Genomic DNA, 57671 nt, shown 5'->3' on the forward strand with positions numbered 1-57671 from the left:
CGATGGCGCCGTGCCCGGCGCCGATCGCGCGGCGGATGCCGAGCTCGCGCGTGCGCTGCGCCACCGAGAACGCCAGCACGCCGTACAGGCCTGCACCGGCCAGCAGCAGCGCGACCACCCCGAGCACCGCGAACACCTCGGTCAACACCAGCATCCTGAGGCGCGATATCGCCATCGCCCTTGCCTGGCTGTACATCGCGTGGACCACCACTTGCGGGTCCACCTCGCGCACCACGGCGGCCAGTTGCCGTGCATAGGTTTCCGCATCGGCATGCGTGCGCACCGCCAGCCCCATGCCGCGGCGCAGCGGTCCCTGGCCCGCCGATTGCTCCAGCGGCAGCAGCAGGCCGGGCAGCGGCTTTTCCAGCGCGCTGTCCAGCTGCAGCGGTTCGATCACGCCGACGACGGTGAGCGTGAGGGCCTGCATGCGACCCGGCCACAACACCAGCTTGCGGCCCAGCGCATCGCCATGCGGCCACATCGCCTCGGCCAGCTTGGCGTCGACCACGGCTACCGGCGGGCTGTCCGCGCGGTCGCGCGCATCGAAGAAGCGCCCCGCACGCAGATGCACGCCATAGGTGGCGAGGAAATGCGGATCGACGATACCCATCTGTACTCGCGGCCAACCGTCGGACGGCTGCGGCCGGCCCGGCAGGGAAACGTCTTCGTGGCTGCCCAATGCAGCGCTCGGAATGGTGTCCGAAGCGGAAGCGTCGGCCACGACGGGATCGCTACGCAGGCGTTCGACCACGGTATCCAGGAAGCGGATGCGTTGCGCATCGCCCGCATAGCGGGCCGACGGCAAGACCACGTCCGCGGTGAGCACTTGCGCAGCATGCGTGGCGCCCGCCGAGCGCTCCGCCAGCAACGCGCCCAGCGCCCGCACGAACGTGCCCGCGCCCACCAGCAACACCACGGTCAGCACCACCTCGGCCACTACCAGCACCTTCGCCACCTGGACGAAGCCGCTGCCTGAGCCCTTGCTGCCGTCGCGGAGTGCATCCTGCAGGTCGTCGGCGCGCGCAGCACGCCAGGCAGGCACCAGCCCGGCAAGCGCGGTGCACAGCACGGCCACGCCGAAGCCGAACAGCAGCACCCGGCCGTCGATGCCGAAGCGGAGGAACATGTTCGGTGGGTTGTCGCTGGCGATGAACACGCCGACCAGCCAGCGATTGCCGAATTGCATGATCGGCACGGCCACCGCCAATGCCGCCACGCTGAGCAGCAGGCTTTCCACCAGCACGCCGACCATCAGGCGCCCGTGGCCGCTGCCCAGCGCGCTGCGCAGGGCCAGCTCGCGGCGCCGGTTCAGGGTCTGCACCAGCTGCAGGTTTGCCACGTTGACGCAGGCCAGCAGCAGCACCAGTCCGGTGGCGCCGAACATCATCCACACCCAGCCACGGATGTTCTCGGGTATGAAGCTCAGGGCCAACGGCTTGATCGTCAGCGAAGGCCCGCGCTGATCCGCCGGCAGGGCAAGCTGCATCGCATCCGACCGCGCGGCGAGTTCCGCGCGCGCCTGCGCCAGGTTGACGGACGGCAGCAACCTGGTCACACCCTGGATGTCGAGATACTGCCGCTGTCTCAGCTGCAGCGGCATCCACAACCGGCTGGCCTGCGGAAAACCGAAATCTGCCGGCAGCACCCCGATCACCGTGGCCGGTTCGCCATCCACCTGCACCGCACGCCCCACGATGTGCGGGTCGGCATGGAAATCGTGCCGCCATAGCGCGTCACCCAGCAGCACCACGGGCGCCGCGCCAGGCACCTCGTCGGAGGCGATGAAGCCGCGGCCGAGAATGGGCTTCACGCCCAGCAGTTGCATCATCGAGGCGGTGAGCAGGCTGCCGCGCGAAAAGTTCGCGCCGCCACCATTGTCCAGGTTGAAGCCCGCGGTGGCATAGGCACCGTACATGTCCACGCTGCGCAGATGCCCCTGCAACTGCAGGTACTGGTCGCTGTTGATGCTGCCGATGCCGTAGCCGTTGGACGGCTGCTCGCCAATCGCAATCAGCCGGTCGGCCTGCGGAAACGGCAGCGGCCGCAGGATCATCGTGTTGACCAGGCCGAACAGGAACAGCACCACGCCCAGCCCGACGCCCAGCATCCCCACCGACAGCAAGGCGTAGCCCGGTCGTCGCATCAACCGTCGCCATGCCTCGCGGAATTCGCGCACGATCATCTTCATTCTCCCCTCAAGGCGCGCATCGGCGGCACACGCGATGCGCGCAACGCCGGCCACAGGCAGGCCAGCAGTCCTACCGCCATCAACAGCAGGCAAACCATCAACAAGACTGCTGGATCGAACACGCTGCGCTGCATCTGCACCAGGACGGCGCGCAGCACGCCCGCCAGGACGAAGACGATGCCCAGCCCCATGCCCAGCCCGACAACGATCTGCAGCAGCGCCCCACGCAGCACGCTGCGCACCAGCCGCGACGGCGATGCGCCCAGCGCCAGCCGCACGCCGAATTCGCGCTCGCGCAATGTCACCGCCACCGATACCACGGCGTAGATGCCCGCGGCGGCCAGCGCCAGCGCCAGCACCGCGAAGATTCCGATCAGCAGCAGATCCATGCGGGCGGCATCCGTGGTGCCGCTGACGATGCTTTGCATGCTGCGCATGTGGGCAATCGGCTGATCGGGCGCCACCTCGGCGACGGCGGCAGCGACGGCGGCGCGATAGCTTTCCGGATCGCCGTGCACGCGCAGTGCGAAACGCAACGGCAGGTAGTTGCGCATCAAGCCCGCCAGATCGTCCGGCACCTGCTGCATCGGCAGGTACAGGATGCCGTCCCGGTCACCCAGGGGACCGAACGGACTGATGTCGTCGACGACACCGACGATGCGTGCGGAAAACGGCCGAACGCCGATGCTGTTCTCGGCGGTACCGATGTCGATGGCCTGGCCCAGCGCATGCCCTCCGTACAGACGCTGGGCCAGCGTCTGGTTGACGATGGCCACCGGCTCGCCCCCTCTCACGTCCGTATCCTGGAAGCCACGTCCTTCGCGTGGAGTGATGCCGAAGGTCGGGAAATAGTCCGGGTCGACACCGCGAACCTGGGGAGAGTTCGCGAGCAGGTCCTCCGCGCCGGGCGCATGGACGTAGCCCATGTAGAAATTCTGCGTCTTGTCGCCCATCGGCAGGCCTGTGCCGACCGCGGCGCGCTCGACGCCGGGCTGCGCGCGCAGTCGATCCAGCAGTCGCCGCGTGAGTTGCTGCAGCGAGGCGGCATCGGAATAGTCGGCCTTGACCGGCGCCAACTCGAAGGTAAACACGCCCTTGCTGGAAAATCCGAGCGGAACATGCGCAGCGTCATGCAGCGCGTGCAGGAACAACCCTGCCGCACACAGCAGGGTGGCGGCCAGGGCCACCTGTGCCATCACCAGCACGCGTCCCAGTGGGCCATCGCGATGCCCCGCACTGCCGCGTCCACCCGCGCGCAAGTCCTCCATCGATATGGCCGACAGGCCGCGCCAAAACCCCAGCGCCGCCGCCAGAAGCGCTGCAGCCATGCCAAGGCAGAACGCCACCGCCACCGTCGAGATACTGAAATGCAGCCGACTGCCTGCGAACCACTCCGGAGGTATCAATCCGCTCAGCAGATTCAGCCCGAGCCAGCCCAGAGCGATCCCCGTCAGCGTACCGCCGAGGCCGATCAGTACGCCCTCCGACAACATCGGCGATACCTGCCGCCCCCACGATGCACCCAGCGCCCCCCGGACCGCCGCATCGTGACCGTGCGACAAGATGCGCAGCAGCATGAGGTTGGCGAGGTTCACCCACGCGATCAGCAACACCAGTGACGCACTCGCCAGGAACATCGTCAGCACCGGCCGCGCATTGACCCGCATCGCGGTCTTGAGATCGTCGGCGCGGAACCGCAGGCCCCTCATGTACTCGCTTCCGGCGTCGTGCTTCGCCGCGAACACCGCATGCAGCCGCGTGTCGACCTCCGCTCCGACCGAGGCCGCCGTCGCCCCGGGCGCGAGCCTGGCGATTGCCCGGTAATTGTTGCTGTCGTCGTCCGTGCTCTCGAGCGAAAAGGCGACAGGCAATACGAGGTCGCCCTGCTTGAGGTCGACGCCCTCCGGCAGCACGCCGACGATGGCGTGCGCGACTCCCTCGATCGACAGGACACGGCCGATCACGCCGGCATTGCCGCCATAGCGACGCAGCCAGAACCCGTGGCTCAGCATCACCGCCTTCGGGCCGTTCGGGCGATCCTCGTCCTCCGTGAAATTGCGACCCAGCAGCGGTTTGATTTCGAGCGTCGGCAGGTAGCCGTGATCCGCGTGAATGGCCGGCACCAGCTCAGGTGTACCGTCGCCGGCGATGTTGACGGGCAACGCATCCGCCTCGATCAGGCCCAGCGACCGCGCGCCCTGCAACGGCAGCAGGTGCTGGTATTCGCTGGGCGATATCCAGTAGGCGACGCCGTATTTTTCCTGCCCCACCTGTACCAGTTCCGAGGCGCGCGGATACGCCAGCGGCTGCAGCAGCATCGCATTGACCAGGGCGAACACCGCCACGCTGGCGCCGATGCCGAGCGCCAGCACGCCGACGGCCAGGGTCAGATAGCCGGGGCGGCGGAGCATGGCGCGCCACGCGCGCCAGACTTCGGTGAGCCAGATGTTCATATGCGAATCGCCTCTTCCATTGCTTCCATTGCTTCACTCTCCGCGCAAGGCGTGCATCGGCGCCGTCCGCCCTGCCCGCACGGCAGGCACCAGGCAGGCCAGCACGCCGGCACACGCAAGCACCACGCAGGCGACGAGTACGGCCCAGGGATCGAACACGCTGCGTCCCAGCTGCACCACCACCGCGCGCAGCACGCCCGCGCCGGCTGCGCCCAGCACCACGCCGGCCGCGAGACCCAGCACGATCTGCAGCAGGCCTCCACGCAACACCAGCAGCAACAGGCGACGCGGCGACGCGCCCAGAGCGGCGCGCACGCCGAACTCGCGTTCGCGCGCGGCGACCGCCACCGCCATCACCGCATACATGCCCACACCGGCCAGCAGCAGCGCAAGACCACCCAGCAAGCCGACCAGCATGAGGTCGAATTTCGTATCTCTGGTGATGTCGCGCACGATCCACGCCATGCTGTACACGTGGTTGATCGGCTGGTAGGGCGCCACTTCGGCCACCGCCTGCTTCACCGCATCACCGTAGCCGTCGGGGCTGCCCTGTACCTTGATGGCGAAGCGCAGCGGCTCGTAGGTGCGGAACGCGCGCAATATGTCGTCCGGCATCTGCGCCAGCGGCAGGTAGAGGATGGGCGTCGCCGCATCCGGATCTTCCGGGCCGAACTGCCAGGTGCTGGCCACCACGCCCACGATGCGCGCCGACAGCATGTCCGCGCCCGAGCCGCGCTGGATGATCTGGCCCAGCGCACGGCCGTGGTAGTGCTGGTCGGCGAATTTCTGGTTGACGATGGCCACCGCCTCACCACCCCGCACATCGGCGTCGGCGAACAGGCGACCCTGCAGCAGGCGTATGCCGAATACCCCGAAGAAGCCCGGATCAGCCGCATGTAACTGTGCGTTGAAATCCTCGCCACCCGGCACATGCATGTTCATCCGCCACTGGCCGCTGAAATCGCCTGCCGGCAGGTTGGTACCCACCGCGGCCTGGCGCACGCCGGGAATCTGGCGCAGGCGTTCGACCAGCCGCTGCGACAAGAGCTGCACGGAAGCGGCGTCGGGATAGGTCGTCTTGACCGGCGCGAGTTCGAAGGTGAGCACACCACGCGCATCAAAGCCGAGGTCCACCTTCGCGTTGTCGAGCAGGGTGCGCAGGAACACGCCGGCCGCGCAAAGCAGCAGCGAGGCCAGCGCCACCTGGGCGATCACCAGCACGCGACCCAACAGACCGCTGCGCCGGCTGAAGCCGCTGCGGCCGCCTTCGCGCAAGCTGTCTGCCGACAGTGCGGCGTGGCCACGCCACAAGCCCAGCAAGGTGGCGACCAGCGCGCCGAACAGACCGACCGCAATAGCCAGCGCCCATGCCGACCAGCCGAGACTCAGGCCGCCGGGACGCGTCCAGTCCACCACCATCCAATCGGCCGGCATCCACGTGCGTATCGCCGACAGGCCCATGCCTGCCAATGCCTGCCCGAGCAACACGCCGAGCAGACCGACTAGTACGCCCTCGGCCATCGAAGGCAGCGCCACGCGCCACGGCGAAGCACCGAGCGCACCGCGCACGGAGGCATCGTGGCTGCGCCCCATCGCACGCAGCATCATCAGGTTGGTGAGGTTGACCAGCGCGATCAGCAGCAACAGTGCGGCACTGGCCAGCCACATCAACGAGGTCGCACGCGAGCCCTGGTGTTCTTCCGCACCGAAATCCTGCGTGCCGAAATGCGCCCGTAGCCAGTAATCGCTGGCGTATGCCTTGTGGCCTTGCGTCACGTAGAAGGCATGCAGCCGTGTCTGCACTTGCGCAGCCAGCGCCTCGCGGGAAAAGCCGGGGGCCAGACGCGCCACCGCGGTGTAGTCGGTAGAGTCGTTCGGTGTGTTCGCGCGGAATGCGACCGGCAACGCGATCGATGCCTGGCCGAGGTCGAAACCCGCCGGCAACACGCCGACGATGGTGTGCGCAACGCCTTCCACCTGCATCGTCTTTCCGACCACCGCAGGATTGCCGCCGAAGCGGCGCAGCCAGAAACCGTGATAGAGCAGCACCGCCGGCGCTCCGTGCGGCTGGTCTTCCGGCGCGGTGAAGTTGCGGCCAAGCACAGGCTGCACGCGCAGCGTGGGCAGCAGGGTGTGGTCGAATTCCTGCGCTTGCACCTGCACCGGCTCGCCATCGCCAGCGATGTTCGTGGCGAGAGGATCGCTCTTGAAGATGCCGAGCGAATCCGCACCCGGCAAACCAGCCAGTTGCTGGTATTGCTGCGGCGACGCACCCACCACATTGCCTTGTTCGACCTCGCCAAGCGCCACCAGCCGCTGCGGCTCGGGATAAGGCATGGGCCGCAGCAGCACGCCGTCGATCATGGTGAACACGGCGCTGGCCGAGCCCACGCCCAGCGCCAGCACGCCCGCCGCCAGCAACAGGAAGCCCGGCCTGCGCAGGCTGGCGCGCCATGCCTGCCCGATCTCGGTAAGCCAGGTGTTCATGCAGCTGTCTCCACGTGCAAGTGGTCCGTGATGTTTGGCCAAGGCGACGCCCGGCATACCGTTGCGGAATCCATGGGCTAATCCCCCTGCAGGACACGCATGGGCTGGATCCGGCCCGCGCGGATGGCGGGCACAAGGCAGGCAAGCAGGCCGAAGGCCAGCAACAGCACGCAGACGCCGCCCGCGACCCATGGGCCGAATGCTCCGTCCGTGCCGAGCTGGTTGAACGAGGTACTCAGCACGCGCGAGAACACCCCGGCCAGGATCAGCCCCAACGTCAGGCCGACCGCGATCCGTGCCATGCCGCCACTCAGCATCAGTGTGGCCAGTCGCATCGGCGACGCACCCAGTGCCGCGCGCACGCCCAGCTCGTGCTCGCGCGCCGCCACCGCGACCGACATCACCGCATACAGGCCGGTGCCGGCGAGCAGCATGGCCAGTGCCGCGAACACGCCACTGATCCATGCGCCGGTCTGCGTGCCGTCCAGTTGCTCGGCAACGGCTTCGCGCATGCTGCCCATCGCTGCCACCGGCTGCTCCGGCGCCACCTCGGCGACGACCGCGCGCAGCGCCTCGCCATAGCTGGCGAGGTCGCCCTGTACGCGCAGTGCGTAGTGCATCGGCCCAATCGTCCGGTAGCGGGTCATGAGCGCATCGGCCATCTGCGCCAGCGGCACGTAAAGCTCAGACGGAATCCGCCCGACACCCTGCTGCGGGAAGGTGTCGTCGACCACGCCAACGATGCGCGCCGTCCACGGCTGGCCTGGATGGGCTGCATCGTCCATCAGCACCTGCTGGCCCAGCGCGTGGCCGCCGTACATCCGCCTGGCCGCCGTCTGGCTGACGATCGCCACGGCCTCGCCACCCTTGCTGTCGTCCCGCGTGAACAGGCGTCCACGCAGCAGGCGCATGCCGAACAAGCGAAAATAATCCGTGCCCACGGCACGGTAGTACACGTACGTCGGCATCTGGCCTTGCGCATGCGCAGGCATGCCGAAGGTACTGAAGTAGTCGTTCACCGGCAGGCTGGTGGCAGCCACCACGTCGAGCACGCCGGGCAACTGGCGCATGCGGTCGACCAGTCGCCGCGACAACTCCGTCACCGACTGTACGTCCGGGTAATCGGCCCGCACCGGGGACAACGCGAGTGTCGCCACGTTGGTGTAGTCGAAGCCCCAGCGCAAATGTGCGTTGTTCCAGGACGCGCGCAGGAAGCTGCCACACGCGCACAGCAGCGCCACTGCCAGCGTCACCTGCGCGATCACCAGCGCGCTGTAGATCCGTCCCTGGTAACGCGTTCCGCCACTGCGGCCACCCTCGCGCAAATCGTCGAACGAAGAGATGGCGCGGGCACGCCACAATCCGAGCATCGCCGACACCAACGTCGCAATCAGCGACACCAGCACCGTCAGCACCACGGTGTGCATGCCCAGATGCATTTCGCCGCCAGTGACTTCGGCCGGGAGAATGCCGAGCAGGATCGCCACGCCCAGCAGCGCAAGCAGCACGCCAAAACCGGCACCGGACAGACCCACCAGCAGGCTTTCACCGAGCAACGGCACGGCCATGCGCAAGCTCGATGCGCCCATCGCGCTGCGCACCGCGATGTCGCGATGTCGTGCCAGTGCGCGCAGCAGCAGAAGGTTCGTCACGTTGACCAGGGCGATCAGCAGAACCAGCAGCGCGCAAGCTTGGAACAACACCAGCACGGTGCCGAGTTGCACGTTCTTGGCGGCCTGATAATCCATCGCGCCGTAACGGACGTGCATGCCGCGATCCGTGGCAGAACGGTCGGCGACCGCCTTCAACCGTGCTTCCACCTGCGCGCCTACGGCGGCAGGCGTCGCGCCATCGGCGAGGCTGGCCACCGCGACGTAGCCGAGTTGATCGCCGGAGCCGTCGGGTGTCAGCTTGGCCGGCAGCAGGATGTCGCCGCCGTTCAACGTCGTTGCGTCGAAGGTTTCGGGCAGCACGCCGATGATGGTGTGCGGCATGCCCTCCACTTTCAGGCTCTGGCCGATCGCGTCCGGATTGCCGTTGTAACGAAGCTTCCAGAAGGCATGGCTTAGCAGGACGACCGGCGCCGGTTGCGTGCCGTCCTCGCCCGCCACGAAATTGCGCCCGAACTGGGGCTGTATGCCCATCGTGGGCAGCAGGTTGTGGTCGATGTAGGCCGCGGCCACCTGCTGCGGCACGCCGTTGCCCGCGATGTTGAGCGTCGCCGTGACGAACGACTGCAGGCCGATCGAGCGCACGCCCTCCAGGTGTTGTAATGCCTCGTACTGCCGCACGCTTACCTGCGGCGGCCATCGCGGCTCCAGCCTGCCCACGGCCAACAACCGCGATGCTTGCGGCACCGGCAACGGCTTGAGCAGTATCTGGTCGACCAGGTTGAACGCAACGGCGTTGGCGCCGATGCCCAGCGCCAGCACGCCACTCGCCAGCAACAGGAAACCGGGCCGGCGCAGGCTGGCCCGCCATGCCCGCCAGACCTCGGCGAGCCAGACGTTCACGCACCCACCTCGATGCGCTGGCCGATCAGCGCGTCGAGGCGCGATTCATCCTCGCGGCGCAGGCGGTCGAAGGTTTCCTCGTCCACCACGCGGCCGTCGAACAGGCGCACCTTGCGCTGCGCGAGTTCGGCGTAGCGGGCGTCATGGGTGACCATGCAGATGGTGGCGCCGCCCTTGTGCAGCTCGTCGAGCAGGGCCATCACCGCCTCGCCGTTGCGCGAGTCGAGGTTGCCGGTGGGTTCGTCGGCGAGCAGGAGCGCAGGCCTGCCGACCAGCGCGCGCGCCACCGCCACGCGCTGTTGCTGACCGCCGGAAAGCTGGGCGGGATAGTGCCGCATGCGGTGCGCCATGCCCACACGTTCCAACGCCTCCTGCACGCGCGCGCGACGCTCCGCGTTGTCGATGCCGCCGCGATAGGTAAGCGGCAGCTCGACGTTCTCCTGCACGGTGAGGTCGCCGATCAGGTTGAACGCCTGGAAAATGAAGCCGATCTCGGCGTTGCGGATGCGCGCCCGTTGCGCGGCGTTGAGCCCGGCGACGTCGTGGCCGTTCAGCACATAGCTGCCGCCGCTGGCGGTGTCGAGCAGGCCGAGGATGGACAGCAGCGTGGTCTTGCCGCAGCCGGACGGCCCGGAGATGGAGACGTACTCGCCGCGCGCGACGGTAAGGTGCACGTCGCTGAGCGCGTGGGTTTCTACCTCGTCGGTCTGGAACACCTTGCGCAGGCCGTCGAGGGTGATGACGTTGGCGGGGTTGGTCATGGGTATGTCCATTTCTTCTTGGGTTTGTGCGGTTTTCCTTCCCCTCCGGGAGACAAATCGGCAGGACTGCCGATTTGCACGGCGATCGCCGCCCGAAGGGTGCGGGCCATGGATGGCCCGCATGAAGGCGGCCCGAAGGGAGAGGGGTTCAACTTCGTTGCTCACTTCAACTTGATGCGGTCGTATTTGTCCCACTGGCTGGCGTCGGAAAGGACCACCCGGTCGCCGACCTTGAGTCCACGCAGTATCTGCACGCGATCTACCGAGGCGGCGCCGATGCGCACCGGCACGCGCGTGGCGGTGTTGCCGTCGGGGTCGAGGCGGAACAGGCTGAGGTCGGCATCGGCCTGGGCGAGCGCGGGACGCCCTACCGAGAGCACGTCGCGCAGCTGCGCGATCAGGATGCGGCCATCCACCGAGAGGTCGGGCCGCGCACCGGGCGGCAGCTTGCCGGTGAGCACCACGTCCACTTGCACGCTGCCGTTACGCACGGCCGGATCGATGCGCTCCACCTTGCCGTCGACGACGCCGTTGTGCGTGTCCACGCTGACCGGCATGCCCATGGCCACGTCCTTGGCCTGCACCTCGGGCACCTGCAGCCGCGCGATCAGCACGTCGGGCACCGCCACGCGCGCGAGGTTGGCGCCGGCGGCGACCTGGGCACCTTCCTGCACTGCCACTTCCTGCAGCACGCCGGCGATGCCGGCCTTCACCTGCAATGCGTCGGCTTGGCGCTGGCGCAACTGCAGGTTGCTCTGCTGCTGCACCAGCGCGGCCCGCACCGCGTCGATCTGCGCCTTCATGCTGGCGGCGAACGCGGCGACGCGCTGCTGTTCGATCTGCATCCGGCCGTTCAACTGCTTCAAGGCAATCTGGCCCTGCTCGTACTGCACGCGCGGGATCACCTGCGCCTTGATCGCGATGGTGTCGGCCTCGGCCTTGACCTTGGCCGACGCGTAATCGGACTGCGCCTGGGCGAGGGCGGAACGCTGGTCGAGCAATTGCGACTCGAGTTCGGCGCTCTTGGCGGCGACCTCGGCCTGTGCCGCAGCCACCTGCGCCTGCGCGTTGCGCAGCGCGTCCTCCACCTGCGGGTCGGAGAGCTGCATCAAGACGGTATCCGGCTGCACCTGCGTGCCGGGCCATACGAGGATCTTCTCCACCTGTGCCGGCGTGGCGGCCGCCAACCAGCGGATCTCGCGCGGCACCAACGTGCCGGTGGCACGCACTTCGCGCAGCATGTCGCCCTGCTGCACGGCATCGATCCACAGGCTGCCGCGGTCCGCCGCAGGCAACGCCGGCCCCAACCGCCAGACCAGCACGGCCAGCACGGCCACGAGGGAGGCGCAGGCCGCCACCATGAGGCGCAGCCGTCGGCGCTTGCGGATGCCATACATCGGGTTTGCGATATCCATGCGCGATACATGGCAAGCCGCGTGCCAGCATCTATCCGCGCAAAAATGCCTTGCGAATCAAGGGTAGTTTCCCGTGCCGCCGACAGGCATGGCGAGGCACCGTCCGCATCCGGATCGCCGCGTCCGCAAACGGACGCCCGCTTGCGGTCAATCCGCCTCGCGCTGCCTGTGCAAGCCTGCCTGCATGATGCGGTCGGTCCATGCGATGCCGATGGCCGAGAGGATGAATACCGAATGGATGATGGTCTGCCACATCACCCCCACCGGTGTAAGGGTGGCGCACTGCAGCCCGGTGGCGGCTTCGCTGCTCTCGGCAATGGCCGTCAGTTCCGCCGGCGAACAGAACGGCATCCCCTGCAGCGCACCGGCGGCAATGAAGGTCTTCAGCAGATGGATCGAGGAAATCCCGATGATCGCCATCGCCAGCTTCACCTTCAGCACCGAGGCGTTGACGTGGCTGAGCCACTCCGGCTGGTCGGGGTGGTTCTCCAGCCCGAGGCGCGAGATGAAGGTCTCGTAGCCGCCCACGATCACCATGACGAGGAGGTTGGAGATCATCACCACGTCGATCAGGCCGAGCACGATCAGCATGATCTCCTGCTCGCCCAGCTTCGGCGCCTCGCGGATCAGGTGCCACAGCTCCTTGCCGAACAGGAACACGTAGACGCACTGCACCACGATCAGGCCGAGGTAGAGCGGCAACTGCAACCAGCGTGCGTTGAAGATCAGCAGAGGCAGCGGGCTGAGCTTGGGTACGGGACGGTCGGACATGGGAAACTCCCGGTTGATGCTGCGTCAGCGTAGCGGGCACACACTATGCGCGCCGCCAGCGCGGCGAATCCGACGGCCCGGCTCAGTTCGCATCGCCCGGCTGGCGCGTCGCGTAATGCACCAGTGCGACAGCCATCTGCTGCTGGCGTGCAGGATCGTTTACACAGACGGAAAATTGCTTGAGCGCCGCCGAACCTCCGCTCGCCTCAAACGACTGGGCGAGGTTCCGATCCAGGTCGGGGCGGGGGATGGCCTGCCCCGGATGTTGAAAGCTCTGGATTACCCAGGCAATCAGCGCCTGGCCGGAGCCCGTCTCCAGAAAATCGGCCACCACGCGCGCGCGATCCTCGGAAATGCAGTCGCGCAGCGAGGGCGTCACGATCTCCGCGAACGTCGCATCGGAGGTCATGCCGAGTTGTCGGCTCATCTGCAGGAGCACGGCATTCTGGGCGGAGGAAGGCGGCAGCTGCGCTATACCTCGCTGGACGCCCAGCTGCATGATCTGCGCGATGTGGTAATCGATCAGCAGCCGTCGCAACTGCCGGTTGCCGGACGAAGCGCCTTCCTGCGCCACGGCATTTCCCGCATGCCCCATCACCAGCATCGCCATCACCGCGGCGCATAGCCACTGCTTCAGCTTCATGCCAACCCCCAGTTCCGGACCGGAGCGGTGCGCTCCGTGCATATCCGATGGCTCCGGCGAAACATCCCTCATCAACCGGTGTTCTGCAACCCCTGCGCCACGCCGTTCACGCAGCTCACCAGCGCGCGCAGCAAGGCGTCATCTTGGCGGTCGCCCGCGCGCCAGCGTCCGAGCAGGTCGACCTGGAGCAGGCTCATCGGGTCGATGTAGGGATTGCGCAGGCGGATCGACGCGGCCAGGCGCGTGTCGCCCTGCAACAGTTCGCTCGCGGCCTTGAGCTTGAGCAGCCAGCGACGGCTGCGCTCGAACTCCGCGCGGATCAGCGCGAAGAACGGCTCATGCAGGTCGCCTGCGAGTTGCGAGAATGCTTCGGCGATGTCGAGGTCGCACTTGGCCAGCAGCATTTCCACGTCGTCCAGCGCATTGGCGAAGAACGGCCAGTCGCGCGCCATCTCGGCCAGCGCCTGTTCGCCGTATTCGGCTGCACCCCATTCCAGCGCACTGCCCAGGCCGTACCAGCCGGTGATGATGGAGCGGCACTGCGTCCACGCGAACACCCACGGGATCGCGCGCAGATCTTCCACGCCGCGCATGCTGCGCCGGCGCGAGGGGCGCGAGCCCAGCGCCATGCGCTCGATCACGTCGATGGGCGTAGCGGTACGGAAATAGTCCACGAAGCCCTCGCGTTCGACCAATGCCCGATAGGCCTGCCGGCTACGCGTGGACAGCTCATGCATGCGTTCGCGCCACTGCACCTCGCGTGCATCCTCGTCGCGCGGACGCAAGCTGGCACGCAGCACCGCGCCCAGGGTCTGTTCGAGATTGCGCAGCGCCAGCGCGCGGATACCGTACTTGCGATGGATCACCTCGCCCTGTTCGGTGACGCGCAGCCTGCCGGCCACCGAGCCGCGTGGCGAGGACAGCAGCGCAGGCATGATGCGCGCGCCGCCGCGGCTGGCCGAACCGCCGCGGCCGTGGAAGAACGCCAGCGTGATGCCGCGCTCCCGCGCCACTTCCAGCAATTCCACCTGCGCCCGCTGCAGGCCCCAGCGCGAGGCCAGCGTGCCGCCGTCCTTGCCGCTGTCGGAATAGCCCAGCATCACCCACTGGCGGTCGCCGCGCGCGGCGAGGTGCGCGCGGTACAGCGGGTCGGCCAGCAAGGCGCGCAGCGTGGCGGGGGCGTTCTTGAGGTCGTCGATGGTTTCGAAGAGTGGAGCGATGTCCAAAGGGACATGGCTTTTTGCGTTCGCCTCCCAGCTCTTATCAGACAACGCGCTTCTTGCGATCACCTCCTCTCCCCTGCGGAGAGAGGGAGAGGATCCGTCGTGCTCAACCAATCCCCCATGCCTCGCCAGCGCCAGCACCGCCAGCACGTCGGCGGCGGAGCGCGCCATGCTGATGATGTAGAGACCGGAGGCTTCCGCGCCATAGCGGCGGCGCGCATCGCGCAACGCGGCGAACACGGCACGCAGCGAAGTCGCCACGCTGTCTTCGCTGTCGACGAAACCGCGTTCGCCACGCAGGTGGGCGTGCAAGGCGGCCACGCGCTCGTCCACACCGCGCTGCGGCCATTCGGCATCGTTGAATAATGCGCCCAGCGCATCGTCGTGCACGCGCGAATCCTGCCGCGCATCGAGTCGCGCAAGATGGAAGCCGAAGCTGCGTACGCGCCAGACCAGGCGCTTCACTGCGTAGGCACCCGCGTGCAAGCCGCGGTGGTCGACGAGGCTGGCGGCGATCAGTTCGAGGTCTTCGCGCAATTCCCCGGCACCGGCGTAAGCCTCGGGATGCCCGTCCTCGTGCGTGGCTTCCAGCCGCGCGCCGATCACGGCGAGCATGCTTCGATAAGGCATGTCGGCATGGCGCGGCTTGATGTGCGACGCAGCCTGCGGATAACGCGCGCGCACCTCGTCCAGCCGCTGGCGCAGGCGCGGATCGACCTGCACGCGACTGTCGGTCTGGCTGAGCAGGCGCGCCAGCGCGGCGACGTCGCCGATGTAGCGGTCCAGTATCTGCGTGCGCTGGCTGGCAAGCGTGGCAGCGATGGTATCGGCGCCCACATTGGGGTTGCCGTCCATGTCGCCGCCTACCCAGGTGGCGAAGGAAAGCAGCCGCGGCAGCGGCACCGCCACGCCGTACACCGCCTGCAACGCGTCGGCCAGCGCCTCGTACAGTGCGGGCACGATGCGGTAGATCGGATCGGCGATATAGAAACTCACGTGTTCCCGCTCGTCCTGCACGCTGGGCCGCAGCGGCGAAGCCTCCGCTGTCTGCCAGCCGGCGGTGAGCGCCATGTGGATGCGTTCCTCGTCCTCGCCGCGTTCCTGCGGCGTGCGGCCGGCGTCGAAGCCGTCGACCAGGGCGCGCACGATGGCCTGCTCCTTCTCCAGCAGCGAGGCGCGCACCGCCTCGGTGGGATGCGCGGTGAACACCGGCTCCACTTCCAGCTTGAGCAACCAGTCGAGCAGTTCAGGCGCGCCCACGCCCTGCGCCTTCAGGCGCTCCAGCACGTCGCGCAGCGACTCCGGCTGCGGTGCGCCACCTTCGCGCTGGTAGTCGCGGCGACGGCGGATGCGGTGCACACGCTCGGCGATGTTCACTGCGTTGAAATAGGTGGCGAAGGCACGTGCCAGCGCTTCGGCATGCGCCACGTCGAGCCCGGCCAAGGGGGCCGTCAACTCGGCCAGCGGCGCGCCCTCCTGCCGGCGCGCGATGGCCGCGACACGCACGTGTTCCACTTCGTCGAGGAAAGCCGGCGCCACCTGTTCGGCCAGCATGCGGCCCACCAGGGCGCCCAGCCGGCGCACGTCGTCGCGCAACGGGGCATCGGGCAAGGCAGGCTCGGGACTGCGGGAAGCATTCATCTCGACGGCGTCGACTCGCAGGGGTGGAATCCCGAGCCTAACGCATATCCAAGCCGATTTGTTGCGGCGCCGCATATGACTTTCCGTCATCGGGCCGGGCTTTGCAGGCGCGCCGCCATGAAGGACGCAAACGCGGCACGAAGCTATACTTTCGGCTCCCCGTCGAGGGGCGCTGCGACCGTTGTCGAACGCGGAACCATCCGCAGAGCCTGCACGTTCCCGTGCGGACTCCCCGATCAACGGCCAGGCTCGACGGCACGAACTTGCAACGGCGCTCAATCACCGCACGCGTCTTCGCGGCAGCCATCAGCGCCGCGAAGCGTAATCACCCGGAGATTCACGATGGACGCCGCAACCCACGACTACAAGATCCGCGACATCGGCCTCGCCGATTTCGGCCGCAAGGAACTCGACATCGCCGAGCACGAGATGCCCGGCCTGATGTCGATCCGCCGCAAGTACGCCGCCTCCACGCCGCTCAAGGGCGTGCGCGTCACCGGCTCGCTGCACATGACGATCCAGACCGCCGTGCTGATCGAGACGTTGAAGGACATCGGCGCCGACGTGCGCTGGGCCTCGTGCAACATCTTCAGCACGCAGGACCACGCCGCCGCCGCCATCGCCAAGACCGGCACGCCGGTGTTCGCCTGGAAGGGCGAGACGCTGGAGGAATACTGGGACTGCACGCTGGACGCGCTGTCCTTCCCCGACGGCAAGGGCGGCTTCCTCGGCCCGCAACTGGTCGTCGACGACGGCGGCGACGTGACCCTGCTGATCCACAAGGGCTACGAGCTGGAAAAGGGCGACGAGAGCTGGGTCAACAGCGCCTCGGGCAGCCATGAGGAACAGGTCATCAAGAACCTGCTGAAGCGCGTCGCCAAGGAGCGCCCGGGCTACTGGACCCGCGTCGTCGCCGACTGGAAGGGCGTGTCCGAGGAAACCACCACTGGCGTGCACCGCCTGTACCAGCTCGCCGAGGCCGGCAACCTGCTGGTGCCCGCGATCAACGTCAACGACTCGGTGACCAAGAGCAAGTTCGACAACCTGTACGGCTGCCGCGAGTCGCTGGCCGACGGCCTGAAGCGCGCGATGGACGTGATGCTGGCCGGCAAGGTCGCCGTGGTGTGCGGCTACGGTGACGTCGGCAAGGGCTGCGCACACAGCCTGCGCGCCTATGGCGCCCGCGTGGTGGTCACCGAGATCGATCCGATCAACGCGCTGCAGGCGGCGATGGAAGGCTTCGAGGTCAACACCGTCGAGAGCACGCTGGGCCGCGGCGACATCTACGTCACCACCACCGGCAACAAGGACGTGCTGACCCTGGCCCATATGCAGGGCATGAAGGATCAGGCCATCGTCTGCAACATCGGCCACTTCGACAACGAGATCCAGGTCGACGCGTTGAACGCCTCGGGCGCTACCCGCCTCAACATCAAGCCGCAGGTGGACAAGTACACCTTCAAGAACGGCAGCAGCATCTTCCTGCTCGCCGAAGGCCGCCTGGTGAACCTGGGCTGCGCCACCGGCCACCCCAGCTTCGTGATGTCCAACTCGTTCTCCAACCAGACCCTGGCGCAGATCGACCTGTGGGCGAACAAGGACGCGTATACCGCCAAGGTCTACATCCTGCCCAAGAAGCTGGACGAGGAAGTGGCGCGCCTGCACCTTGAGAAGATCGGCGTGAAGCTCACCACGCTCAGCGCCGAACAGGCCGCCTACCTCGGCGTGTCGGTGGATGGGCCGTACAAGCCGGATCACTATCGTTACTGATAGCGGGACCGGCCATTGCCGCAAACGCAACGGGCGCCGCAAGGCGCCCGTTTTTGCGTCCGTCCCCGGCCGACCGCGCCATGTCGCGTGCTTTGCGACAATGCCGGCAATTCCGTCGCCGCCCTCACCACATGATCATCCGCCCCCGCCCGAATTGGTTCCGCATGCTGTTCGTGCTGCGCGGCTCGGTTCTGCCCGACATCGCGCCACAGCTGATCGGCGTGACCCTGCTTGCGGCAGTCATCACCGTGGTGCATGGCCAGGTGCTTTCGTGGAAGATCCCGCTCAACGTCATTCCGTTTTCGCTGATCGGCATGGCGCTGGCGATCTTCCTGGGCTTCCGCAACAGCACGAGCTACGCACGCTGGTGGGAAGCGCGCACGCTGTGGGGCGCCGTGCTGAACGCCGGCCGTTCGCTGGTGCGCATGGGGCTCACGCTGGCGCGCGACGGCAGTGCGCCGGAAGTGCTGGGGCGTCGCACGATCGCCTTCGTGCATGCATTGCGCCACCAGCTACGCAACAGCGACCCGCGTGCCGATCTCGAGCGCGTGCTCGATCCGGCGGACGCCGCGCGGGCCGCCGCGGGCAGCTACAAACCCGCCGTGCTGTTGCTGATGGCGGACGAATGGGTCGGGCGCAACCTGCGCGAAGGGCGCATCGATGCAGCCTGCGTACCGGCCTTCGAGCAATCGCTGGGGCACCTCACTGACGCACTGGGCGGCTGCGAGCGCATCGCCGCCACCCCGATTCCGTTCACCTATTCGGTCATCATCCACCGCACCATCTATCTCTACTGCATCCTGCTGCCGTTCGGCCTGGTCGACCAGATCGGCGTGATGACGCCCTTGATCGTCGCCTTCATCAGCTACACGTTCTTCGCGCTGGAAGCCCTGGGCAGCGAGATCGAGGAGCCGTTCGGCTTCGACGCCAACGACCTCGCGCTCGACGCGATGTCGCGGATGATCGAACGCACGCTGCGCGAGATGCTCGGCGAGCCGCTCCCCACGGAACCGGTCCCGGGCAAGGCCGTCGCCCACCTGTCGACCTGAAAGAGCGTCAGGGTCGCCAGTTTGCATTGCCCTCCCAGAACGCCACCGCTCGGCGGTAGGCCTCGCGATCCAGCGGCACGCCGGAACCGCCCTCTTCCACACCCAGCGCATTGCGCAGCATGGTGATCGGGGCCATCGGGATTTCCTCCGGCTCCATCGTATAGATGCAGCCGACGACGCCCCAGTCGGCTTCGATGGATTCGCCTTCCTTCGCCAGTTGCTCTCGGCCGTAGAGGATGACCACGAGCCAGTTCGCCACCGGCGGCTGCACACCCTCGAACCAGCGCACCAGCACCGGCAGCTCGGCCTTGGTGCGCGCCTCGTAGGCCGAGCGCAGCAGGTGACGGTTGGCCTCGGTGATCGGCGCGGTAAGGCAGCGCGTGGAGGTCCAGTTGCGGTGTACGTGCAGCTTGCAGAACGGCGCATAGCCGTCGAGCAGCTTGAACGGCACCTCGTCGTTGAGGCGACGCTGGAATTCCTCGGGCGTGCAGTCCTGGATGGTGTTCCCACGCGGCTCGCGCGGGAACAGGCGGGCACGCGCGAAGGGCGTGAGGACGATGGACATGGCCTGACCGATGGCAAAACGCCAGAGTAGCGCATGCCCTTGCCATGCCCGCCCGGCCACCGCCGGCATTTGGACGTCTATCTTTTCATCGCGATGGATGTATAAAATCACCCGATACATCCATCGGGAACACCCATGCCCGCCATCAGCTTCGAATTCTTCCCGCCCAAGACCGACGAGCAGCGCGCCCAGCTGGACCAGGCTGCGCAGGCGCTGAAGACCTGGCAACCCGAATATGCGTCGGTGACCTTCGGTGCCGGCGGCTCCACCTTGAGTTACACCGGCGACACCGTGGCGCACCTGCATCAGGCGCACGGTTACACGGTGGCGCCGCACCTGTCGTGCATGGGCGGCACGCGCGCGGAAATCCGCGCCCTGCTCGACGGCTACCGGGCTGCGGGTTATCGGCGCATCGTGGCGCTGCGCGGCGACCTGCCGTCCGGCATGGCCAGTGCAGGCGATTTCCGCTACGCCGCGGAACTGGTGCGCTTCATCCGCGAACACTCGGGCGACCACTTCCATATCGAAGTGGCGGCCTATCCGGAAACCCATCCGCAAGCCGACGACGCGCTCGCCGACCTGCAGCACTTCAAGGCCAAGGTGGACGCCGGCGCGAACGGCGCGATCACCCAGTATTTCTTCAATCCGGATGCGTACTTCCGCTTCGTGGACGACGCGCACAAGCTCGGCGTACGCGTGCCCATCGTGCCGGGCATCATGCCGATCGCCAACTTCACGCAGTTGAAGCGCTTCTCCGACGGTTGCGGCGCGGAGATTCCGCGCTGGATCGCCAAGCGCATGCAGGCGCACGGCGACGACGCCGCATCCGTGCGCGCATTGGGCGCGGAAGTGGTGGCACAGCTGTGCCGACGCCTGCTGGACGGCGGCGCTCCGGCGCTGCACTTCTACACCTTGAACCGCGCCAAGGCCACGCGTTCGGTGCTGGAACAGCTGGCCTGATTCACGATTGCCCAAGCCGCGCATCGCTATGCTTGGGCAATGCGCCTATTCGCCCTGCTTCTGCTGATGTTTTGCACCCTTGCCACGGCAGCACGGGCGCAGGATGCGATCCACCGCTGCGTGGACGCACACGGCAATCCGCTGTTCACCGACCAGCCGTGCCCGTCGCAACTGGCCTCGCCGGCGCCGGCGCCAACCTCCAGCCTCGCGCCGCCCGGCGCACCGGTGCCGCTGCAACGCTGCGCCGCTACCGCGGCGGAACTGCGCCAGCGCGTGATCGATGCCTTCGCCGCACATGATCCCAACCGGCTCGCCGGACTGATGCTGTGGGGCAGCTACGGCAACAGCTCGACGACAGGCGATCTGCGCGCGCTGGCCCAACTGGTGCGACAGCCATTGCTGGAAATCCACTTCGACAACGAGTCGGCCGCCGGCCTGCCGGCACCCGCATCCTCCGCGGCACCACCCGCAAAAGAACTGCAGCTGCGCACCGATGACGGCGGCAATGCCGGCTTTGCGATCACCCACGAGGCCGGTTGCCTGTGGTTGCGCCAGATGGATTGAATCGACCCCTGCAAACCGCGGCGGCGCACTCAGGATCCTTGCGGCATGCTGCGCCGCAAATATCGGTGTGGAAGGCCCGGGTTTATCATGGGCAGTCCCCCACGGAGAGTTCCCATGGCGCAGCAGTACCCCGATTGGATCTGGCAGAACGGCACGATCAAGCCGTGGGCCGAGGCCACCACCCACGTGATGTCGCATGCGCTGCATTACGGCTCCTCGGTGTTCGAAGGCATCCGCAGCTACGCCACGCCGGACGGCGCGGCGATCTTCCGCCTCACCGACCACCTCACGCGCCTGTTCCACTCGGCGAAGATCTACGACATGGTGCTGCCGTACACGCGCGACCAGATCGCTGCCGCCTGCCGCGACGTGGTGAAGAAGAACGGTCTATCCGCCGCCTACCTGCGGCCGGTGGCATGGCGCGGTCTGGGCGGCTTCGGCCTCTCCGCCGAAACGCCCATCGACGTGGCCGTGGCCGCGTGGCCGATGGGCCCCTACCTCGGGCCGGAAGCGCTGGAGCAGGGCATCACCGCCTGCGTGTCGAGCTGGCAGCGCTTCGCGCCCAACACCATTCCGGCTGGCGCCAAGGCCGGCGGCAACTACCTGTCCGGCCAGCTGATCGCGCGTGAAGCGCGTCGCATGGGCTTCGGCGAAGGCATCGCGCTGGCCTCCACCGGCCTGCTTAGCGAAGGCGCAGGCGAGAACATCTTCCTTGTATTCGACGGCGCGCTGCACACCACGCCGGCCAGCGCCTCCATCCTCACCGGCATCACCCGCCACTCGCTGATCACGCTGGCGCGCGAGGAAGGCATCGAGGTGATCGAGCGCGACCTTCCGCGCGAATACCTCTATCTCGCCGACGAGGTGTTCATGTGCGGCACCGCCGCCGAAGTCACCCCTATTCGCGCGGTCGATGGCAAGCAGGTTGGTGCCGGGCACGCGGGCCCCGTCACCCGTCGCATCCAGGAACTGTTCTTCGGCCTGTTCAACGGCAAGACCCACGACAAGTGGGGTTGGCTGGAGCCGGTTTGATTTTCCGCTCCCCCGGCAGGCCCGGGGGAGCACATTGCAAGCCGCTATCATGTGCGGATGACCGACATCGCCTCCGCTCTTCCCGTCATTCGCCTGAAGTCCGACCGCACGCCCGGCCACCCCTGGGTGTGGTCGGCGCAAGTGCACAAGCCCGAGGGGCGCATTCCGCCGGGCAGCGTGGTGGATGTGGTGGATGCGAAGGACCGCTTCGTCGGCCGCGGCTTCTGGAACGGCCATGCGCGCATCGCGCTGCGCCTGCTCACCGCCGACCCTGCCGAAACCATCGACGCCAGTTGGATCGCCGCACGCATCGGCCGCGCCGTACGGCTGCGCCGCGAGCTGCTGGACCTGGACAAGACCACCGATGCCTGGCGCGTGATCCATAGCGAGGGCGACGGCCTCAGCGGCCTGATCGTGGACCGCTACGCCGACATCCTGGTCGTCGAATACTTCGCCGCCGGCATGTGGAAATTCCGCGATGCGATCCGCGACGCGCTGCTGGCGCATTTCCCCGGCGCGCGCATCTACGGCTTCGCCGAAACACACGTGCAGAAGCAGGAATCCTTCGACTGCCGCACCAGCGAGCCGCCCGCACCGGTGGCGGTGCACGAGCACGGCCTCGCCTTCCACGCCGCGCCCGGCGCGGGCCACAAGACCGGATTCTTCGCCGACCAGCGCGATAACCGCCAGCGCTTTGCGGAACTGGCGCACGGCCGCCGCGTGCTCGACCTGTGCTGCAACGCCGGCGGCTTCGCCGTACACGCGATGGCTTCTGGCGCACGCGAAGCGACAAGCGTGGACATGGACGCCGGCATCCTCGACATCGCCCGCGCCAATGCCGCCGCGAACAAGGTCGCGGTGGATTTCCAGCAGGCCGACATCTTCGACTGGCTGCGCGACGCGGTGGCACGCGGCGAAAAGTACGACGCGGTGATCCTCGATCCCGCCAAGCTCACCCGCGACCGCAACAAGGTGTTCGATGCGCTGAAGAAGTACTTCGCGATGAACCGCCTTGCGCTGGACGTGATCCCGCCCGGCGGCCTGCTGCTCACCTGCTCTTGTACCGGCCTGGTCAGCGAAGCGGATTTCCTCGAGATGTTGCGCCGCGTGGCGATCAACGCCGGCCGCGAGATCCAGATACTCGAAGTGCGCGGTGCCGGCGCCGACCATCCGGTGCGCGCCGACGTGCCGGAGAGCCGCTACCTCAAGGCGGTGTTCTGCCGGGTGGAGTGATACGGAAGCGACGCACTTCCGTACCCGGCGACGGCCATACTCTGCCTTGGACCGGTGGACATACGGCGCGGCTTGCTTCTCCGCAACCGCTTTGCACAAGGCCGCTCCAAACCGGTTGCGGCACGTTGTTCAAGCGATCGGAGCCCGAGAACAAACGTCCACCATGCGAGTGCCTCTGCCCGATGGCATCAGGCAGGTTCATGCCACTTTGCTCACGGCTGCATTCGCTTCCATCCCGTCAGGGGAATATCGCCATTGGGACGCGCCGCGACCTGATAGCTCAGCACGTCGCCGTCCATCGTGTAATGGCGAACTTGCGTCGTCCCTTCCGAGTTGGGATAGGTCGAGCCGACCACGTGGAATGTCAGCGTGTGCGTGGCCGGATCGATCGCCACCGTTCCAAAATGGGAACTGGTCCCCATGATGGCTGCGCGAAATTCTTCGGGCGTGCCCTTGCTTCGATCATTGGCCGCAAACCTTGGGCGCGCGCTGTCAAAAATAAACATCGCGTAGTGCCCGTTGTGATCGACCTGGAATACTCCCTTGGGCGAATCGCCGTAATCATGCCCGCGTGTGCCGTCGGGATGCCGGACATCGGCAAACGCGAGTGTCCAGGTACCTTCGAGGGCCGTGATCGAAGGTTTCATGGTGGCAGCCTCAGAAGCGGCCGCGCTATTCGCCAGTAAAAGCAACGCGCCGATGAGCGCCAGTGTTTTCGATGATTTCATGGGTCCAGATCCTTGTCGGCCTCCGTCAGGGAGGAGTGGTCATGGGCAATGCCGCAGGTATCGGCATCGTCGTTTGCGCGTTGGGCGATCAGGGGCTTCCGCAGCGGACAGGACGACCATGCGACATCCCATGAAAGAGCATCACGTCTGTGGACGACGTAGCCATGCAGCGAAAGCAGATCGACCAAGGGAGACTTCATGCGAAGGGCGGTGCGTGAGAAAGCGACGAGATGGAGGCATCACCGAAGCCGTCGGCATCGGGTGCAAAGCAGGGTAGTGGGGTACCATCTATTTCGAAAATACATGAATAGATATTTCAGTCATTACAAAATCACATGGTGATGGTGTGAAATCTCTCGACCTGGATGCCGTGCGGGCGTTCGTTCTCACGGCCGAGCTGCAAAGCTTCACGCGCGCCGCCGATGCGCTGGGCAGTACCCAATCGGCGGTCAGCCTGAAATTGCGGCGGCTCGAAGAGCAGTTGGGCCGACGCCTGCTGGAACGAACGCCGCGCCAGGTGCGCCTCTCTGCCGAAGGGGCCGCATTCGTCGAATCGGCGCGTCAACTGGTGCAGGCGCATGAGCGCGCCATGGCCTCTTTCGAGGTGAAGCGGCGTCGACTGGTCATCGGCATCAGCCACCAGCTTGTGGGTAGCGAACTGCCAGGCTTGCTCAAGCGGATGAATCAGCACGATCCCAACTTGGTGATCGAGCTTCGCGTGGCTGGTTCACGTGAGGTCATGCAAGGCTACGACGATGGCGTACTGGACGCTGCCCTGGTACTGCAGCCGGAAGAGCAGCGCCGACACGGCGAGGTGCTGTTCGATGAGTCGTTCGCGTGGATTGCCGCCGCGCACTGGGAGCCCCGCGCAGGTCATCCGCTGCCACTCTCCACGCAGGGCGAGACATGCAGCATCCGCATGGCCGCCGTTGCCGCGCTGGATGCCGCCGGCATCGCGTGGACGGAGGTCTTTATCGGCAAAGGCGCGGCACTCGTGGGCGCGGCGGCCAGCATGGGATGGGCCGTTGCCGTCCTGGCGAGAAGGGCGGCCCCTGCGGGCACCATCGATATCGGGAAGGCGCTCTCCTTGCCTGCCCTGCCAACGCAACAAGTCGTGTTGCATTCGGCACTCAACGACCGGCGCTCCCGCCAGGCGCTGGGCACCTTGGCGACGGCCTTCAAGAATTTGTCTGCAGCGTAAACGCCTTCGTCATCGTCTTGATTCGAACCTGGCTCGTTCCTGATCCTTGTTCACACCCATTGCACGTGGGGCATCGGGGTGTGCAACGGCAACATCCCGCCGATTCAGAAGTACGAAGGGCCGTGCGGCGCGTGATTCAAGCGCTGCGGGGGAGCCGCCCTCGCAGCGAAGTCGCATCGAACGGCCCGGGCTCTGCGATCAGCGCGCGCGCTGCGTCCACCTGGCCCCAGGTGTTCCACAGCAGCACGCCGCGCACGCGGTCGCGCTCCAGGTAATACACCACGCCCTCGCGATACGGTTCGCGCCAGTCCTCGACCACCTGCAGGCGGGTGTCGAGCAGGCCGACGGCCTCATAGCCCAGGTCAAACAAGTCCGAGTAGAAAAACGGCAAGGTGTCGTAGTTGCCGGCGATGCCAGCCATCGCACGGCCGGCGTGCCGCCCCATGCTGACGGCGGCGTCCTCGTGTTCCACACGCAGGCGCCGGTCCAGTGCCGGGTTGTAGAAGTTGGCGATGTCGCCGGCTGCCCAGATGTCGGGATCGCTGCTGCGCAGTTGGGTATCCACCACGATGCCGTTGTCCACCTTGAGGGCCGCCTGTTCGGCCAGCGCGATGTTCGGTGTCACGCCGAGACCAGCCACGGCGGCCTCCACCCGCAACAGATTGCCATCGGACAGTTCCAGTTCCACGCCGCCATCGGTGGGCCAGCCGCCAGCCACCCTCACGCCGGGGCGCACGTCCACGCCGCGCTGGCGGTAGTAGTCGCCCAGGTGACGCGCAAGGTCGTCGGGATAGCGGCCCGCGCCGATGTGGGCATCCGGAAATAGCATGCTCACCTTGCAGCCGGCATCGCATAGCGAGGCAGCCAGCTCGGCGCCGATGAAGCCGCCACCGACCACGGCGATGGCCGCGCCAGGCTGGGCAAAACGGCGCAGCGCCTCGTAGTCGTGCAGCGTGCGGAAATGTATGACGCGGTCGCCGCCCTCGAACGGCAGTCGCCGCGGCGTGGCACCGGTCGCAAGCAGCAGGCGACGGTAGTGGTAACCGTCGCCTTGCGTGTCGCGCGCGAGGTGTGCCGCATGGTCCAGCGCCACGATGCGCCGCCCGGCATAGAGCTTCGCGCCGCTGGCCGCGGTGCCCAGGTCGATGTCGGCCACGCGCTTGTCTCCTTTCCACAACGCCTTGGACAACGGCGGTCGCTGGTAAGGCGGCGAGGCCTCTTCGCCGACCATGCCGATGTTCGCCGCCGCGTCGGCCTCGCGGATCGCTTTCGCCGCCGCATCCGCCGCCATGCCGGCACCGACGATCAGGTAGTCGTGCGCGTGTTCCATGACCCGCTTCCCCGCAATGGACCTGGCCATCATGCGCGCCAGCGGCGAATGCGGCGTGAAGTCGCAAGGCCTGCGACGGCAGGCCGTACACTGATGCGTACCGTTCCCCGTGAAATCCGTCATGCCTGTCAGCGAAACCCTGCTCGTCGTCCTCATCGCCGTTGCCCTGCTGTTGCTGGCGCTGCAGATCGTCCTGCTGTTGCGTGGCCGCGGCGATGCCGGTCTGAGCGCGAAGCTCGATGCCTTGAGGGACGACAACGAACGCCTGCAACGCGCATTGCGCGAGGAGCAGCGCAGCGGCCGCGAGGAATTGCAGCAGGGCTTCGAGCGTTTCCGCGGCCATGTCAACGAACAACTGGACGGCATGTCGCGCCAGCAGGCGGAACGTATCGACGGTTTCGGCCAGCGCCTGGGCGCGCTCACCGACGGCACGCGCAGCGGCCTGGAATCGCTTTCGCTGCGGCTCGCCGAGGATGCACGCAAGAGCCGCGAGGAATTGACCGAGGCATTGGGCCGCTTCGGCGAGCAGCAGCAGCAGCGCCTCACCGCTCTGGGTACGCAGCACGAGCAGCGCATGGGCGAAGTGCGCGGCACGCTGGAAGGCCAGCTCAAGACGCTGCGCGAGGACAACGCGCAGCAGTTGGAAAAGATGCGCGCCACGGTGGACGAGAAACTGCAGGCCACGCTGGAGACGCGGCTGGGCCAGTCCTTCCAACTGGTGTCCGAACGGCTTGAGGCCGTGCAGCGCGGGCTGGGCGAAATGCAGAGCCTCGCCACCGGCGTGGGCGACCTCAAGCGTGTGCTGGGCAACGTGAAGACGCGTGGCATCCTCGGTGAGGTGCAGCTCGGCGCCCTGCTCGACCAGTTGCTGACGTCCGAGCAGTACAGGTCGAACATCGCCACCGTGCCGGGCAGCAACGACCGCGTGGAATTCGCCCTGCGCATGCCGGGCGCCGACGCCGAGCATCCGGTGTGGCTGCCGATCGACGCCAAATTTCCGCGCGAGGACTACGAGCGCCTGCTCGATGCGCAGGAGCGCGCCGACGCCGAGGCCGCGGGCCTTGCCGCGCAGGCACTGGAACGCCGCGTGCGCGAGGAGGCGAAAACCATCCGCGAGAAATACGTGGCGCCGCCGCACACCACCGACTTCGCGATCCTGTTCCTGCCTACCGAAGGCCTGTACGCCGAAGTGCTGCGCCGCCCCGGCCTGTTCGAGGCGCTGCAGCGCGAGCACCGCGTCACCGTGGCCGGCCCGACCACGCTCACCGCCATCCTCAACGCGCTGCAGATGGGCTTCCGCACGCTGGCCATCGAGAAGCGCAGCAGCGAGGTATGGCATTTGCTCGGTGCGGTGAAGGGCGAGTTCGGCAAGTTCGGCGACGTGCTGGACAAGGTGAAGAAAAAGCTGGACGAAGCCGGCAAGCACATCGACGCCACTGGCGTGCGTACCCGCGCAATCACGCGCAAGCTGCGCGACGTGGAATCGCTGCCGGAACAGGAGGCGGCCGAACTGCTCGACCATGCGCCAGCCGACGACGACGCGACGGACGAGGATGCATGAAAAAACCGCGGCGCCCGTTGGCCGAACACCGCCTCAGGCTGGACGCGCTGGTCGGCGAAGCGCAGTGGCTATGGAAGGCACTGCCACGGCACCAGCGGCTGATGATTGGCCTGGTGCGCGCGCTGCTTGCGGTGCTGGCCGCCAGCCTGGGTTACTTCGGCGCACGCTCGCTCGGCTTGCAGCAGGGCTACTGGGCGGCGATCACCGCGATCTCGGTGAGCCAGAGCAGCTATATCGACGTGCGCAGTTCATCACGCGACCAGTTCCTCGGCGCGGTGATCGGCGGCTTGATCGGCATGGCCGTGGCCACGCTGGGCCATGACCGCTATCTCACCTACGTGCTGGCGGTAACGATCGGCATGGTGCTGTGCTCGGTCTTCGACCTTGGCGCCGCCGGCCGCATCAGCGGCATCACCACCACGATCATCATGCTGGTGCCGCAGCACGGCGCGTTCTGGCAGATCGCACTGTTCCGTCTCGGCGAAGTGACCTTGGGTGCGACGGCCGCGTTGCTGGTGAGCGCGCTGTTCAATGCGCTGGAGCGGCGCCTGTTCGGCGCGCCGCCGACGACCTGAGCCGCGAAGCCGCTAAAATACGGCTTCACTGATCTCCGGAATCCCCCCATGAGCAAGCACGCAGCCGACGACGGCGTCACCCAGCAGCAGGCCGAGGAAGCCGTGCGCACCCTGCTGCGCTGGGCCGGCGAGGACCCCGCGCGTGAAGGCCTGCTCGACACGCCCAAGCGCGTGGTGAAGGCATACAAGGACTGGTTCTCCGGATATGGCGAGGACCCGGCCGAGTACCTTCGCCGCACCTTCAAGGAAGTCGAGGGCTACGACGAGATGGTGGTGCTGCGCGACATCGAGTTCGAGAGCCATTGCGAGCACCACATGGCGCCCATCATCGGCCGTGCCCACGTCGGCTACCTGCCGACCTGCCGCGTGGTCGGCATCAGCAAGCTGGCGCGCGTGGTGGAAGGCTATGCGCGCCGCTTCCAGGTGCAGGAGAAGCTCACCGCGCAGATTGCCAACTGCATCCAGGAGAACCTGCAGCCGGCCGGCGTGGCAGTGGTGATCGACGCCAGCCACGAATGCATGACCACCCGCGGCGTGCACAAGCGCGGCGTGTCCATGGTCACCAGCCAGATGCTGGGCGCGTTCCGCGACGACGCGCGCACGCGCGCCGAATTCCTGGACTTCATCGGGCTGCACGGCAGCATGCGCCGGTGAGGCGCCGGCTCGCCCTCGCCGCGCTGTGGCTGCTGCCGCTCGCGGCGACCGCGCAGGATTCGCGCGAAGCCTACTTGCGCCAGTTCGACACCGGCGGCAAAGACTGCGTGAACGAGGCCGAATACGTGGCCTACATGAGCCGCGGCTTCGCGCAGATGGATCGCAACCACGACGGCGTGCTGGAACCGGACGAGCTTCCCGGCGGCCACGGCAAGCCGGTGACGCTGCAGGAATGGCAGGCCAATCTGCGCCGCCAGTTCCACCGGCTGGATCGGCACCACAACGGCTGCCTGGACGCGCAAGAACTCACGGCACCGCCGGGCTGACGTCGCGTCGCACACCGAACCGCGGAGCATGACGATGCGTTATCGTTCCGCGTCTGCCGTTGCCGCCCGTGCCATGAACCAGCCCGCCGAACCCACGCCGCACCGTCGCGCCGCCCTCGCCTTCATCTTCGTCACCGTGATGCTGGACATGCTGGCGTTCGGCATCATCATCCCGGTGCTGCCGCATCTGATCGTCGACCTGATCGGCGGCAGCATCGCCAGGGCCGCCGTCTGGGTGGGCGCGTTCGGCGCGCTGTACATGACCATGCAGTTCGTGTTCTCGCCGGTGCAGGGTGCGCTGTCGGACCGCTACGGCCGGCGCACGGTGATCCTGATCTCCAGCCTCGGCCTCGGCGTGGACTTCATTGTGATGGCGCTGGCGCCGGTGCTCTGGCTGCTGTTCCTGGGCCGCGCGGTGTCGGGCGTCTGCGCAGCGAGCTTCTCCACCGCGAATGCCTACATCGCCGACATCGTGCCGAAGGAGAAACGCGCCGCTGCTTTCGGCATGCTGGGCGCGGCGTTCGGCATCGGCTTCATCGTGGGCCCGGCGCTGGGTGGCTTCCTCGGCCATTGGAACCTGCGCCTGCCGTTCTGGGTGGCCGCGTCGCTGTCCCTGGTCAACTTCTGTTACGGCTATTTCGTACTGCCGGAATCGCTGCCGAAGGAACGCCGCACAGCGAGCTTCGACTGGCGCCATGCCAATCCGTTCGGCGCGGTGGTGCTGCTGCGCCGCTACCCGCAGGTGTTCGCGTTGGCCACGGTGTTCTTCCTGATCAACCTCGCGCAGTTCTCGCTCAACTCCACCTATGTGCTGTTCACCGACTACCGCTTCGGCTGGGGCCCGCAGGCGGTGGGCTACACGCTGGGCCTGGTCGGCGTGTGCAGCGGCCTGGTACAGGCAGTGCTGGTGCGCCGGCTGATGCCGAAGCTGGGCGAGCGGCGGATGATCCTGATCGGCCTGTCGCTGTGCGTGCTGGGCTATCTGGCGTTCGGACTGGCGCCCACCGCCTTGCTGTTCCTGCTGGCGATCCCGGTGTTCTGCCTGGGCGGTCTCGCCGGGCCGCCGGCGCAGTCGATGATGACCCACCAGGTCGATCCACACGAGCAGGGACGCCTGCAGGGTGCGCTGACCAGTCTCGCCAGCCTTGCCGGCATCTTCGGCCCGGCGATGTTCGCCAACCTGTTCGCGCTGTTCATCAGCGACCACGCGCCGGTGTCTCACCTGCCGGGCGCGGCCTTCGTGCTGGCGGCGATGCTGCTGGCGGTGGCGACGCTGGTGGCGATCCGCGCCACCCGTCACGTTCCTCAGACGGCACATCCTGATGACGTGTCGCTCGCGAATGTGCAGCCAGCGATGGGTGACGTGCCTACGCCCGGAATACCTTCCCCCCACTCCGCGGAGCAAACCCGATGAGCCTCTCCATGTACCAGGCCAGCGCCCCCGTCTTCGTCCGCGCACTCACCAACCTGCGCCACGTGCTGCAGAAAGGCGAAGCGCATGCCCAGGCAAAGGGCATCACCGATGCCGTATTGCTGCAGACGCGCCTGATCCCCGACATGCTGCCGCTGGTGAAGCAGGTACAGATCGCCTGCGACATGGCCTGCCGCGGCACCGCACGCCTTGCCGGCGAGGAGCCGAAGAGCTTCGAGGACAACGAGACGACGATGGCCGAGATGTACGACCGCATCGATCGCGCCATCGCCTATGTGCAGTCGTTCAAGGCCGAGCAGATCGACGGCAGCGAAGACCGTGCGATCCACCTCAAGATGCGCAACGGCGAACTGGACATGAGCGGCCAGTCCTACCTGCTGCAGTTCATCCAGCCCAATCTGTATTTCCATTGCACTACGGCATACAACCTGTTCCGCGGCATGGGCGTGGAGATCGGGAAGACCGACTTCGTCGGGGCGATTTAAAGGTGGCGAAGGGTCGCCACTGAGCCACGCGACCACCCCTCTCCCCGTCGGGGTGAGGGGTGGGTGCTCACGACAACCTTTCACCTTCGCAATCCGGCTCGCCTGCGGCGGCCTTTCGATCGCCCGCCGGCGCTCGAGTCACTTCTCTTTGCCGGCCCACGCCACTGCAGGAGCAGTGGCGAACGGCGAAGCCGACCCGAAGCGCGGAGGGCAGGATGCCCGGAGTCAAGAGAAGTAACCCAGAGAAACGGCCCGACTCAATCCGTCGGAATTACGAGCAGGCTGTTTCGAAGACGTTGGAACCACATCTCGCGACACGCCCACTACCGCCGCCACACCGCGCCGTATCTGGAAGTTGAGGGAGCGAATCTTTTGGTGTCCTGCTTTTCGCGTTGTTTCTGCGCGCAGGAACGCACCACTGCTCTACTGGGGCCTTTGGCCAGCGGCGATGCGTGGACGATCAGGCCGCACAACGGGCGTCGCCGCGGTGCGGCCTCTCTTTTGGCTACTTTCTCTGGCCACGCAGAGGAAGTAACTCGCGCCGCGACAACGGCACGAGGCCGCTTTGTTCCTTGCGAAGGCCCACAAGCAAAAAGCCCTCCCTCCCGCAAGCGGACGAGGAGAAATGCGCGCCCTCGAAAAGAGAAAGGAGCAATCCCGCGCGAATCTGCGAAAATCCACACCGTTGCCCCAGTGAAAAATCCCCACCGCTGATGCTGCGCCTAACCGACATCAAGCTCTCGCTGGATCACTCCGCGGAAGCCCTGCCCGCCGCGATCCGCGCGAAGCTCGGCATCGCGCCCGAGGCCCTGCGCGGCTTCACCGTATTCCGCCGCGGCTACGACGCTCGCAAGCGTGGCGCAATCACCCTGATCTACACGCTCGACGTGGACGTGTCCGGCGAAGCTGCGCTGCTGGCACGGCATGCCGACGACCGCCATGTGCAGCCCACGCCGGACACCAGCTACAGGTTCGTGGCGCAGGCGCCCGCGAAGCTGGAGCACCGGCCGATCGTGATCGGTTTCGGCCCCTGCGGCATCTTCGCCGCGCTGATCCTCGCGCAATCGGGTTTCCGCCCCATCGTGCTGGAGCGCGGCAAGGCGGTGCGCGAGCGCACCAAGGACACCTGGGACCTGTGGCGCAAGCGCAACCTGCATCCGGATTCCAACGTGCAGTTCGGCGAAGGTGGCGCTGGCACGTTCTCGGACGGCAAGCTGCATAGCCAGATCCGCGACACGCAACACCACGGCCGCAAGGTGCTGGCCGAATTCGTGAAGGCCGGCGCGCCGGAAGAGATCCTCTACGTCAGCAAGCCGCACATCGGCACGTTCCGGCTGGTGACGATGGTGGAAAACATGCGCGGCACCATCGAAGCGCTGGGCGGCGAGATCCGCTTCGACCAGCGCGTCGACGACCTCGCGGTGGAAACCGATGCGCACGGCGAGCGCCACGTGCGCGGCGTGCGGCTCGCCGACGGCAGCGAGTTGCGCAGCGACCACGTGGTGCTGGCGCTGGGCCACAGTGCGCGCGACACCTTCGAGATGCTGCACGCGCGCGGCGTGTACGTGGAGGCGAAGCCGTTTTCCATCGGTTTCCGCGTCGAGCACCCGCAATCGCTGATCGACCAGGCGCGCTTCGGCCCGCAGGCCGGCCATCCTGTCCTCGGCGCGGCGGATTACAAGCTGGTGCATCACGGCAAGGACGGCCGCTCGGTGTACAGCTTCTGCATGTGCCCCGGCGGCACCGTGGTGGCGGCCACCAGCGAACCGGGCCGCGTGGTCACCAACGGCATGAGCCAGTATTCGCGCAACGAGCGCAATGCCAACGCGGCACTGGTGTGCGACATCCGGGCCGCCGACTACGCGCCCTACGGCGAAGGTCCGCTGGCCGGCATCGCGCTGCAGCGGCACTGGGAAGCCCATGCCTTCCAGATGGGCGGCGGCGACTACAGCGCACCAGGGCAGCGCGTGGGCGACTTCCTCGCCGGCAAGGCATCGCGCGCCTTCGGCGACGTGCTGCCCTCGTACAAGCCGGGCGTGCATCTCACCGATCTTTCCACCGCGCTGCCCGATTACGCGGTGGCGGCGATCCGCGCGGCGATTCCCGCCTTCGACCGCCAGATCCGCGGCTACGCGTTGCCCGATGCCATGCTCACCGGCGTGGAAACGCGCACCTCCTCGCCCGTGCGCATCCGCCGCAACGACGACGACCTGCAGAGCCTCAACACCCGTGGTCTGTATCCGGCCGGCGAAGGCGCGGGCTACGCAGGCGGGATTCTTTCCGCGGCGGTGGATGGAATACGCGTGGCGGAAGCGGTGGCGGTTTCGATCGCCAAAAAATAAGCGAAAACACGGTAGGTGCGCACCCTGTGCGCGATTGCTTTTGCTCTGATCGAAGCGCAAGGCAATCGCGCACAGGGTGCGCTACTACAGGCGCATCATTGCCACTCCACGCGCCCGACCACGCGTCCCAGGGCGGCATCCATCTTCTTGCACAGCTTGGGCGTGCCGTTGACCAGCACGGATTCGGCGGCAGGCTTGAGCATGGGCACGTCCATCAGCGAGTCGGTGTAGGCGACATGCCATTCGTGCACGCCGTGCGCAGCCAGCGCCTTGAGCTTGTTCGGGCCGATGTTGTGGAAGCCGGTGCGCATGCCCGACCAGCCTGGGCGCAACCGCGAGGCGAGCAGTTCGACGTCGCCCAGGCCCAATTGCTCGAGGATGCTGCCTACCAGTGCCTGTTCGCAGCCGGTCACCACGATCACGCGGTCGCCGGCCTGCTGGTGACGGCGCAGCTGGCGCAGTGCGTCGCGGTTGAAGCGGCGCGAATGCTGCACGAGTTCGGTAGCGCAGGCCTGGGCCTGAGCCCGATAGCGTTGTTCGCCGGTGCCGAACAGTGCGACGTGCACCAGGGTGCGCAAGGCAAGCCGGCGCGAGAACGGCAGCATCAGCAGCAACCATGGCAGACAGGGCAGCACCAGCAGCTTGCGCCACCACGAACGCTGGTAGCGGCTGCGGATGAAAAGCCCGAACGCATCGCCGTGCAACAGCACGCCATCGAAGTCGAACAGCACCACGCGCGGCATCGGCAAGCCGGCATCGGCCGTCGCGGACGGCAGTGCATCCCCTGTCTGTGTGGACATTACTTCGTACCGAACAGCCGCTTCAGTTCCATGCCCGGATCCTCGGCGCGCATGAAGGCCTCGCCGACGAGGAAGGCGTGGATGCCGCCCTCCCGCAGTTGCGCCACGTCCGCGGGCGTGCGGATGCCCGACTCGGCCACGAGGATGCGGTCGTATTCCATCAGCTCCTGCAGCCGCAGCGAGGTTTCCAGCGAAGTCTCGAAGTTGCGCAGGTTGCGGTTGTTCACGCCGACCAGCGGCACCGGCAACGCCAGCGCGCGCTCCAGCTCTTCCTCGTCGTGCACTTCGCACAGCACGTCGAGGTCGAGCTCGGCGGCCTGCAGCGACAGCTGCAGCAGCACGTCGTCATCCAGTGCCGAGACGATCAGCAGCACGCAGTCTGCGCCGATGGCGCGGGCCTCGTGCACCTGGTACGGGTCGATGATGAAGTCCTTGCGCAGCACCGGCAGCGAACATGCCGCACGCGCCTGCTGCAGGAAGGCCTCGCTGCCCTGGAAAAAATCGCTGTCGGTGAGCACGGAAAGGCAGGCGGCGCCTCCCTTCTCGTAGCTCCTGGCGATGGCTGCCGGGTCGAAGTCGGCGCGGATCACCCCTTTGCTGGGGCTGGCCTTCTTCACCTCGGCGATCACCGCGGGCAGGCCGGCCGCGATCTTTGCTTCGATCGCCGCGGCGAAACCTCGCGTTTCGGGAAGGTCTTGGATGCGCGCGGCGAGTTCGGCCAACGGCAGGCGTGCCTGGCGTTCGGCCACTTCTTCCGCCTTGCGGGCGAGGATGCGATTGAGGATGTCGGTCATGGCGCTCGGGGATGCGGGGGCCGGATCATCGTGGCGGCGCAAATGTCGCCGCGCCGTCAAGCTATCACAGCTTGTCGGCCAACCGTTGTGTCGCCTCGATGAAGGCCTGCATTTTCGCACGTGCCGCGCCGCTGGCAATCGTCGCGGCCGCCAGGGCGATGCCTTCGGCGATCGACGCGGCCACGTTGGCCGCATACAGCGCAGCCCCCGCGTTGAGGCAGACGATGTCGTGCGGCACGCCGCGCTCGCCGGCCAGCGCCTGTTCCAGCATCGCCTTCGATTCGGCCACGCCGGCCACGCGCAGATTGCGGCTCGAAGCCATGGCGAGGCCGAAATCCTCCGGCTCCACCTCGTATTCGCGCACCACGCCATCGCGCAGTTCGCCGACCAGGGTGGCCGCGCCCAGCGAGATCTCGTCCATGCCGTCGCGCCCCCACACCACCAGCGCGCGCCGCGCGCCGAGCTGCTGCAGCACGCGCACCTGAATGCCGACCAGGTCGGGATGGAACACGCCCATCAGGATGTTCGGCGCGCCGGCCGGATTGGTCAGCGGACCGAGGATGTTGAACAGCGTACGCACGCCCATTTCCTTGCGCACGGGCGCCACCACCTTCATCGCCGGGTGGTGGTTGGGCGCAAACATGAAGCCGATGCCGGTCTCGGCCAGGCACTCGGCGACCTGCGCGGGCTTGAGGTCGATGCGCGCCCCCAATGCCTCCAGCACATCCGCGCTGCCGGACTTCGACGACACGCTGCGGCCGCCATGCTTGGCGATGCGAGCGCCAGCCGCCGCCGCCACGAACATCGAAGCGGTCGAGATGTTGAAGCTGGAGGCGCCGTCGCCGCCGGTGCCCACGATATCGAGCAGGTGTGCGTCGTCGCCAGTCACCGGCACGCGCTCCGCGAGCTCGCGCATCACGCGCGCCGCGCCGGTGATCTCGCCCACCGTTTCCTTCTTCACGCGCAGGCCGGTGACGATGGCCGCGGTCATCAGCGGACTCACCTCGCCCGCCATGATCTGGCGCATCAGCGCGATCATCTCGTCGTGGAAGATTTCACGGTGCTCGATCGTGCGCTGCAGGGCCTCCTGCGGCGTGATCGTGATCTCGCGCGCACTCATGCCGCCAACTTCCGCCGCGGCAGGCCGAGGAAGTTGGCGAGCATGTCGTGGCCATGCTGGGTGAGGATGGACTCGGGATGGAACTGCACGCCTTCGACCGGCAGCGTCTTGTGGCGCAAGCCCATGATCTCGTCGATGCTGCCGTCCGCGTTCTCCGTCCAGGCCGTGACTTCGAGACAATCCGGCAGCGAGCCCTGCTCCACCACCAGCGAATGGTAGCGCGTAGCCTCGAATGGATCGGGCAGACCGGCGAACACACCCTGCCCGCGATGGCGCACCGGCGAAGTCTTGCCGTGCATGATCTGCTTGGCGCGGATCACCTTGCCGCCGAAGGCCTGACCGATCGCCTGATGGCCCAGGCACACGCCGAATACCGGAATCTCGTCCGACAACCCGCGCAGCACGTTCAGCGACACGCCTGCATCGTCGGGCGTGCCCGGGCCGGGCGAGATCATGATGTGCGAAGGCTTCAGCGCGCGGATGTCCGCCACGCCCAGCGCATCGTTGCGCACCACCTTCACCTCCTGCCCCAGCTCGCCGAGGTACTGCACAAGGTTGAAGGTGAAGCTGTCGTAGTTGTCGATCATCAGCAGCATGGCGCGACGTCTTCGCAGGGGAAACCGGGGAGACGGCATCATACCGGCATGCGGCAGTCCATGCGCCGCGCATCGTGCGATGGACGTCCAAACGCCGCGACGGGCGGCCAATGCACCACGAAGTGCACGCATCCATCTCGGCATCTCGGGTTCCGGCGATTGACATCGAATTCATTGTTAATGAGAATGCATCTCATTAACTAAATATCAATCGCCAGCTCCTGCACCGGTGCCGCGCCTTGTTTCAGGAATCCTTCCCGCGATGAATCTCCATGCACTGCTGCTGGGCATGGCTGGCGCCGTCCTGGCCTATCTGGCCAGCGCCAGACAAGGCCTGCTCGCCAAACCGCTGCCTGGAAGCGTGCGCGTGCTGGCAGCGTCCCTGCTCGCCGCCAGTGTCGCGGCGTGGATCGCGGCAGCGGGCCTCGGCGCCGGCATCGCGGCGGCGCTGACCTGCTGGGTGACAGCATGGGTGGCATTGCCCTATCTCGCATGGTGGCGCGGCGCGAAGGTGCCGTCGCGATGATCGCTCGCTGTCTTGCCGGCGTCCTGCTCGGCTTCACGCTCGCCGCCGCCCTGCCCGCGCTCCTGATGCGCGTACTGCCAGACGGGAGCGCCTGGCTGATTCCGCTGCTTATCCTGTTTTTCCCGTTGTGGATTGCCTTCATGGCCGGCGCATACGCGGCGCGCAGCGGTACGCGCGCGTGGCTGGCGCTGGGTAGTGCGAATGCCGCCGCCTTCCTCGCGCTCTGGCTGCTGCCGCATTGAAGGCGGCCGATACACGATGAAAGCCGCCACGATCCGCCGTTTCCAGACCGTGCATACCTGGACCGGGCTGCTTGCCGGTTTCGCGCTGTTCGTGGCGTTCTATGCCGGTGCGCTGACCGTGTTCCACGACGAGATCGCCGCATGGCAGAACCCGCCATGGCGCGCTGCGCCGGACGCCAGAGTGCCGGTGGGCGCGCTGATCGAAAGCCTGCTCGCGCACCACCCGGAAACCCGCGACGATTTCGGCATCGTGTTGCCCGGCGGCGGCAACGGCGCGCCTTATGCGTTCTGGCAAGGCAAGGATGGGGCGCGCTTCGCTACCGCGAGTCAGATGGACGCGCCCGCCGCCGATGCGGGCGGCTCCAGCCTCGCCGACTTCGTGTACGCGCTGCACGATTCGCTGGGCCTGCCGGTAGTCGGCTTGTACCTGATGGGCGTCGTCAGCGTACTGTACGGGCTGGCGCTGGTGTCGGGTTTCCTGATCCATTTGCCGCAGCTGCTGGGCGACCTGTTCGCGCTGCGCGCAGGACGCAACCTCAAGCGGTTGTGGCAGGACGCGCACAACGCCATCGGCGTGCTCAGCCTGCCGTTCCACGTGATCTTCGCGCTGACCGGCGCGATCTTCTGCCTGTTTGCCGCCACGCTGCTTGCGCTCAATACGGTTTCGTTCAACGGCAAGCTGTTCGGACTGTTCGCGCAGGCCGTGGCGACGGCCCCGGCGACGAAGGCCAGCGGCACGACCAGCGCGATGTTGTCGCCCGATCGATTGATCGCGCGGGCGCGCATCGCCGCTCTGGCGAAAGGTGTCAGCAGCTTCGATCCCGACTACCTGCACTTCGTGCACTACGGCGACCGCAACGCGGTGGCCGAGGTGCGCGGCCTGTCGCAGCACACGTTGGGCACCTACGGCACGGTGGCACTGTCGGCACGGGACGGCAGCGTGCTCGCCGCCCACGTCGGTGATGGGCATGACGCCAACAGCATCAGCTGGTCGGCGCTGTACGCGCTGCACTTCGGCAGCTTCGGCGGCGATACGGTGCGCTGGCTGTATTTCGTGCTGGGACTGGCCGGTTCCTTCCTGTTCTATTCCGGCAACCTGCTGTGGGTCGAATCGCGGCGCAAGCGGCGCCACGCCGACCAGCCGCTGCACACGCGGGTGATGGCGCGCGCCACGGTGGGCGTGTGCATCGGCACCTGCTTGGGCATTTCCGGCGCCTTCGCCGCGGCGCTGGCCTGCTCGCACCTGGGCATCGATGCGACGATGGCGCAGCGGCTGGCCTGCTACGGACTCTTCCTCGTCGCCTGCGCCTGGGCTTTCGCGCGACCCGTCGCGCGCGCCGCCACCGAACTGCTGGGCGCGACCGCCGCACTCACCATCGCCGTGGCGATGGCCGACCTGCTCGGCAATGCCGGCCGCTGGCTGCAACCGTGGACACCTGCGACACATGCCGTGCTGGTCGTCGATCTCACCGGCGTTGCACTCGGCCTGGTCTTCGCGCGCCTCGCGCGCGCTGCGCTGCGGCGCGGGCGCGACGGCGATCCGAACAGCGTGTGGGCACTGCCGGCGCGCGCCGCAGCGGCGACGAACTGAATCCCCTTTCCGGCAAGCCTGTGCCAGCCGGGCAAACCTGCAACACGGAGTCACTCCATGATTTTCCCGCCTCCCCGGCGCCTCGCGCGTCGGGCCATCGCCTTGCTGATCTTCGCCGCACTGGCGAACACCACCGCGTACGCAGACGACACCGGCAGCACCGCGAACCCGCAGAACGCCAAGCAGCTCGGCGCGGTGACCGTCACCGGCACCACCAGTGCGCTGGATCTCTACGGCAGCAACAACGCCAGCGCCGGCGCGCTGGGCAATCGCAGCTTGCTCGATACACCTTTCAGCATCAGCACGGCCACCTCGGACCTGATCGTCAACCGGCAGGCCATCGACATCAACGAGGCCTTCGCCACCGACCCCGGCGTGACGCCCCTGGGCAGCGGCTATGCCGGCGAGGAATCCGCGTTCGCCGTACGCGGCCTGCCGGTGGACCTGCTCAACGGCTACAAGATGGACGGCCTGTCCGTGGTGAACTGGGCCAGCGACCTGCCGCTGGAACCCTTCAGCGAAATCCAGTTGCTGAAGGGCGCGGGCGGCTTCATGTACGGCTTCGGCGCGCCCGGCGGCATCCTCAACTACGTCTCCAAGCAACCGACGCTGCAGCCCTATGCCAGCTTCACGCTGGGCTACGTGTCCGACGGTGCGCTCGAGGAAGCCGCGGATCTCGGCGGCACGTCCGGCGGACAGGGCGGCTGGGGCTACCGCCTCAATCTCGTGCACGAGGACGGCAACACCTTCGTGCAGGGCGGCCGCATCCGTCGCAACGCCGCCTCGCTGGCGCTGACCAAGGACATCGCGCCCAACCTGCACTGGCACTTCAACAGCATCTGGCAGGACCGCGACACGCGCGGCACCTACTACGGCATCATCCTCGGCCAGTACTACGGCTACCCGACCGTGGTGCACACGCCCGCACCGATGGACGGCAGCCAGCGCGTGACCCAGCCCTACACCGGCTATGGCACCTCGATGCGGGTGGCCAACACCGGCCTGAAGTGGGACCTCTCGCCCGACTGGACGGCCAGCCTGGACTACAGCTACGCCGGCCAGACGCGCTCCAACCGCGACAGCGCGATCATCCTCACCGACAGCCAGGGCGGTTACACCGACCTCAACTACCTCGGCTACTCGCGCTACAACTACCAGCAGTGGCAGGGCATGCTGCAGGGCAGGTTCGACACCGGCGCGATCGGCCACCAGGTGGTGCTCGGCGCGTCGTGGCAGGCACTGGATTACCACTATCCGACCGGTCCCTATGCCGACGGACAGGAGCTCGGACAAGGCAATCTCTACGACGTGCCCTTGCTGCCCGATCCCGGCACGCCGCTCAGCCGCAGCACCTACCTCGCGGAAACCACCACGCAGCGCGCGGTGTTCGCCAGCGACACGGTGACGTTCTCGCCGCAATGGTCGGCCCTGCTCGGCCTGCGCTACACCGACTACATCGACAAGGACTACGCCGCGGGCAGCAGCCTGCCCACCGCGCGCTACGTGCAGAGTCCGCTGACGCCCACTGTCGCCCTGCTCTATAAACCGACCGCATCGACGACGCTGTACGCCAGTTACGTCGAGTCGCTGGAACAGGCCAGCAGCGCGCCGCTGGGCACGAAGAACCAGTACCAGACGTTCGCGCCCACGCGCAGCAGGCAATACGAACTGGGCGCCAAGACCGAGCACGAAGACTGGAGCGTGGATCTCGCGCTGTTCCGCGTGGAGCGCGGGCTGCAGTACATCAACTCCGAAGACGTGTATGTGTCCGACGGGCGCACGCGCTACCAGGGCATCGACTTGTCCGGCAAGTTGTCGCTGGCGCGCGACTGGACGCTGCTCGGCGGCATGATGTACCTCGACGCGTACAACCAGCAGGCTTCGGCAGGCGTGCAAGGCATGCGCGCCTACGGCACCCCGCGCGTGCAGGGCAATCTGTACGTGGAGTACGCGGTGCCGCGGATCGCGGGACTGGTGCTGGATGCCGGCGGCCGCTACGTGGGCAACGAGGCCATCGATGCCGGCAATACCGAGTTCGTCGGCGCGTATCACACCTTCGACATCGGTGTGCGCTACGTCACCAGCCTCGGCGGGCATGCGGTGACATGGCGGGCCGGCATCGACAACCTCGCCGACGAGAAATACTGGCTTGCCAGCTGGGGGTTCATCCTCAACCAGGGAACGCCGCGCACGGTGCGGGCCAGTGTGACGCTTGCGTTGTAAGTGTCGCTTGTCCCTTTTCGTGTTTGCGGGAGTAGGGATGGTTTGTGTTCTCGCAAGGAACAGAGCGGTTTCGGTCGCCTGCCGGCGCCCGGGTTACTCCTCTTTGCTGGCCCACGCCACCGCAGGAGCGGTGGTGAACAGCAAAGCTGGCCCGAAGGGCGGAGGGCAGGATGCCCGTAGTCAAGAGAAGTAACCCAGAGAAACGGCCGGGTTCAATCCGCCGAAACTACCAGCAGGCGGTGTCGAGGATTTCGGAACTACTCCCGCCTACGCGATAGACGGCGCGGCCACACCGCACCGTATCTGGAAACTGAGGGTTTGGGCCTTGTCGTTCCGGCAGGTCTTGCCTGTTTCGGGCGGTTACTGATGTAAGTGCGTGAAGATTTTGAACAGGTGCCGGCGGCTGCTCAAAGCGGCTGCTCGCTATCGAGCGAGTCGCGCATCATTGCCGTGGCGCGAGCATCTCGGCAGTGATGCCTGCTGCCACCAAGTGCTGCGGCAATGCGTGGCCAAGAGCGAGGTTCGCGCAGGCTTCGCCCATCGCAGCACTAGTCTGGATGCCGTAGCCGCCCTGCGCGGCCACCCAGAAGAAGCCTTCCGCATCCGGCGCGAAGCCGCCCACCAGGTCGCCTTCGGTGCCGACGAAGCTGCGCAGGCCGGCCCAGCTGCGCGTCGGGCGGTTGATCGTCATCGTGGTGGCCTGCTCGATGCGGTCGATGCCCAATGCGATGTCGAAATCCTCCGGTTGCACGTCGTGCGGCGGCACCGGGTCGGCGTTGGCGGGCGAACCCAGCAGCAGACCGGCATCGGGCTTGAAGTAGAAGCTTTCCTCTGCGTCGATCACGAAGGGCCAGTGCGAGGTGTCGAGGCCTTTCGGCGGCTCGAACAGGAAGGCAGTGCGCCGCTTCGGCTGCAGGCCCAGCGGCGCCACGCCGGCGAGGCGCGCCACCTCGTCCGCCCACGCGCCCGCGGCGTCGAGCAGCAGCGGCGCGCGATACGTCGTTTCGCCGCAGTCGATGTTCCACTGCCCCTGCCCGCGTTCGATGGAGCGGATGGCCACGTCGACGCGTAGCGTGCCGCCGCGCTGGCGCAAGCCGCGCAGGAAACCCTGGTGCAATTCGTTGACGTCGATGTCGGCGGCACCGGGTTCGAGCATGCCGATTTGCGCGGCTTCCGGCTTCAGCACCGGCACCATCGCCTGCACTTCGCCGGCATCGAGCAGGCGCAGGCCTGGGATGTGGACGCGGTTCTCCGCGTACATCTCGCGCACGGCGCCCGCCTGCTCGGCGCTGCCGATCACCAGGGTGGGGCGTTGCGTCAGGATGGGATGCTCGGCGAAACCTTCCGGCGGATGCTCGAGGAAAGGTCGCGTGGCGCGCGACAGTGCACGCACCTGTGTCGAACCGTAGGTCTCACTGAACAGTGCCGCGGAGCGCCCGGTGGAATGCATGCCCGGCCACGACTCGCGTTCCAGTACCAGCACGCGCGCGTGCGGCGCCATGAACCACGCAACCGAGGCGCCGGCCATGCCGGCACCGATGACGATGGCGTCGAAATCGTTCGCCTGCATGTTCAATCCTGTTTCGCGTTGCCTTCCCCGTTCGCGGGGGAAGTGTTGGAGGTGTCGTTGCGCGACTGCCGCGCGACTACGCTGGCCACGGTGAGGTCGGCAGTGACGTTGCCCAGCGTGGCGAACACGTCGGGCAACGTGTCCACCGCCAGCATCAGGCCCAGCGGCGCCAGCGGCACGCCCATCGCCTGCGCCACCGGCAGATTCGTCGCCATGAAGGTGACCTGGCCGGGCAAGCCCACCGAGCCCAGGCTGATCACCACCGCCAGCGCAGCCGCCGCGGCAAGCTGCGCAGCGCCGACGTCGGTGCCGGTGGCCCACGCGATGAAGCATGCCGAGGCGATGTACTGCACGGGGCTGGTGAGCCGGCACAGCGATACCGCCATCGGCAACACCAGCGCAGTGACCTGCTGCGGGTAACCCAACCGCCGCTCCGCGCTTTCCAGCATCGCCGGCAACGAAGCGAGCGAAGACTGCGTGCTGGCCGCCACCGCCTGCGCCGGCGCCAGCGCGACCACGAAGCGCCGCAGGCGCTCGCCGCCCCACAGCACCGCCACCGGCAGCATCAGCACGGTGACCGTGAGGTACAGGATGATCTCGACCAGCACGTACACGCCCAATGCGCGCACCATGCCCAGGCCGGCGCGCGCGCAGACGGCGAGGATCAGCGCGAACACGCCCAACGGCGCCAGCCACAGCACCCAGCGCACGATCACGATCATCGCGTCGGCCATGGCCTGGAAGAATTCCACCAGCATCGCGCGGCGCGAAGGCTGCAGCTGCGTGAGCGCGAAGCCGAGGAACAGCGCGAACACCACCACCGGCAGCATCGCGCTCTGCGCCGCGGCCATCAGCGCATTGCTGGGCACGATGCCGGCGAACCAGTCGGCCCATCCCGGTGCCGAGACTTCCGTGGCGTTTACGGGGTGGCCGCTCAGCGCTGCACCCAACGCGGGGTTGTGCGGAAACATCGCCAGCAACGGCGGCGCCAGCAACGCGGCGACTGCCGCGCCCAGCGCCAGGATCGCGATGATGGCGACGAGCGCACGCCGTGCGATGCGTCCGGAGGCCGCCGCATCGCTGGCCGTGTTCACGCCCACCACCACCAACGCCAGCACCAGCGGCACCACTGTCATCTGCAAGGCGTTCAGCCACAGGTGGCCGATGGGCTGCGCCACATTCGCCGCGTGCTGCGCCCAGGCCGGCGCCCAGGTCGCCAATGCCAGTCCGGCCAACGCGCCGGCAACCAGGCTGGTCAGGACCCGCGTGGTGGCGCTCATCGACCGGCCTTCGCGTCGGGCAGCCGCCATGCCTGGCGCAGGCGGGCGTATTCGTCCTGCGGCAACAGCACGAATACCGGATGCGCCTGCGGTTTCAGCCATGCCAACAGGCGCTGCATGGTGTCCGGCGTCATCGCAGTGCAGCCGGTGGTGCCGCTGGTCGGCGACGACCACAGATGCGCGAAGATGCAACTGCCCCCGTGCGCCACGCCGTCCGGGTTGTGCTCGATCACGAAGCCGATGCGGTAGGCCTGGTCGCCGTGCATGTGCAGGTCACGCCGCATCGGCTCGCTGGAACCCCTGAGCGCGGCCTCGCCAACCTTCGCCGTATCGGCAATCCGGTTGTAGAGCGGCGTGCCGCTGACGTCCATGCAGTAATCGGTGGCGGTGAGCCCGAGATACGGCATCGCCGTGTCGGCGTGTGCCGCGTAGCCGAAGGTAGTCCCGATGCGGAACACGCCAGCCGGGCTGCGTCCGTCGCCTTCGTGCTTCTGCGGGCCGTCGGCCTGCGCTTGGTTCAAGCCGAGCCCCCAGGCCGAGCCGCTCTGGCCGATCACCACAGGTTGCGCGCTACCCACTTCGTGCCACGCACTGCCTCGATCGCGCTGGTAAGTGCGCAGCGTGCCTTCGATGGTGTTCCAGTCGGGCACGGTAACCAGCACCATCTGGTCGGCGTTGGACCAGGCGGCGGTCGGATCCGTGGCGGCAATGGCATGACCCGCGAAGGCAACGCCGGCAATCAGCAAGGCGACGAAACGGTTAAGCATGGCGTGGAATCCCCGCATGGTTTGTCACGGCTCCAGCACCTGCTGGATGCGTTCCAGGTTGGCAACCAACTGCGCGTGACGCGCGTCGTCGCCTTCGCAAAGCTGCACGAACAGGACGTCCAGCAGGTGTTGCAGCGCGGACTGGTAGAGCAGCGACTGGATATACGGACGCTCGTCGTGCGCGGACACCAGCAGGGCCGCGTCGGCCAGCGTGCGCAGCGGGTTGGCGCTGTGCCGGGTCACGCTGACCACCATGCCGCGCCGTTCGCGGAAATGCCGGCCGATCTTGCACAGCGCCGGATGGTTGCCGTGCTCGGAGAACACCAGCAGCACGTCGCCGGCTCCAGCGGCGGAGACATTGGCGGCCATCCGTGCGAGGTCGAAGTTGTGCACCACGGGCAGGCCGAGCAGCGCGAGCTTGTAGGCGAAGCCGCGCGCATGGATGTCGTCCTCGCCGAGGCCGATGAGGAACACCTTGCCGCCGCGGCCGGCCTTGGCCATGGCCTTGGTCACCGCGGCGAGTGTCTGCGGCGGATTGATGAGGCGCGTGGCCTCCTCCGCTTCGGACTTGCGACGCCACAGGCTGGTGGCCGGCAATTCCGCGGCCTCGCCGCGAACCTGCGCGGCGGCTTCCACCTCGTCGCCGTTGTCGGCGCGCGCGATCGCCTCGCCGACCGAATACTTGAGATCGGGATAGCCCTTGAAGCCCAGCTTCTGGGTGAACTTCACCACGCTGGACTGGCTGATGCCCAGCGCGTTGGCGAGTTGCTGCGAGGAGTAGTCGCGCAGCAGTTGCGCGTTGTCCAGCACGAAATCGGCGATGCGGCGTTCCACCGCCGACATCTGGTCGCGCTCGGAACGGATTTTTACGAGCGGCGACATGTCAGCCCGCGACGCCCGTTTCAAGCCCGCGGATCTCGCGGATGCCCAGGCCCGGCGCATCCGTCACCGAGATCTCGGACTCGTTGAAGATCACGCCGCCGTCCACCGGGTTGAACTGGCACAGCGAAGGGCCGTCCAGGTCCACCTTGGTGATCGCGTTGGACTTCGCCACCGCCACGTGCACCGCCGCCGCCACGCTGATCGAGGTTTCCAGCATGCAGCCGATCATGCACTCCACCCCGTGCAGCGCGGCGATGTCCGCGATCTTGATCGCGTTGGAGATGCCGCCGGTCTTCATCAGCTTGATGTTGATGATGTCGGCGGCGCGCAGGCGGATCAGGTCGATCACCTCCATCGGCCCGAACACGCTTTCGTCGGCCATGATCGGCGTGTGCACGCGCTCCGTGACGTAGCGCATGCCCTCCAGGTCGCGCGCCTTCACCGGTTGTTCGACCAGCTCCAGCTTGATGCCGGCGTCTTCCAGGGTCTGCAGCGCGTACACCGCCTGTTTGGCCGTCCAGCCCTGGTTGGCGTCCAGCCGCAGCAGGGCGCGTCCCTCGACCGCCGCGTAGATCGCCTTGACGCGCTCGATGTCGACGCCGATGTCCTTGCCCACCTTGATCTTCAGCGATTCGAAACCGCGCTCCACCGCGGCGACGGAATCGGCCACCATCTTGTCGATGTAGTCCACGCTGATGGTGATGTCGGTGGTGATCACCGGATCGCCGCCGCCCAGCAGCTTGTACAGCGGCGCGCCGTAGAGCTGACCCCACAGGTCGTACAGCGCGATCTCCACCGCCGCCTTGGCGCTGGTGTTCTTCTCCATCGACGACTGCACCAGGTGGGTCAGCCGGTTGAGCTCGGCCACTTCCTGGCCGAGCAGGCGCGGCGTGATGTAGTGGCGGATCGCGTCCGTGATCGAGCCGTGGGTGTCGCCGGTGATCACCGCAGTGGCCGGCGCCTCGCCGTAGCCGACATGGCCGGTGTCGGTGTGCACCATCACCACGATGTCCTCGACCTGGTTGACGGTACGCAGCGCGGTCTTGAACGGCGTCTTCAGCGGTACGCGCAGCATGCCGAATTGGATGTCGGTGATTTTCATGGGTGACCGTGTCCGTGTAATTCGGTGAAAGGCGATGGGAATCAGCGGCGCATGCGCACGATGCTGGTCATGTGGTCGATGAAGGTGGAGCCGTCCTTGCCGTAGAGCATGGGCAGCAACGGCGTCACCGACACCGCGTTGAGATCGACGTGTGCGGTGGAGCCGTCCGGCTTGCGATAGCTCATGCCCAGCACGTCGTGGATCACCCACGGCTGCCCCTCCCACTGGCCCAGCACCATCATCACGTGGCCGGGAATGTAGACCAGGTCGCCGAGCTGCAACTGCAGCGCCGCCTGCAGGCGCACCGCGTGGCTGTCGGCGGCGGTGAACAGGCGATGTTCCAGTGCGGGACTCTTGGCCTGGTCACCGGTGTTGCGCGGCATCTGCACGCCGAGGCTGCGGTACACGTCGGAAACGAAGCCCGAGCAGTCGCGGCCGTCGTACGAGTGGCCCCAGCCGTAGCGCTCGCCGAGGAACTTGAACGCCTGGGTGATCAGGTTGCGCGGCGTCAGCGACGGATAATCGGCCGCGGTATCGGTGTTCTTCTGCAGAAGCGCGGGCACCAGCTCCAGGCTGCCGTCGTCCCTGCGGATGGGCAGTTGCAGCGTATATGCGGCATACGGCGTCTGGCCGTTCACCGGCTGCTCGGGCGGCAGCGTGCCAAGCAGCGGCACGCGCGTGCCCATGTCCAGCTGCAGCTGAGACACCGCCGGCTGCTCGGGCGTGAACACCGTACGCACGCTGGGGCCGGTGACCACGCGGTACGGTGTCTTCGCGGCGTACGCCAGCACCATGTCCTTCGCGCCTTCCGCCACGTACCGCTTCTGCATCCATGCCGCGTAGCGTGGACTCACCACGAAAAGCCATTGGCCGTCGCGGCTGGCGTGCACGATGGCTACCGGCGTGCCGGGAAACTCGGCGCTCTCCTGGAAGCGGTCGATGTCGTGGTCGTCGTCGCTGCTGAATACGCGCAGCGTGGTGGGAAAGGTGCGCAATGCGGCGCGCTCAACCACCAAGCCATAGCGCACCGTGGTCTGCGCGGGGATCGCGTCCAGCGCCAGGTCGCTCTCCGCCTTGTCCAGCGTGGCCGCCGGCACGGACTGCCCATGTTCATCGTAGAGCGCGTGCGTGGGTCGCTTCGACAGGCGCTCGATCCAGGCAGCCACCTGCGCGCGCGGCAGCGTGGCGGGCAGCGCTGCGAGGTCGTGCATGGTGGGATCGAGCTTGAACAGTTTCGCGTTCTGCGCATCGACCTGGGCGCTGGTGAGGATCTGCCTGTCGGGCTGCGCCTGCAGGCCGATCCAGAACGCCGGCGTCAATTGCGTGTCGCCCACGCCGAGCACGCCACTGGGTGGGATCGGCAATGCACTGGTGGGCGCGTCACGCGCCTGCATCGGCAGATGGACGAGCGTGAGCGCAAAGACCAAGACTGCAAGAACCGGACGCTTCATCGTTTCACCCCTTCACCAGCCTGTCGCCAGGCGCGACAGCACGGCCATGCGGCAAGCCAAGGAATATTTGATTCCATGTAATTTCATCGTCAGCATAAATTATTGACCACCATTTGCAAGCGTGCTACACAACGCCGCTGGGGACGCACCGCGGGGGTTTCTGATGGCGAACGTGGCAAGCACTACACGCTGGAGGACACGCTTGCTGTTCGCATCGGCCTTGCTGGCCGCACCCTTTGCAGCGACCTGGGCCACCGAGACGCCAAGCAGCATCGCCGCACTGGTGGATGCCGGCCAGTTCCAGGCCGCCGATGCCGACATCGCGCAGGCACTCGGTCAGCCGGGGCTGGACGCCGCCATGCGCGATGCGCTGCTGTTCCAGCGCGAACGCATGCGCCGCATCCGCTACGACTTTTCGCTCGACGCCGACGCGCTGAAGGCGCGCATCCGCAAGCAGGTGCCCGACCTGCGCGACGACGAATTCCGCGACTGGGACGAGCACGGCCTGCTCGAACGCATGGCGATCGACGGCCGCGTGATGTACTTCAAGCGCGACGCCTCCAACATCTTCCGCCTCAGCGCCGAGGCCGCCGCACGCCGCGCCCATCCCGCGCCGTTCGACGACGATCCGATGCAAGTGCTGAACGACTACCACCGCGAGGTGCGTTCGGCATCGCTGCAGGAAAACCGCAGCAGCGTGCTGCCGCATCGCGTGCGCATTACCCAGACGCTCACCGTGGATGCCGACGCGGTGCCGGCCGGCAAAACCGTGCGCGCGTGGATTCCCTACCCCAAGGCACTGCCGGGCCAGCAGGACGACATCCGCTACGTGAGCAGCGTGCCCGCAAAGCACGTCATCGCGCCCGATGCCGCGCCGATGCGCACGGTGTACTTCGAAAAGGCCGCGCAGGCCGGCAAGCCCACCACGTTCTCGGTCACCTACGAAGTCACGCTGTCCGCGCAATACCACGCGATCGATCCGGCCAAGGTGGTGCCTGCGACGATCACGCCGGACCTTGCACCCTATGTAGCCGAACGCCCGCCGCACCTCGTGTTCACCGAGCAGTTGCGCCTGTTCTCGCGGCAGGTGGTGGGCGACGAGAAGAATCCCTACCGCATCGCGCAGAAACTCTTCGCCGCAGTGGACGAGATCCCGTGGGCGGGCGCGCGCGAGTACTCCACCATCCCCAACCTCAGCGACTACACCCTGCACGCCGGCCACGGCGACTGCGGCCAGCAGACCATGCTGCTGATCGCCCTGCTGCGACTGAATGGCATACCGGCGCGCTGGCAGTCCGGCGCGATCTTCGCCGACCACGGCTACAACGACATCCACGACTGGGGCCAGCTCTACCTCGCGCCCTACGGTTGGGTGCCGATGGACGTCACCTTCGGCCGCCTGCATCCAGGCACGCAGGCCAAGCCCGGCGACGATGCGCTGGAGTGGTTCTACCTCGGTGGCCTGGATGCCTGGCGTGTCGCCTTCAACAGCGACTTCGGCCAAGGCTTCACGCCGGCCAAGCAGTCGTTCCGCTCCGACAACGTGGATTCGCAGCGCGGCGAAGTCGAATGGAGCGGCGGCAACCTCTACTACGACCAGTGGAACTACGGCTTCGACTGGTCGCCGGTCGACCCACATTGATCTCCCTATCGATCCTCCAATGAACCCAGCCACCATGGACACTTCGCCCTCCACGCATTTCGACGGTGTGGACCTCGTTGCGCTCGCCGAACGTCACGGCACGCCGCTGTACGCCTATTCGGCCAATGCGATCCGCCAGCGCATCGCCGGCCTGCAGCAGGCGCTGCACGGCATGGATGCGACGATCTGCTACGCGGTCAAGGCCAACGGCAACCGGGCCATCCTCGAATTGATGGCGCAGGCCGGACTGGGTGCGGACATCGTTTCCGCCGGCGAACTGCAGCGCGCGCTGCGCGCCGGCATGCCGCCCGAGCGCATCGTGTTTTCCGGCGTGGGCAAGAACGACGGCGAGATCGCCGAGGCGCTGGCTGCAGGCATCCAGCGCTTCAACGTGGAATCGCTGGACGAACTGCACGCCATCGAACGCATCGCCGGCGAACACGGCGCCATGGCGCGCGCGGCGGTTCGCATCAATCCCGACGTGGATGCGCTCACCCACGCCAAGATCTCCACCGGCAAGTCGGAAAACAAGTTCGGCGTAAGCATTGCCGAGGCGCGGCGCTGGTTCGATGCGCGCGCCACGTTGAAACATGTGCTGCTGGACGGCCTGCACGTGCACATCGGCTCGCAGATCCTCTCGCTGGAACCGTATCGCCAAGCCCTGCAGCGCGTGGCCGCGTTCTGGCGCGAGCTGCGCGACGCCGGCCACCCCGTCGCCAGCATCGACGTGGGCGGCGGCCTCGGCGTGCGCTACCGCGACGGCGATACGACTATCGCGCCGGCCGATTACGTGGCGGTGATCCGCGAGGCGCTCGCCGGCTTCGAAGGTCACCTCCTGCTGGAGCCCGGCCGCTACCTCGTGGCCGAGGCCGGCGTGCTGCTGACGCGCGTGCTGCGCATCAAGCATGGCGAGGCACGCGACTTCCTGGTGCTGGACGCGGCAATGAACGACCTCGCCCGCCCCAGCCTGTACGACGCCTGGCACGACATCGTGCCGGTATCGGGCGAAGCGCGGCCACGGGCCGTCTACGACGTGGTGGGCCCGGTCTGCGAAACCGGCGACACCTTCGCGCAGGCCCGCACGCTGCCCGCCTGCACGGCGGGCGACCTGGTGATGATCCGCGCCACCGGCGCCTATGGCTCCTCCATGGCCTCCACCTACAACTCGCGGCCGTTGGCCGCCGAAGTGCTGCTCGATCGCGGCCGGTTCGCCCTGGTGCGCCGGCGGCAGACACTGGACGAAATGCTTGCCGGCGAACAGTCGGCCAGCCAGTGGGAGACGACATGAAACGCATCGCACGCGCCAGACGCCCTCTCCTCTCAGGGGCACGCGAGGAGCGGTCGTGGATGGCCGCAACGTTGAGGAGCGAGGAGAGGGCCGGGGTGAAGAGTCGATCTCGCCGCCGCCCCACGTTGCCATGCAAGGCGCTAATCGCTTTTGCAATCGCCATGCCTTGCGTCGCCGCTTTCGCTGCCTCTCCTTCCGCTCCACCCGAAACCCGCAACTACGACCAGATCCTCGACACTGTGGTCGCGCGCTACCACCTGCCTGGCATCGCACTCGGCGTGATCGAACACGGCAAGGTGGTCTATATCGCCACGCGCGGCGAAACCGTCGCCGGCTCCGGACAGAAGATCACACCGCGCACGCTGTTCGAGATCGCTTCCAACAGCAAGGCAATGACCACCGCCCTGCTGGGCCGGCTGGTGGACCAGGGCAAGCTGCACTGGGACGACCCGGTGACGAAATACCTGCCCGACTTCCAGATGTACGACCCGTGGGTCACGAAGAACATGCGCGTGGCCGACCTGCTCACGCACTCCAGCGGCCTGCCCGAAGGCGGCGGCGACCTGATGCTGTGGCCGGAGCCGAACGCGTTCACCCGCGCCGACATCATCCATGGCCTGCGCTACATCAAGCCCGGCTACAGCTTCCGCTCGAAGTACGAATACGACAACCTGCTCTACGTGGTGGCCGGCGAAGTAGCCGCGGCCGCGGGCGGCGCGCCCTACGAAACGCTGATGCATCGCGAGGTGTTCCAGCCGCTCGGGCTTTCGCGCTGCCAGGTCGGCGAGTGGAACCGCGATACGGTGGGCGACGTGGCCGCGCCGCATTCGCGCCAGGATGGCCGCAATATTCCGCAGCAACCGGACAACCCCGTCGTGCCCGCGATCACCTCCGCGCCTGCCGGCGGCATCCGCTGCGACCTCGACGACATGCTGGCCTGGGCGCGCAACTGGCTGGTGCCCACGCCGGCGCAATTGCAGTGGCTGTCGGCGGAACAGCGCCACGTGCTGCAATCGCCGCACATGCTGATTCCCGTCTCCGAACAGCGCCGCGAATGGGACGACAGCCACATCATGGCCTACGGCTACGGCTGGCGCATGACCGACGTGGACGGCACCTGGACGGTGTGGCACACCGGCACGCTGGACGGCATGTACTCCGAACTGATGCTGCTGCCCGACCGGAAGGACGGCTTCGTGTTCCTCATCAACGGCGAGGCGGAATCCGCGCGCACCGTGCTCGGCGAAGCGCTGCTCAAGCACTTCACCCAGCCGGACGACACGCACGACGTCACGTGGTACGCGGACGCGCAGCAACGCGCCGACGAGCAGGCCAGCAAACGCGCCGCCGCGCCCGACACTTCAAAAGCCACAGCTGTCGCACCCGCTGCATTGGCCACGTGGACAGGCCGCTACCGCGACCCGTGGCTGGGCGATCTCATCCTGTGCCCGAGCGGCGGCCGCGTGCATTTCGCCGTCGCCAAATCGCCGCGGCTCAACGGCGACGTGATGCGACTGGGCAACCGCGACCTGGTGCACTGGAGCCACCACGACATGGACCCCGACGCCTGGCTGGACTTCCATCCCGCGCAAGGCGGCCAACCCGCCACGCTGACCATGGCCAAGGTCGATGCGCTGGGCGACTTCAGTTCCGACTACGAGGACCTGCACTTCGTGCGTACAGGGGACTGCCCATGAAGCGCAGGCTCGCCGCAGGAGCGCACCCTGTGCGCGATCAGGCTTTTCGCGAAGGGCCAATCCCGCACAGGGTGCGCTCCTACGGCATCGCGTCGATCATCCTGCTCACGACCTGCTTGCAGATGGCAAGGGCAGGTGACCAACCACCGCAACTCTCGCCCGCGAAAACCGCGGCGCAGGCCGGCCTGGCGGACATCCGAACCTTGGTGCCCGACATCGCCGAGGACATCAAGTACGCCGGCAGCGACAACTTCGTCGGCCGGCCCGTGAATGGCTACCTTGCGCCCAAATGCCTGTTGCTGCGCCCCGCCGCCGAAGCGCTGGCGCGCGTCGAGCGCGATCTGCGCGTGCAGCACTATCGCCTGAAGCTGTGGGACTGCTATCGCCCTGCCCGCGCGGTGGCGGATTTCGTGCGCTGGGCGCACGACCCCGCCGACCAACGCACCAAGGCCGCGCACTACCCTGACCTCGACAAGTCCAAACTGCTGGGCGACTACATCGCGCCCGTCTCCGGCCACAGCCGCGGCGCCACCGTGGACCTCACCATGGAACGCTGCGCTGCCGACGGCACGCATTGCGCGCCGCTGGACATGGGCACCGGCTTCGACTGGTTCGGCGTGCGCGCCCACACCGACGCGCCCGGCATCGGCGCAGAACAGCGCGCCAACCGCCTGCTGCTGCGCTCGGCGATGGAACACGAAGGCTTCAAGAACTACGCGCTGGAATGGTGGCATTACACGCTCACGCCCGAACCCACGCCGCAGATGCTTTACGACGTGCCGGTGCAATGAACGCTTCGACTTCATCCCACTCCTCACCACTGAGTCTCTCTCCCTCCGGGAGAGGGTTCCGACCTACAGGCGCTAGGGCGACTGCGGAACGGCGAAGCCGGCTTCGACAGGGGAAAGCTCCATGGATAACGCGAATCCGGGCGGGTGAGTGTTCGGCCAAAGCGAAGCGTTGCGGCAACACCGAACCCTCACCCCTCTTCCTCGCTCCTCAATGCAGGAGTCATCCATGACCCTTCTCAGCGTCCGACGAGAGAGGGGCTCACATCCAAACGCACGGAGCCTTGCCATGCGCTTCGCCACCACCCTCCTCGCATCGATGCTCATCGCCGGCACCGCAAGCGCCTCCACCGCCGACGCCATCAACCACGCCAACCAGCTGATGCAGCCATACAGCGGCGACGTGCCCGGCGCCGCGCTGCTGGTCGTCAAGGATGGCAAGCCGCTGCTCGAACGCGGCTACGGCATGGCGGACCTCGAACACCACACCGCCGCCACCTCCGCCACCGACTACCGCCTCGCTTCCGTCACCAAGCAGTTCACTGCCGCCGCGATCCTGCTGCTGGCGCAGGACGACAAGCTGAGACTCGACGATTCGATCCGCCACTGGCTGCCCTCGCTGCCCACCTTCACGGACAAGGTGACGCTGCGCGAGCTGCTCAGTCACACCGGCGGTCTGCTCGATTACGAAGACCTGGTGCCGCCCGGCCGCACTGCTCAGCTCAACGACGACGACGTGCTGCACATGGTCGCCGCCACCACGCACGGCTACTTCCTGCCCGGCAGCGCCTATCGCTACAGCAACACCGGCTACGTGCTGCTCGGCCTGGTGGTGGAAAAGGCGTCCGGCCAGCACCTGCAGGATTTCCTCGCGCAGCGCATCTTCCGGCCGCTGCACATGGACCACACCCTGCTCTACGTGCACGACGACAAGACCGTACCGAACCGCGCCTTCGGCTACAGCGAATCCGACGGCCACTGGCAGCGCACCGACCAGGACATGACCAGCGCCACGCGCGGCGACGGCGGCATCTATTCGAACATCGACGACCTCGCGAAGTGGGATGCCGCGCTCTACGACAACCGCCTGCTCAGCAATGCTTCGCGCAAACTCGCCTTCAGCCCGCACGTGAAAGTCGTGGGCGAGCCCTACGAAGCCGGCTACGGCTTCGGCTGGCGCATCACCGGCGACACGCTGTGGCATTCCGGCGAGAGCATCGGCTTTCGCAACGTGATCGTGCGCTGGCCGAAGCAGCACCTCACGGTGATCCTGCTCAGCAACCGCAACGATCCGGAGCCTTATCGCACCGCGCTGGCGATCGCCGAACCGTTCCTGCATTGATTGCCGTCATGCTTCACTCAACCTCACCGTCATTCCGGCGCAGGCCGGAATCCAGCGAAACAAGCGTGCGACGCACACAAAACAGTTCTTGCGTGCGTCGCACGAGCTATCAAACTGGATGACCAGCCTCCAACTGTTCAAAATCTCTTCCGGCCTGCGCCGGAATGACGAGCAAAAGCGAGTCCCCGCATGCACCATCCCACTGCACTCAGCCGCCTGCTACGCACTGCCTGCCTGCTGGCGCTCTTGTCGCTGCTCGCCGCGTGCGCCACCGCACCGCCGCGCAATCCGCTAGCGACCTGGACACCTTCGCCGAACTACGACATCCGTCGTCCCGTACTGATCGTGCTGCACTTCACCGACGAGCACTCCGCGCAGGAGGCGCTGGACACCCTGCGCACGCGCAACAGCGGTGGCCCGGTGAGTGCGCACTACCTGATCGGCAGCGACGGTCACATCTACCAGCTGGTGCCCGACCAGCTGCGCGCATGGCAAGCGGGGCCGGGACGCTGGGGCACCATCACCGACCTCAACTCCGCCTCCATCGGCATCGAGCTGGACAACGACGGCCACTCGCCGTTCGCGCAACCGCAGATCGCCAGCCTGCTGCGCCTGCTTGCCGACCTCACCACGCGCCTGCACATCCCGCCCACGCAGATCATCGGCCACGAAGACCTCGCGCCCGGCCGCAAGGACGACCCCGGCCCGCTGTTCCCGTGGCAGCAGCTCGCCGACGCAGGATTCGGTCGCTGGCCGCAGGGCCCGCTGTGCGATCCGCCGCCCGGCTTCGATCCGTGGATGGCGATGGCCGTGGTCGGCTACGCACTGGACGACCGCATCGCCGCCGTGCATTCCTTCCACCACCACTTCCGCGGCATGGAAGGCAACACGCTGGACGCGCAGGATCTGCGCATCCTCTACAACCTCGCACAGCAGATCGAGCCGACCGCGAACACCTGCACCGCACCGTCGCCGCAGGCGCCGGCAGATTAGGGACGAACCAGCACGCTCGCGGTATAGCTCTCCACCACCAGGCTGAAAGGCTGGTTGTCCTGCGTGTACAGCAGGGCGCGATGCTGCAGCACGTGGGATGGAATCGCCAATGGCTGGTTGCTTGCCGGTGGCAGCACCGCACCACTGTCCCAGCCTTGCGGCAATGGCGACCACAGCAGGTCGGCGGACAGCGTCTGGCGATGGAAATGCAACAACTGCACGACCTTGCCGAACGGCTCGTCGGTGGTGTCGAGTTGGCGGTTCATCGTCGCCGTCAGCCGCGACGGCACGTACCAGTTGTCCGCATCGGAAAGCACGGTGTCGCCGCAGGCCAGCTGCACGCGGCGATAGCGTACTGGCTCATCCGCGCCAATCCCGAGCAGCATGCGCCCGTCCGGCGGCAATGGCTTGTCCCCACCTTGCACGCGGTGCGCCAGGATCTTTGCCTGCGTCGCCAGATGATGCGCACTGCACCAGTGCTCCAGGGTCAACGTGGCGCTGGGATGGCTCAGCAACTCGGCATTGAGCGTCTGCAGTTCAGCCAGCGCCTGGGTGCGGGCAAGCGGCGTGTCCGGCCACTCATCGCGCGCGGAAGCGGCCGGCACAATCACCAGCGCTGTTGCCAAGCACGCTGCGAAGCTCCGCCAGCGCATGCGACTACAACCCCTTCGCCGCCTGCGCCACCGCGCGGAACAACGCACGCCCCTTGTTCATCGTCTCCTCCCACTCAGCGGCAGGATCGGAGTCGTAGACGATGCCGGCGCCGGCCTGCACGTGCAGGCGGCCGTCCTGGATCACTGCGGTGCGGATCGCGATGGCGGTGTCGGCGTCGCCCCACCAGCCGATCCAGCCGATCGCACCGGCGTAGATGTTGCGCTTGTACGGTTCCAGCTCCTGGATGATTTCCAGCGCGCGGATCTTCGGCGCGCCGCTCAGCGTGCCCGCCGGGAAGGTGGCCTTGAGTACGTCCATGTAGCTCAGGTTGGGCTTCGCTGTGCCCTGCACCTGCGAGACGATGTGCATCACGTGCGAGTAGCGCTCGATCGCGAACGACTCGCTCACTTCCACCGTGCCC

49 protein-coding genes and 1 riboswitch (2 of these 50 only partly in view) are annotated in these 57671 nt (G+C 67.0%); of the genes, 24 read left to right on the plus strand and 25 right to left on the minus strand.

Annotated features, from left to right (window positions below; all coding sequences use genetic code 11):
- The 9 genes from ISP25_RS10865 to ppc all read right to left on the minus strand — a co-directional run.
- Nucleotides 1–2182, minus strand: partial view of an ADOP family duplicated permease gene (locus ISP25_RS10865; protein WP_404613820.1) — the 5' portion only. The gene continues 239 nt to the left of window position 1, outside the view; only the first 2182 of its 2421 coding nucleotides appear in the window; it begins with the start codon at nucleotides 2180–2182; the stop codon falls past the left edge of the window.
- A gap of 2 nt (nucleotides 2183–2184) precedes the next feature.
- A complete protein-coding gene (locus ISP25_RS10870) occupies nucleotides 2185–4641 on the minus strand; it encodes an ADOP family duplicated permease (RefSeq protein ID WP_404613822.1) in 2457 nt (818 codons plus the stop codon).
- A 33-nt stretch (nucleotides 4642–4674) separates the two neighbouring features.
- On the minus strand, nucleotides 4675–7128 hold the full coding sequence (locus tag ISP25_RS10875) for an ABC transporter permease (protein ID WP_404613824.1): 2454 nt from the start codon (nucleotides 7126–7128) through the stop codon (nucleotides 4675–4677).
- Between the two features lie 77 nt (nucleotides 7129–7205).
- On the minus strand, nucleotides 7206–9641 hold the full coding sequence (locus tag ISP25_RS10880) for an ABC transporter permease (protein WP_404613826.1): 2436 nt from the start codon (nucleotides 9639–9641) through the stop codon (nucleotides 7206–7208).
- Nucleotides 9638–10402 (minus strand): ABC transporter ATP-binding protein, encoded by a 765-nt coding sequence (locus ISP25_RS10885; RefSeq protein ID WP_192158739.1) that lies wholly within the window; start codon nucleotides 10400–10402, stop codon nucleotides 9638–9640. The genes ISP25_RS10880 and ISP25_RS10885 overlap by 4 nt, the downstream gene beginning before the upstream one ends.
- A 161-nt stretch (nucleotides 10403–10563) precedes the next feature.
- Nucleotides 10564–11817 (minus strand): efflux RND transporter periplasmic adaptor subunit, encoded by a 1254-nt coding sequence (locus ISP25_RS10890; protein WP_404613828.1) that lies wholly within the window; start codon nucleotides 11815–11817, stop codon nucleotides 10564–10566.
- A gap of 147 nt (nucleotides 11818–11964) precedes the next feature.
- A complete protein-coding gene (locus ISP25_RS10895) occupies nucleotides 11965–12588 on the minus strand; it encodes a TIGR00645 family protein (RefSeq protein ID WP_192158735.1) in 624 nt (207 codons plus the stop codon).
- Nucleotides 12589–12670: 82 nt separating this feature from the next.
- On the minus strand, nucleotides 12671–13198 hold the full coding sequence (locus tag ISP25_RS10900) for a hypothetical protein (protein WP_404613830.1): 528 nt from the start codon (nucleotides 13196–13198) through the stop codon (nucleotides 12671–12673).
- 104 nt (nucleotides 13199–13302) lie between these two features.
- Nucleotides 13303–16095, minus strand: coding sequence for a phosphoenolpyruvate carboxylase (gene ppc / locus ISP25_RS10905; protein ID WP_404613832.1), 2793 nt, complete (start codon nucleotides 16093–16095; stop codon nucleotides 13303–13305).
- 158 nt (nucleotides 16096–16253) lie between these two features.
- Nucleotides 16254–16379, plus strand: a riboswitch (S-adenosyl-L-homocysteine riboswitch).
- Nucleotides 16380–16437: 58 nt separating this feature from the next.
- Between ppc and ahcY the strand changes: the two genes are divergently transcribed.
- Together ahcY and ISP25_RS10915 are read left to right on the plus strand one after the other, a co-directional pair.
- A complete protein-coding gene (gene ahcY / locus ISP25_RS10910; RefSeq protein WP_404613834.1) occupies nucleotides 16438–17865 on the plus strand; it encodes an adenosylhomocysteinase in 1428 nt (475 codons plus the stop codon).
- Nucleotides 17866–17996: 131 nt separating this feature from the next.
- On the plus strand, nucleotides 17997–18914 hold the full coding sequence (locus ISP25_RS10915) for a bestrophin family protein (RefSeq protein ID WP_404613836.1): 918 nt from the start codon (nucleotides 17997–17999) through the stop codon (nucleotides 18912–18914).
- Nucleotides 18915–18921: 7 nt separating this feature from the next.
- Here ISP25_RS10915 and ISP25_RS10920 read toward each other — a convergent pair whose 3' ends face one another.
- Entirely contained in the window at nucleotides 18922–19479 is a 558-nt protein-coding gene (locus ISP25_RS10920; protein WP_192158725.1) for a DUF3228 family protein, read from the minus strand.
- 135 nt (nucleotides 19480–19614) lie between these two features.
- Between ISP25_RS10920 and metF the strand changes: the two genes are divergently transcribed.
- The 4 genes from metF to ISP25_RS10940 all read left to right on the plus strand — a co-directional run bounded on the left by metF (nucleotide 19615) and on the right by ISP25_RS10940 (nucleotide 23268).
- A complete protein-coding gene (metF, locus tag ISP25_RS10925; protein ID WP_192158723.1) occupies nucleotides 19615–20439 on the plus strand; it encodes a methylenetetrahydrofolate reductase [NAD(P)H] in 825 nt (274 codons plus the stop codon).
- Between the two features lie 39 nt (nucleotides 20440–20478).
- Nucleotides 20479–21003: a DUF4124 domain-containing protein gene (locus tag ISP25_RS10930; protein WP_404613838.1), complete on the plus strand. Its 525-nt coding sequence runs from the start codon at nucleotides 20479–20481 to the stop codon at nucleotides 21001–21003.
- A gap of 114 nt (nucleotides 21004–21117) precedes the next feature.
- Nucleotides 21118–22035 carry a branched-chain amino acid transaminase gene (locus tag ISP25_RS10935; protein WP_192158719.1) on the plus strand — a complete coding sequence of 306 codons (918 nt, stop codon included), beginning with the start codon at nucleotides 21118–21120 and terminating at the stop codon, nucleotides 22033–22035.
- A 57-nt stretch (nucleotides 22036–22092) separates the two neighbouring features.
- On the plus strand, nucleotides 22093–23268 hold the full coding sequence (locus ISP25_RS10940; protein WP_404613841.1) for a class I SAM-dependent rRNA methyltransferase: 1176 nt from the start codon (nucleotides 22093–22095) through the stop codon (nucleotides 23266–23268).
- A 212-nt stretch (nucleotides 23269–23480) separates the two neighbouring features.
- Here the strand turns inward: ISP25_RS10940 and ISP25_RS10945 are convergent, their stop codons facing one another.
- Together ISP25_RS10945 and ISP25_RS10950 are read right to left on the minus strand one after the other, a co-directional pair.
- A complete protein-coding gene (locus tag ISP25_RS10945; protein WP_404613843.1) occupies nucleotides 23481–23996 on the minus strand; it encodes a lipocalin-like domain-containing protein in 516 nt (171 codons plus the stop codon).
- Complete coding sequence (locus ISP25_RS10950) at nucleotides 23993–24184, minus strand: hypothetical protein (RefSeq protein ID WP_404613845.1); 192 nt, start codon at nucleotides 24182–24184, stop codon at nucleotides 23993–23995. Before ISP25_RS10950 ends, ISP25_RS10945 begins: the two co-directional genes overlap by 4 nt.
- A gap of 158 nt (nucleotides 24185–24342) precedes the next feature.
- Between ISP25_RS10950 and ISP25_RS10955 the strand changes: the two genes are divergently transcribed.
- Nucleotides 24343–25197: a LysR family transcriptional regulator gene (locus tag ISP25_RS10955; RefSeq protein ID WP_404613847.1), complete on the plus strand. Its 855-nt coding sequence runs from the start codon at nucleotides 24343–24345 to the stop codon at nucleotides 25195–25197.
- Between the two features lie 136 nt (nucleotides 25198–25333).
- On the opposite strand, the gene ISP25_RS10960 is transcribed toward ISP25_RS10955, so the two are convergent.
- A complete protein-coding gene (locus ISP25_RS10960) occupies nucleotides 25334–26527 on the minus strand; it encodes an NAD(P)/FAD-dependent oxidoreductase (protein WP_404613849.1) in 1194 nt (397 codons plus the stop codon).
- Nucleotides 26528–26648: 121 nt separating this feature from the next.
- Here ISP25_RS10960 and rmuC point away from each other — a divergent pair, with 121 nt between their 5' ends.
- The 7 genes from rmuC (at nucleotide 26649) to ISP25_RS10995 (ending at nucleotide 33902) form a co-directional block, all read left to right on the plus strand.
- Entirely contained in the window at nucleotides 26649–28088 is a 1440-nt protein-coding gene (gene rmuC, locus ISP25_RS10965; protein WP_404613851.1) for a DNA recombination protein RmuC, read from the plus strand.
- Nucleotides 28085–28663 (plus strand): FUSC family protein, encoded by a 579-nt coding sequence (locus ISP25_RS10970; RefSeq protein ID WP_404613853.1) that lies wholly within the window; start codon nucleotides 28085–28087, stop codon nucleotides 28661–28663. Before rmuC ends, ISP25_RS10970 begins: the two co-directional genes overlap by 4 nt.
- A gap of 48 nt (nucleotides 28664–28711) precedes the next feature.
- Nucleotides 28712–29317, plus strand: a complete 606-nt coding sequence (gene folE, locus ISP25_RS10975) for a GTP cyclohydrolase I FolE (RefSeq protein ID WP_404613855.1) — start codon at nucleotides 28712–28714, stop codon at nucleotides 29315–29317.
- Nucleotides 29314–29643 carry an EF-hand domain-containing protein gene (locus ISP25_RS10980; RefSeq protein ID WP_404613857.1) on the plus strand — a complete coding sequence of 110 codons (330 nt, stop codon included), beginning with the start codon at nucleotides 29314–29316 and terminating at the stop codon, nucleotides 29641–29643. Before folE ends, ISP25_RS10980 begins: the two co-directional genes overlap by 4 nt.
- 34 nt (nucleotides 29644–29677) lie before the next feature.
- Nucleotides 29678–31057 (plus strand): TCR/Tet family MFS transporter, encoded by a 1380-nt coding sequence (locus ISP25_RS10985; protein ID WP_404613859.1) that lies wholly within the window; start codon nucleotides 29678–29680, stop codon nucleotides 31055–31057.
- On the plus strand, nucleotides 31054–31560 hold the full coding sequence (locus tag ISP25_RS10990) for a DUF1993 domain-containing protein (RefSeq protein WP_192158701.1): 507 nt from the start codon (nucleotides 31054–31056) through the stop codon (nucleotides 31558–31560). The genes ISP25_RS10985 and ISP25_RS10990 overlap by 4 nt, the downstream gene beginning before the upstream one ends.
- A 713-nt stretch (nucleotides 31561–32273) precedes the next feature.
- Nucleotides 32274–33902, plus strand: a complete 1629-nt coding sequence (locus ISP25_RS10995) for an NAD(P)/FAD-dependent oxidoreductase (RefSeq protein ID WP_404613861.1) — start codon at nucleotides 32274–32276, stop codon at nucleotides 33900–33902.
- 95 nt (nucleotides 33903–33997) lie between these two features.
- Here the strand turns inward: ISP25_RS10995 and ISP25_RS11000 are convergent, their stop codons facing one another.
- The 4 genes from ISP25_RS11000 to ISP25_RS11015 form a co-directional block, all read right to left on the minus strand.
- On the minus strand, nucleotides 33998–34702 hold the full coding sequence (locus ISP25_RS11000; RefSeq protein WP_192158697.1) for an HAD family hydrolase: 705 nt from the start codon (nucleotides 34700–34702) through the stop codon (nucleotides 33998–34000).
- A complete protein-coding gene (gene trpC / locus ISP25_RS11005; protein WP_404613863.1) occupies nucleotides 34702–35496 on the minus strand; it encodes an indole-3-glycerol phosphate synthase TrpC in 795 nt (264 codons plus the stop codon). The genes ISP25_RS11000 and trpC overlap by 1 nt, the downstream gene beginning before the upstream one ends.
- 64 nt (nucleotides 35497–35560) lie before the next feature.
- Nucleotides 35561–36616: an anthranilate phosphoribosyltransferase gene (gene trpD / locus ISP25_RS11010; protein WP_404613865.1), complete on the minus strand. Its 1056-nt coding sequence runs from the start codon at nucleotides 36614–36616 to the stop codon at nucleotides 35561–35563.
- Nucleotides 36613–37212, minus strand: a complete 600-nt coding sequence (locus ISP25_RS11015; protein ID WP_404613867.1) for an anthranilate synthase component II — start codon at nucleotides 37210–37212, stop codon at nucleotides 36613–36615. Before ISP25_RS11015 ends, trpD begins: the two co-directional genes overlap by 4 nt.
- A 262-nt stretch (nucleotides 37213–37474) precedes the next feature.
- On the opposite strand from ISP25_RS11015, the gene ISP25_RS11020 reads away from it, so the two are divergent.
- Genes ISP25_RS11020 through ISP25_RS11035 form a run of 4 tightly spaced genes read left to right on the plus strand, consistent with a single transcriptional unit; the run spans nucleotide 37475 to nucleotide 41794 of the window.
- Nucleotides 37475–37738, plus strand: a complete 264-nt coding sequence (locus ISP25_RS11020; protein WP_192158689.1) for a hypothetical protein — start codon at nucleotides 37475–37477, stop codon at nucleotides 37736–37738.
- Nucleotides 37735–37980 carry a hypothetical protein gene (locus tag ISP25_RS11025; RefSeq protein WP_404613869.1) on the plus strand — a complete coding sequence of 82 codons (246 nt, stop codon included), beginning with the start codon at nucleotides 37735–37737 and terminating at the stop codon, nucleotides 37978–37980. Before ISP25_RS11020 ends, ISP25_RS11025 begins: the two co-directional genes overlap by 4 nt.
- A gap of 16 nt (nucleotides 37981–37996) precedes the next feature.
- Nucleotides 37997–39571, plus strand: a complete 1575-nt coding sequence (locus tag ISP25_RS11030; RefSeq protein ID WP_404613871.1) for a PepSY-associated TM helix domain-containing protein — start codon at nucleotides 37997–37999, stop codon at nucleotides 39569–39571.
- 57 nt (nucleotides 39572–39628) lie between these two features.
- Nucleotides 39629–41794 carry a TonB-dependent siderophore receptor gene (locus tag ISP25_RS11035; protein ID WP_404613873.1) on the plus strand — a complete coding sequence of 722 codons (2166 nt, stop codon included), beginning with the start codon at nucleotides 39629–39631 and terminating at the stop codon, nucleotides 41792–41794.
- 442 nt (nucleotides 41795–42236) lie between these two features.
- Here the strand turns inward: ISP25_RS11035 and ISP25_RS11040 are convergent, their stop codons facing one another.
- The 6 genes from ISP25_RS11040 to ISP25_RS11065 are packed head-to-tail and all read right to left on the minus strand — an operon-like array spanning nucleotide 42237 to nucleotide 48846.
- On the minus strand, nucleotides 42237–43364 hold the full coding sequence (locus tag ISP25_RS11040; RefSeq protein ID WP_404613875.1) for an NAD(P)/FAD-dependent oxidoreductase: 1128 nt from the start codon (nucleotides 43362–43364) through the stop codon (nucleotides 42237–42239).
- A 2-nt stretch (nucleotides 43365–43366) separates the two neighbouring features.
- A complete protein-coding gene (locus ISP25_RS11045; RefSeq protein ID WP_192158679.1) occupies nucleotides 43367–44644 on the minus strand; it encodes a dicarboxylate/amino acid:cation symporter in 1278 nt (425 codons plus the stop codon).
- The gene (locus tag ISP25_RS11050; RefSeq protein ID WP_404613877.1) at nucleotides 44641–45411 is read right to left on the minus strand and encodes a L,D-transpeptidase family protein; all 771 of its coding nucleotides are present in this window, start codon (nucleotides 45409–45411) and stop codon (nucleotides 44641–44643) included. Before ISP25_RS11050 ends, ISP25_RS11045 begins: the two co-directional genes overlap by 4 nt.
- Nucleotides 45412–45435: 24 nt before the next feature.
- Entirely contained in the window at nucleotides 45436–46293 is an 858-nt protein-coding gene (locus ISP25_RS11055; RefSeq protein WP_192158675.1) for a MurR/RpiR family transcriptional regulator, read from the minus strand.
- Nucleotide 46294: 1 nt separating this feature from the next.
- Nucleotides 46295–47395, minus strand: coding sequence for a dipeptide epimerase (locus tag ISP25_RS11060; RefSeq protein ID WP_404613879.1), 1101 nt, complete (start codon nucleotides 47393–47395; stop codon nucleotides 46295–46297).
- A gap of 41 nt (nucleotides 47396–47436) precedes the next feature.
- Nucleotides 47437–48846 carry a C40 family peptidase gene (locus tag ISP25_RS11065; protein WP_404613881.1) on the minus strand — a complete coding sequence of 470 codons (1410 nt, stop codon included), beginning with the start codon at nucleotides 48844–48846 and terminating at the stop codon, nucleotides 47437–47439.
- Between the two features lie 163 nt (nucleotides 48847–49009).
- Here ISP25_RS11065 and ISP25_RS11070 point away from each other — a divergent pair, with 163 nt between their 5' ends.
- The 6 genes from ISP25_RS11070 to ISP25_RS11095 all read left to right on the plus strand — a co-directional run bounded on the left by ISP25_RS11070 (nucleotide 49010) and on the right by ISP25_RS11095 (nucleotide 56596).
- Nucleotides 49010–50488, plus strand: coding sequence for a transglutaminase-like domain-containing protein (locus ISP25_RS11070; RefSeq protein WP_404613883.1), 1479 nt, complete (start codon nucleotides 49010–49012; stop codon nucleotides 50486–50488).
- Between the two features lie 19 nt (nucleotides 50489–50507).
- The gene (lysA, locus tag ISP25_RS11075; protein WP_404613885.1) at nucleotides 50508–51776 is read left to right on the plus strand and encodes a diaminopimelate decarboxylase; all 1269 of its coding nucleotides are present in this window, start codon (nucleotides 50508–50510) and stop codon (nucleotides 51774–51776) included.
- A 161-nt stretch (nucleotides 51777–51937) separates the two neighbouring features.
- On the plus strand, nucleotides 51938–53473 hold the full coding sequence (locus tag ISP25_RS11080) for a serine hydrolase (RefSeq protein WP_404613887.1): 1536 nt from the start codon (nucleotides 51938–51940) through the stop codon (nucleotides 53471–53473).
- 122 nt (nucleotides 53474–53595) lie between these two features.
- Complete coding sequence (locus ISP25_RS11085; RefSeq protein WP_404616306.1) at nucleotides 53596–54264, plus strand: M15 family metallopeptidase; 669 nt, start codon at nucleotides 53596–53598, stop codon at nucleotides 54262–54264.
- 286 nt (nucleotides 54265–54550) lie between these two features.
- Nucleotides 54551–55603: a serine hydrolase domain-containing protein gene (locus tag ISP25_RS11090; RefSeq protein ID WP_404613889.1), complete on the plus strand. Its 1053-nt coding sequence runs from the start codon at nucleotides 54551–54553 to the stop codon at nucleotides 55601–55603.
- A gap of 189 nt (nucleotides 55604–55792) precedes the next feature.
- Entirely contained in the window at nucleotides 55793–56596 is an 804-nt protein-coding gene (locus ISP25_RS11095) for an N-acetylmuramoyl-L-alanine amidase (protein ID WP_404613891.1), read from the plus strand.
- On the opposite strand, the gene ISP25_RS11100 is transcribed toward ISP25_RS11095, so the two are convergent.
- Nucleotides 56593–57222 carry a hypothetical protein gene (locus tag ISP25_RS11100; RefSeq protein ID WP_404613892.1) on the minus strand — a complete coding sequence of 210 codons (630 nt, stop codon included), beginning with the start codon at nucleotides 57220–57222 and terminating at the stop codon, nucleotides 56593–56595. The genes ISP25_RS11095 and ISP25_RS11100 overlap by 4 nt on opposite strands.
- 31 nt (nucleotides 57223–57253) lie before the next feature.
- Nucleotides 57254–57671 carry the end of an anthranilate synthase component I gene (trpE, locus tag ISP25_RS11105; protein ID WP_192158658.1) on the minus strand. Its footprint extends 1058 nt past the window's final position, so the window shows 418 of its 1476 coding nt (coding positions 1059–1476); the start codon falls outside the window, past its right edge; it ends in the stop codon at nucleotides 57254–57256.

Source organism: Rhodanobacter hydrolyticus (assembly GCF_044904645.1).

Excerpts from the sequence above, each read along its gene's own strand:
- metF (WP_192158723.1), top strand. The coding sequence starts at position 19,615 with ATGCCCGCCATCAGCTTCGAATTCTTCCCGCCCAAGACCGACGAGCAG.
- ISP25_RS10915 (WP_404613836.1), top strand. The coding sequence starts at position 17,997 with ATGATCATCCGCCCCCGCCCGAATTGGTTCCGCATGCTGTTCGTGCTG.
- ISP25_RS10870 (WP_404613822.1), bottom strand. The coding sequence starts at position 4,641 with ATGAACATCTGGCTCACCGAAGTCTGGCGCGCGTGGCGCGCCATGCTC.
- ISP25_RS11040 (WP_404613875.1), bottom strand. The coding sequence starts at position 43,364 with ATGCAGGCGAACGATTTCGACGCCATCGTCATCGGTGCCGGCATGGCC.
- ISP25_RS11020 (WP_192158689.1), top strand. The coding sequence starts at position 37,475 with ATGAATCTCCATGCACTGCTGCTGGGCATGGCTGGCGCCGTCCTGGCC.
- ISP25_RS10960 (WP_404613849.1), bottom strand. The coding sequence starts at position 26,527 with ATGGAACACGCGCACGACTACCTGATCGTCGGTGCCGGCATGGCGGCG.
- ISP25_RS11000 (WP_192158697.1), bottom strand. The coding sequence starts at position 34,702 with ATGTCCACACAGACAGGGGATGCACTGCCGTCCGCGACGGCCGATGCC.
- ISP25_RS10945 (WP_404613843.1), bottom strand. The coding sequence starts at position 23,996 with ATGAAATCATCGAAAACACTGGCGCTCATCGGCGCGTTGCTTTTACTG.
- ppc (WP_404613832.1), bottom strand. The coding sequence starts at position 16,095 with ATGAATGCTTCCCGCAGTCCCGAGCCTGCCTTGCCCGATGCCCCGTTG.
- ahcY (WP_404613834.1), top strand. The coding sequence starts at position 16,438 with ATGGACGCCGCAACCCACGACTACAAGATCCGCGACATCGGCCTCGCC.
- ISP25_RS10985 (WP_404613859.1), top strand. The coding sequence starts at position 29,678 with ATGCGTTATCGTTCCGCGTCTGCCGTTGCCGCCCGTGCCATGAACCAG.
- trpD (WP_404613865.1), bottom strand. The coding sequence starts at position 36,616 with ATGAGTGCGCGCGAGATCACGATCACGCCGCAGGAGGCCCTGCAGCGC.
- ISP25_RS10875 (WP_404613824.1), bottom strand. The coding sequence starts at position 7,128 with ATGAACACCTGGCTTACCGAGATCGGGCAGGCATGGCGCGCCAGCCTG.
- ISP25_RS10995 (WP_404613861.1), top strand. The coding sequence starts at position 32,274 with ATGCTGCGCCTAACCGACATCAAGCTCTCGCTGGATCACTCCGCGGAA.
- ISP25_RS10990 (WP_192158701.1), top strand. The coding sequence starts at position 31,054 with ATGAGCCTCTCCATGTACCAGGCCAGCGCCCCCGTCTTCGTCCGCGCA.
- ISP25_RS10920 (WP_192158725.1), bottom strand. The coding sequence starts at position 19,479 with ATGTCCATCGTCCTCACGCCCTTCGCGCGTGCCCGCCTGTTCCCGCGC.
- ISP25_RS11055 (WP_192158675.1), bottom strand. The coding sequence starts at position 46,293 with ATGTCGCCGCTCGTAAAAATCCGTTCCGAGCGCGACCAGATGTCGGCG.
- ISP25_RS11090 (WP_404613889.1), top strand. The coding sequence starts at position 54,551 with ATGCGCTTCGCCACCACCCTCCTCGCATCGATGCTCATCGCCGGCACC.
- ISP25_RS10940 (WP_404613841.1), top strand. The coding sequence starts at position 22,093 with ATGACCGACATCGCCTCCGCTCTTCCCGTCATTCGCCTGAAGTCCGAC.
- ISP25_RS11060 (WP_404613879.1), bottom strand. The coding sequence starts at position 47,395 with ATGAAAATCACCGACATCCAATTCGGCATGCTGCGCGTACCGCTGAAG.
- ISP25_RS10890 (WP_404613828.1), bottom strand. The coding sequence starts at position 11,817 with ATGGATATCGCAAACCCGATGTATGGCATCCGCAAGCGCCGACGGCTG.
- ISP25_RS10970 (WP_404613853.1), top strand. The coding sequence starts at position 28,085 with ATGAAAAAACCGCGGCGCCCGTTGGCCGAACACCGCCTCAGGCTGGAC.
- ISP25_RS11080 (WP_404613887.1), top strand. The coding sequence starts at position 51,938 with ATGCCTTGCGTCGCCGCTTTCGCTGCCTCTCCTTCCGCTCCACCCGAA.
- ISP25_RS11045 (WP_192158679.1), bottom strand. The coding sequence starts at position 44,644 with ATGAGCGCCACCACGCGGGTCCTGACCAGCCTGGTTGCCGGCGCGTTG.
- ISP25_RS11095 (WP_404613891.1), top strand. The coding sequence starts at position 55,793 with ATGCACCATCCCACTGCACTCAGCCGCCTGCTACGCACTGCCTGCCTG.
- ISP25_RS11015 (WP_404613867.1), bottom strand. The coding sequence starts at position 37,212 with ATGCTGCTGATGATCGACAACTACGACAGCTTCACCTTCAACCTTGTG.
- lysA (WP_404613885.1), top strand. The coding sequence starts at position 50,508 with ATGAACCCAGCCACCATGGACACTTCGCCCTCCACGCATTTCGACGGT.
- trpC (WP_404613863.1), bottom strand. The coding sequence starts at position 35,496 with ATGACCGACATCCTCAATCGCATCCTCGCCCGCAAGGCGGAAGAAGTG.
- ISP25_RS11035 (WP_404613873.1), top strand. The coding sequence starts at position 39,629 with ATGATTTTCCCGCCTCCCCGGCGCCTCGCGCGTCGGGCCATCGCCTTG.
- ISP25_RS11050 (WP_404613877.1), bottom strand. The coding sequence starts at position 45,411 with ATGCTTAACCGTTTCGTCGCCTTGCTGATTGCCGGCGTTGCCTTCGCG.
- ISP25_RS11030 (WP_404613871.1), top strand. The coding sequence starts at position 37,997 with ATGAAAGCCGCCACGATCCGCCGTTTCCAGACCGTGCATACCTGGACC.
- ISP25_RS10935 (WP_192158719.1), top strand. The coding sequence starts at position 21,118 with ATGGCGCAGCAGTACCCCGATTGGATCTGGCAGAACGGCACGATCAAG.
- ISP25_RS10895 (WP_192158735.1), bottom strand. The coding sequence starts at position 12,588 with ATGTCCGACCGTCCCGTACCCAAGCTCAGCCCGCTGCCTCTGCTGATC.
- ISP25_RS11025 (WP_404613869.1), top strand. The coding sequence starts at position 37,735 with ATGATCGCTCGCTGTCTTGCCGGCGTCCTGCTCGGCTTCACGCTCGCC.
- ISP25_RS10885 (WP_192158739.1), bottom strand. The coding sequence starts at position 10,402 with ATGACCAACCCCGCCAACGTCATCACCCTCGACGGCCTGCGCAAGGTG.
- ISP25_RS10930 (WP_404613838.1), top strand. The coding sequence starts at position 20,479 with ATGCGCCTATTCGCCCTGCTTCTGCTGATGTTTTGCACCCTTGCCACG.
- ISP25_RS11065 (WP_404613881.1), bottom strand. The coding sequence starts at position 48,846 with ATGAAGCGTCCGGTTCTTGCAGTCTTGGTCTTTGCGCTCACGCTCGTC.
- folE (WP_404613855.1), top strand. The coding sequence starts at position 28,712 with ATGAGCAAGCACGCAGCCGACGACGGCGTCACCCAGCAGCAGGCCGAG.
- ISP25_RS10900 (WP_404613830.1), bottom strand. The coding sequence starts at position 13,198 with ATGGCGATGCTGGTGATGGGGCATGCGGGAAATGCCGTGGCGCAGGAA.
- rmuC (WP_404613851.1), top strand. The coding sequence starts at position 26,649 with ATGCCTGTCAGCGAAACCCTGCTCGTCGTCCTCATCGCCGTTGCCCTG.
- ISP25_RS11070 (WP_404613883.1), top strand. The coding sequence starts at position 49,010 with ATGGCGAACGTGGCAAGCACTACACGCTGGAGGACACGCTTGCTGTTC.
- ISP25_RS11085 (WP_404616306.1), top strand. The coding sequence starts at position 53,596 with ATGGCAAGGGCAGGTGACCAACCACCGCAACTCTCGCCCGCGAAAACC.